A 49100-nucleotide genomic window follows, 5' to 3' on the forward strand; every position below is an offset into this window, starting at 1 on the left:
CGCATGTCCTTGAACACGGCAACCCGCGTGCGGGTGACCCTTGGCCGGGAGGAGCGCACCGTCAAGGTGGAGGGCGGCGAAGCGCTGTTCGAGGTGGCCAAGGATGCACAGCGTCCCTTCGTCGTGAAGGCGGCAAGCGCCGAGGTGATTGCCACCGGGACGGCCTTCGTCGTGAGGGTGACGCCTGACAGCAAGACCGCTGGCGACGCGCTGGCCGTGACGCTGGTGGAGGGGCAGGTCGTCCTGCGCAGCCCCGAGGGCGGCGCTGCAGGGACTGTGCTCGCAGCACCCGTCACGATGGCACCGGGCGAGCGCGTGCAGCTGTGCGGTTCGGTGCGTGCGGTGGCACTTCAGGTGGATCGCCCTCGGATGGATCAGCTGTTGGCCTGGAAGCGTGGCGAGGCGATCTTTGATGATGCGTCGCTGCTGGAGGCGGTGGCAGAGATGAACCGCTACAGCGCGATGCCGATCAGGCTGGCGAGCTCTGGAGGCCTGGGCGGCTTGCGGGTCAGTGGTTCGTTCCGGACGGGAGACAGCGTCGGCTTCGTACGTGCGGTGGCCGTGCTGCACGGTCTGGTTGTGCGGGAGCTGCCGGATGGGTTGGAGTTGGTGCCCGAGCCGAATATGCGCTGAACGCAGTGAGTCCGACGCAATGCTTCCCAAGGGCAAGGCCTTCCGTGCAACATACCTACGCCGGGCTTCGCCGGCCGAGCTGACACGCGGCCCTTTCCCGTGCCCGGGGCTGGCGGGTGCATTCCTTCACGCTGTGCCTGAACGGCCCCCTTCGCGAACAGCCGAGCGGCAAGTTGCAATTCGTGCTGATCCGCCGCTCGCAGTGGCTTCGGCGTTTCCGACGGTGCGGCCTGCACACGTTACGATCGCTGCACAACGGAGTAGGGCATGGTCACAACTGTCAAGCGCGAAGATTTCTGTTTCATGGTGGTAGATGATTTCTCGACCATGCGGCGGATCATTGCCGGTCTGCTGCGCGAGATCGGCTTCAAGAAGATCGTGGAAGCCGAGAATGGCAAGGAGGCCTTGCGCCTGCTTGAGTTGTCGGTGCTGTCGGGTGAGCCGGTGCACTTCGTGCTGAGCGACGTCAACATGCCGGAGATGAATGGCTTCGAGCTGCTGGATGCGCTCAAGAAGCTCCCGGACGACAACCCGATGCGCAAGGTTCCGACGCTGTTGGTGACGGCTGAGGGCCGCAAGGAGGACATCATCCGCGCTGCCCAGCTGGGCGCTGTGGGCTATGTCGTGAAGCCCTTCAACAAGGAAACCCTGGCCGAGAAGATCCACCTGGCGCTGAGGCATCGCGGCATCCTGGTGGAGTGATCGGCAGCGCCTGCGGGCTCGCTGTGCCGGGGCGGGGCTCGGGCACTCCTGTACCATCGACCCCGCCGGTCCGGCCTTGGGCCGGCACAGTTCCCATCTGTCTTGGGCTCGATGAACAGGACCCAGGACATGTCTCTTGTCGGAACCGGCGCTGCTGCGCAGACCCAAAACAGCGATCTCGTCGCGCAGCTCCTCAACAGCCTGTGCACCCGCACGCTGAATCACTTTGCCCAAGAGGCCAAGCTGGATGGCGAAAGCCTGCAGCAGGCGGTCTCGCGCTATGAAATCGACTACGCCTGGCATGTGCTGGGCTCGGTCCGTCTGCGGGATGAATGCCTGTCCAGCCTGGAGGCCCGGATGGGTCGTGCGCTGGGCGCGGCGCAGCGCGCGCAGGTGCTTGATGTCTTGCAGGAGGCCGCCCTTGGCCTGGCACCCGAGTTGCTGATGAGCTTCGACAACGATGTGCCCGAAGCGCTGGCAGTTTGTCTGCTGCCGCTGTGGGGTGCTCAGGCATCGCCGTCGCAGCACCGCGAGGGCGTCGAAGCCCTGGGGTGAGACAGCGGGCGCGGGCTTGCACAGCAGGCCCGCTGCGTCAAACGGCTCAGGATTTGTGCGAGCAAGTCAGGCGGGTATCCGCTAGGTGACTGCCGCTCTGGCGGAAATCATTCAGCATCCATCCTCAACTGACGATGGACTCGGGTCCCCCCATGACAAATCTGATCGAAAAACTGAAGTGGCGCTATGCCGCAAAGAAGATGGACGCAGCCAAGGCTGTGCCGCAGGAGAAGGTGGAGCACATCCTTGAGGCGATCCGCCTGACGGCGACCTCCAGCGGTCTGCAACCCTATGAAGTGATCGTGGTGACGGACCCAGCGGTGCGCGCGCAGATTCAGCCGCACGCCTGGAACCAGGCTCAGATCACCGATGGCTCGCACCTGCTGGTGTTTGCCGCCTGGGACAACTACACAGTCGAGCGCATCAACATGATGTTCGATCTGGTGAATGAGCAGCGCGGCTTCAAGAACGAAGGCTGGGAGAACTACCGCCAGATGCTGCTGGGCCTCTACCCCAAGCGCAGTGCCGAAGAGAACTACCAGCACGCGGCTCGCCAGGCCTATATCGGCCTGGGCACCGCCCTGATCGCCGCGGCCGAGGAGCAGGTGGACGCCACGCCGATGGAAGGCTTCGACCCGGCCAAGATCGACGAGATCCTGGGCCTGCGCGCACGCGGCCTGCGCTCTGTGGTGCTGATGCCGCTGGGCTATCGCGCCGCCGAAGGTGACTGGCTGGTGAACCTGAAGAAGGTGCGCCGCGATCGCGCGGCCTTCGTCACCGAAGTCTGATCCTTCACCGTCTGTTTCCGCACAGCCGCCTTCGGGCGGCTGTTTGCTTTATGAGCGGCCAAAAAACCAGCAAAGCGGTTCTGGTCAGTCGTCCTGGCGCAGACAGTACATGCAGGTACGGCCAGCCAGGGCAACGGCGCCAGCAGGGTTTTGTCAGTCGCTCTAGCGCTGCAGGCACCAGTGCCAGGGCTCGTAGACAAAGCCCTCGGCATTGCCGCGCGGGTAGCTCAGCCTGAAGCCGAACTCTGCGGCGCGGCGCTGCAGCCAGGCAAAGGCGGGCGTGTGCTCGAAGCACTCGTCCAGTGCCTCGGATTCGGGCGTACCGATATCGATGGCGCGGCCGCTGTGGTGCTCGCTATAGCCGGGCGGTGCGCTGGCGGCCAGGATCTCGTCGAGGCGGCAGCCCGCCGCCAGCTTGGCGCGGATGATCTCGGCCTGGCGCTCGATGCTGCGAAAGGCCGACACCAGCAACAAGGCCAGGCCGTCCTGTGCCGCGGCATGCTTCATTTCGGCCCAGGCGGCGGCAGTGTCCGGTGTCAGCAGGAACTCGCGCCCGGCGGCATTGCGCTCGGCCGGCACCAGCTCGGTCGCCTCGGCATGGGCCACCAGCGCGCGGCCGGCCAGGTGCGCGGGCGTGATGCCCAGCGCGGCCAGCAGCGGCGGGTGCATGGCAGCCGCCGGGGCGTGCATCACCAGCTGCCGGTATTTGGCATCGAGGCCCAGGGCTGGGCGGGCGCCAGGGCCGGGCCGTCTTGCAACAGCTCGACCGAGATGTTGTCGGGCGAGCGCACGAAGGCCATGCGGCCATCGCGCGGCGGGCGCAGGATGGTCACGCCGTGGTCCGCCAGGCGCTGGCAGGCTGCGTAGATGTCAGGCACTGCATAGGCGATATGGCCGAAATTGCGGCCGCCGGTATAGGTCTCGACCTTGCCGTCGGCATCGGGCCAGTTGTAGGTCAGCTCGACCTGGGGCTGGTACTTGCCGGCCTCGTCGCCACTGGCACCCAGATAGACCAGCGTGAAGCGGCCGGCCTCGTGTTCGCTGCGGCGCATCTCCTGCAGCCCCAGCGCATCGCGGTAGAACTTCAGGCTCTGTTCCAGATCGGTCACGCGGACCATGGTGTGAAGGTATTTCATCTTTTGCCACCCGCAAGGGGTTCATTCAACAGTGCTGCGTATTGTGGGGCGCCCCATCGTTTCCGGCCGGCCTGAGGGCTTGCGGATCGCACGGCCGGAAGCTCGCGCCGGAGTTCAGTCGATGAGGCCGCGCACCCGCGCTGCACTGCTGACTCGGTTGCGGCCGCCTTGCTTGGCGGCATAGAGCGCATCGTCGGCGCGCGCCAGCAAGGCGTCCACGCCCGGCATCTGCGCTTCCAGCGCCGCGCAGCCGATGCTGACGGTCACGGAGGCCGGCCATTGCAGCTCGGCAATTCGTTCACGCAGGCGCTCGGCCAGTTGCTGCGCCTGGCTGAGGTCGGTGCCGGGCAGGATCAGCGCGAATTCCTCGCCGCCAATTCGCGCAGCCAGATCGCTGGCCCGCAGGCTGTCGCGGCAGCACTGTGCCACCGCTCGCAGCACCGTGTCGCCGAATTGGTGGCCGCCTTGATCGTTGATGCGCTTGAAGTGATCCACATCCAGCGCCAGCAGGGCCAGGGGCGTGCCGTCCCGGCGGGCATCAACCAGGGCCAGTTCGGCGGTACGGAAGAACTGGCGTCGGTTCGGCAGCGCCGTCAACGCGTCGGTGCGGGCCAGCTTGTCCGCTTCGTCCAGCAAGCGCTGGTTCTGGGCCAGCGTGCGCCGCAGTTCGGTCTCGGTAGCAAACAACTGTCGGTTCATCTTCTGAATCATCACGGCAGCGGCGGTACAGGCGCCGGCCCAGACCAGATGAAAGAAGGCAATGCGCTGCACGGCTTCGGCTTCCAGGCCCAGCCGGGGCAGCAGCAGCGCCGTGATCAGCACGGTCAAAGCGCCGCACAGGGCCGTCAGCGCCACGCCCGCCTTGGCAATGACCAGGCCCACCAGGTAGAGCAAGGAGGTGGCGAGGATGAAGTCAGGCCGGTTCAGCAGCACACCGTCGATCACGCAGGTGGCCGCCACGCCGACCGCGGTGTAGACGGGATAGGACCAGGCCAGCGGCAGCTTCCAGCCGGGCTTGAAAGTGAGCGCGCTCAGTACGAGCCAGAACAGCAGGTAGGCCAGGCGTAGCCGTGTCACCTCGATCTGCGCCGGTTCGATCAGCAGATCGCCCAGCAGGTAGATCAGCGGGATCACGCCACCGATCGCGTAGACAAAGCGCATCACCGGCACGCAACGCAGCGCCAGCCAGTCCTGGTAGGACGGCTCGCTTGCGATGGGCGGTGCAGAAGCGGACATCGTTGACGGCCTGAGGTGCGATGCGTTTCGTAGAGCGCTGAAGCGCGGGCGCCGAATTGTCGGCGCTTTGCCTGCCGCTAGGATGCGCGATCTGAGCAATCTCGGGAGTGCTGTGTGAAAGTCTGCATTGTTGGCGCGGGCGCCATTGGCGGTTGGTTCGGCGCTTATCTGGGCCATGCCTCGGCCGGCGAGGTGAGGCTCAGTGCGCTGGCGCGCGGCGCCACGCTGGCGGCCTTGCGTCAGCAGGGGCTGCGCCTGGACAAGCCTGATGGCGAGCGCATCAGCGTGCCCTTGAACGCAAGCGACCGCCCCGAGGACCTGGGGCCGCAGGACCTGGTGGTGGTCGCCGTCAAGGGGCCGGCCTTGGCTTCAGTTGCGCCGGCGGTGGCAGCCCTGCTCGGCCCCGAGACACGCGTGCTGGTGGCGATGAACGGCGTGCCCTGGTGGTTCTTCGATGGCCTGACCGGCCCTTGCCAGGGCTTGCAGCTGGAGTCGGTGGACCCGGGCGGCGTGGTGCGCGCGCTGATCCCCAGCGAGCGCGTGATCGGTTCGGTGGTGCACGCCAGCTGCGCCACGCCCGAGCCTGGCCTGGTCAAGCATGTGATGGGCATGGGCCTGATCCTCGGCGCGCCCGCGGGCGGCCGGCCCGCTCAAATCGAGCAACTGGCAGCGCAGCTGCAGCAAGCCGGCTTCAATGCCACGTTGTCCGACTGCATCCAGCGGGACATCTGGTTCAAGCTCTGGGGCAATATGACCATGAACCCGATTTCGGCGCTGACCGGGGCCACCTGCGACCGCATCCTCGACGACGAGCTGGTTCGCGGCTTCGTGACGAACGTGATGCGCGAGGCGTCGGAGATCGGCGCGCGCATCGGCTGCCCGGTCGACCAGACGCCCGAGCAGCGCCACGCGGTGACGCGCAAGCTGGGCGCCTTTAAGACCTCGATGCTGCAGGACGTGGAGGCCGGTCGCACCATCGAGCTGCAGTCCTTGGTGGGCTCAGTGCGCGAGATCGCGCAGCAGATCGGCCTGGCCACGCCCTTCACTGATGCGATGCTGGGCCTGACGCGGTTGATGGCACAGACCAGGGGGTTGCTGTGAAGCGCCGCACCCTGCTGGCCGCGGCGCCCGCGCTGCTCGGCTTGGGCGCCGCGAGGGCGCAGGGCGCGGCCTGGAAGACGCTGGATGGCCGCGCACCGCTGTTGATCGGCCACCGCGGGGCCTCGGGCTACCGGCCTGAGCACACGCTGGCGGCGTATGCGCTGGCGATCGAGCAGGGCGCCGATTTCATCGAGCCCGATCTGGTGCTGAGCAAGGACGGTGTGCTGCATGCGCGGCATGAGCCCATGCTGGCGCGCGTGGAGCTGGAGGCCGACGGCCGCACGATCAAGCGCAGCGCAGATGGCCGACCGGAGCTTCATCGCAGCGACACCAGCACCAATGTCTGGCAGCTGGAGAAGTACGCAGATCGACTGGCGATAAAGCAGCTGGACGGCAAACCGGTGGCCGGCTGGTTCGCCGAAGACTTCACGGCCGCTGAGCTGCGCGCCGATGTGCGCGCCCAGGAGCGCCTGCGTGATCTGCGCCTGGCCAACAACGCGCACAACGATCGGCACCCGATCCCGACGCTGGCCGAGGTCATCACGCTGGCGCAGCAGCGCAGCCAGGCGCTGGGCCGCGTGATCGGCATCTATCCCGAGACCAAGCATCCCAGCTACTTCAAGGCCTTCATGGATGCCGCCGGTCAGCCGCGCATGGAAGACCTGCTGCTGGCGCAACTGCACGCCGCCTATGGTGACAAGCGCGAGGCGCCGGTGTTCATCCAGTCCTTCGAGGTGGGCAATCTGCAGTACCTGCGCAGCCGGACGAAGCTGCGTCTTGTGCAACTGCTCAGCGCCAGCGGGCGGCCGTACGACTTCCAGCTGGCGGGTGACATGCGCAGCTACCAAGACCTGGCACGTGCGGCGGGCTTGGACTTCCTCAAGGGCCATGCCGACGGCATCGGCGCACACACGCAGCTGATCGTGCCCAGTGCCGGCGGCCGCCTGCAGGCGCCGACGGCGCTGGTCCGCGAGGCCCATGCGCGCGGCCTGCTGGTGCATGGCTGGACCTTCCGCGCCGAGAACCAGTTCCTGCCGGCTGAATTCGCCCGCGGCGCCAGCCCGGCAGCGCTGGGCGATATGGCGGCGCAATTGCGCGTCTTTATCGAGGCCGGCATGGATGGCTTCTTCACCGACCAGCCGGACCAGGGCCGAGCGGCCCTGGACGCGATCAGCCGATAGGCCGCACGCCTATCCAAGCCGCATGCGCCCAGAAGGCGAAGCCGGCCCAGGCGGCGAGGCCGATGATCACGGTTGCACCGGTGCCTGCGGCTGAAGCCGGCAGCGGCGCGGGCGGGTTGGCGCGGTCGCGCTGGCGCGCGGCGCGGAAGTCCAGCACGGCCCAGAGCAGGAAGGCGCCGAACAGCAGCAGGTCGGCTAGCGTGTTGTTGGCCAGCAGGTGCGCCAGCGCCCAAAGCTTGACGCCCAGGATCATCGGATGCCGCAGGCGTGCCTTGAGGTGGTTGCGCGGCACATAGGCCGCGGCCAGCAGCACGAAGGCGATCAGCGTCAGCAGCGACGCCAGGTGGGCCATGCCCTTGGGTGTGGCCCACAGGACCTGCGGTGTTAGGCGGGCTTGCCCGTAGCCCCAGATGATCAGCGCGAAGCCGGCAATCGAGACCAGGCTGTAGAGGCCCTTCCAGGCGTTCTCGCCGAGGCGGGCAAGCTGCGCACTGCGCCAGCCATCGGCTGCGATGCGCACCGAGTGAACGCCCAGGAACAGGACAAGGCCGAGGATCAGGTAGGTCATGGCTGGCAAGCCCGCAGTCGGCTTGACTGGCGGTGAGGGTTGGCGATGCGCGCGTTTGTACGCGATCGGCGCGGGCGGCGCCAGCCTGCTTCAATCGGGCGGCCAGCCCGATCAGGCCTTGGCCGCGTAGCCCAGCGCCCAGAGCAGGCCGGGATACAGGGCGCACCAGAGGCCGGCCACCAGCAGCAGGACTTTCCAGGTGCTCAGGGTTTGTTGGTCGCGTGCGGCAAGGGCCTTGGACTTCATGGTGCTCTCCTGGTGGACGAGGATGGCTTGCACTGCAGCAAGAGCCATGCCGGCTGCGCGCCGGTGAGGGCCTGCCTCAGCTGGTGCGGTCGACGCGCAAGGCCAGCACCACCGAGCTGGTTGTCTTGATCACACCTTCGATATCGCCCAGCTCGTCCAGCAACGCATCCAGGCGCATCGTCGATTCGGCGCGCAGCACGGCCATGTAGTCGTACTCGCCACTGACCGATGCCAGCTGGCGCAACTCGGGGAAGCGCGACAGCTTTGCCACCACCTCGCGCCCGGCCTTGGGCTGCACGGTGATGCCGACGAAGGCCTGCACGCCCTGGTCGGCCGCTTCGCTGCCCAGTCGTGTGGTGTAGCCGACGATGGCGCCCGATGCTTCAAGTCGGGCCAGCCGGGCCACCACGGTGGTGCGCGCCACGCCCAGTTTGCGTGCCAGCGTGGCCGTGCTTTCGCGCGCATTTGCCTGCAGCAGATGGATCAGTTCCCGGTCCAGCGGGTCCTTGATGCCAGGCGCCTGGGTGCTGCCGGTGGAAGAGGTGGGCTTGCTCATCATGGATAACCCTTGATTTCGCCGAATTGGCATAAGTGTCTGACGAAGCGTCATTATCTTAGATCGTTTCGACGAACTCGCGCTTTCATTCGTCAGCAGCTCTTCCTAGACTCCATCGCATCAACAGCTGACTTGCGCGGAGCACCTGCCATGACGAACCCAAAGCAAATGAAGATCGCCCTGCTGGGCGCCGGCCACATCGGCCAGACCATTGCCCGCCTGCTGCACGTCAGCGGCGACTACCGCGTGACCGTGCTGGACAAGAGCGCCGGCTCGCTGGCCAAGCTGGCTGCCGAAGGCATTGCCACCCAACAGGTGGACACCGAGAGCAAGCCCGCGCTGGCCGCCGCGCTGCGTGGCAACGATGCTGTAGTCAACGCCTTGCCCTACCACCTGGCCATCACCGCGGCCCAGATGGCGCTGGAGACCGGCTGCCACTACTTCGACCTGACCGAGGACGTGGCCGCCACCAAGGCCATCATGCAGATGGCCGAAGGCGCCAAGACGGCTTTCATGCCGCAGTGCGGCCTGGCGCCCGGTTTCATTGGCATCGTGGCGCAACACCTGGCCAAGGGCTTTGACAGCCTGCAGGACGTGAAGATGCGCGTAGGCGCGCTGCCCGCCTTCCCGACCAATGCGCTGAAGTACAACCTGACCTGGAGTGTGGACGGCCTCATCAACGAGTACTGCCACCCCTGCGAGGCCATCCACGACGGCCAGACCATCAACGCGCTTCCGCTGGAAGGGCTGGAGCACTTCTCGCTGGACGGCACCGAGTACGAGGCCTTCAACACCTCGGGCGGCCTGGGCACGCTGTGCGAGACCCTGGAAGGCCGGGTGAAGAACCTCGACTACAAGACCGTGCGCTACCCCGGCCATCGCGATCTGATGATGTTCCTGCTGGGCGATCTGCAGCTCAAGAATGATCAGGAAGCGCTGAAGAACATCATGCGCAAGAGCATGCCGGCGACAATGCAGGATGTGGTGCTGGTCTTCGTGACGGTCTCCGGCATGAAGAACGGCGCATTGCTGCAGGAAGTGTTCGCGCGCAAGATCTTTGCCGAGCGCGACGCGGCCGAACCGCTGTCGGCGATCCAGATCACCACCGCGGCCGGCATCTGCGCCGCTGTCGATCTGTTCCGTGAAGGCAAGCTGCCGCAAAGCGGCTTCATCCGCCAGGAGCAGGTCGAGTTGCCGGACTTTCTGGCCAACCGCTTCGGCCGGGCTTATCAACAGTCGCGCCAGGTGGAAAGCATCGGTTGATCGACAATCTCACAGAGCCCAACAAGCACTCGACCATGAATGTTTCTGAACTCCTGAACGCCCTGGGCGTTCCCAGCGCCGCCTTCACCGGCGGGTCCCTGCCGGTGCGCTCGCCGATCGATGGCGTGTCTCTGGGGGCGGTCCACGCCGCCACGGCCGACGAGATGCGTGCCGCGGTTGAGCGCGCCCATGCCGCCTTCCTGCAATGGCGCAATGTGCCCGCTCCCAAGCGCGGCGAGCTGGTGCGCCTGTTCGGCGAAGAGCTGCGTGCGCACAAGGCCGAGCTGGCTCGCCTGGTCTCGCTGGAGGCCGGCAAGGTCAGCAGCGAAGGCGAGGGCGAGGTGCAGGAGATGATCGACATCTGCGACTTCGCCGTTGGCCTGTCGCGCCAGCTGCACGGCCTCACCATCGCCAGCGAGCGACCTGGCCATCGCATGATGGAGCAGTACCTGCCGCTGGGTGTGGTGGGCATCATCTCGGCCTTCAACTTCCCGGTGGCCGTGTGGGCCTGGAACTCGGCACTGGCCCTGGTCTGCGGCGATACCTGCCTGTGGAAGCCCAGCGAGAAGACCCCGTTGACGGCTCTGGCCACCCAGGCCTTGTTCGACAAGGCCCTGGCGCGCTATACCGCTGCCGGCCATGCCGCGCCCGAGCATCTGTCGCAGACCCTCAACGGCGACGCCACGGTCGGCGAGGCGATGGTCGACCATGCCAAGGTGGCCCTGGTTTCGGCCACCGGCTCCACCCGCATGGGCCGAGCAGTTGGCCCGCGCGTGGCGGCACGCTTCGGCCGCTGCCTGCTGGAACTGGGCGGCAACAATGCCATCATCGTCACCCCCAGTGCCGATCTGGATCTTGCGGTGCGCGGCATCCTGTTCGGCGCTTATGGCACCGCTGGACAACGCTGCACCACCACGCGCCGCGTGATCGCGCACGAGAGCATCCATGACGAGCTGGCCGCCCGCCTGGACCGCGCCCGCGCCCAGCTCAAGATCGGCAGCCCCATCGAGCCCGGCCATCTGATCGGCCCACTGATCGACCAGCAGGCCTTCGATGCCATGCAGGCGGCGCTGGCAGCGGCGCGCGCGCAGGGCGGCGAGGTCAGCGGCGGTGGCCGTGCGCTGGCAGAGCAGTATCCGAACGCCTGGTATGCGGTGCCAGCCCTGGTGCGCATGCCCGCGCAGACCGAGATCGTCAAACACGAGACCTTCGCGCCCATCCTGTACACGATGAAGTACAAGAGCCTGGACGAAGCCATCGCGTTGCAGAACGAGGTGCCGCAAGGCCTGTCGTCGGCGATCTTCACCAACGACATCCGCGAAGCCGAACTGTTCATGTCAGCGTCCGGCTCGGATTGCGGCATTGCCAACGTCAACATCGGCACCTCGGGCGCCGAGATCGGCGGCGCCTTCGGTGGCGAGAAAGAAACCGGCGGTGGCCGCGAATCCGGCTCCGACGCCTGGAAGGCCTATATGCGCCGCACCACCAACACGGTGAACTACTCGCGCGAGCTGCCGCTGGCGCAGGGCGTCAAGTTCGACGTCTGAGCGCTGCAAGCCAAGGCCGGCGCCGTGAGGTGCCGGCTTTTCTTCTTGACCTCCGACACCTTGTGATTGACATGACAGAGACCGGACTTTTCCGATTGCTGAGCGCGGCGCTGGGCGATGTTCCTGCGCAGCAGATCCTGGCCCAGGTTTACATCACGCCTGCCTTGCTGAAGCCGGTGGCGGCCAGCGTCAGCCGCGCCGAATTGGCGCAGGCGCTGAACCTAGCCTTGTTCCGCGATGTGCTGTCGCGCGTGCCTGCCGGTGCGGCCTATGTGGCCGATTGCCAGCGTGGCGGTGAGCGCATCGTGTTCGACCATGGCGCGCTGCGCACCGTGGCCTGGCCCAGTGGCGCACTGCCGCCCGGCGAGGCTGCTATCACGCGCGTGTTGCGCCCGCTGGGGTTCGCGCATGCCGACACCTACCCGCTGCCGCGCCTGAAGATGACGGGCCGCAGCTGGCGGCATATCGACTTCCCCGAGGACATCGCACAGTTCTTTGTCTCCGAGTTGCATCCCGAGCAGTTCTCGCCGGCCTTCCAGGCAGCCGTCAGTCGCGTGCTGGGCGCTTCGCGCGATCCGCTCAGCCCCGCCGACATGGCCCGTCTGGAGCGCCTAGCGCGCGATGCAGCCTTGCCGTGGGACGATGCGCTGACCCTGCTGCCGACCTTGATCACCTGCTTTGCGCGCCAGCATCCGTTGTTCACGCAAACGGACTACGAGACCCTGCTGGCCGAGTCGGCCGAGATGGCCTGGATCGCCACCGAGGGCAATGCCTTCAACCATGCGACCGACCGCGTGGCGGACATCGAAGCCGTGGCAGCGATGCAGAAGGCGCTGGAGCGGCCCATCAAGGACAGTATCGAGACTTCGGCATCAGGTCGGGTGCGCCAGACGGCCTTCAAGGCTGCGCCGGTGCAGCGCCAGTTCCTGCATGAGGGTCAGGTCGTGACACGCACCGTGCCCGGCTCCTTCCACGAGTTCATCCAGCGCGAGCGCGACAGCGAGGGCCTGGACCTACGCTTCGACGCCGGCAATGCCACCGGCATCTTCAAGATGACCGCGGCGGCCTGCTGATGCAACAGGGTTTTCTCGACGCTGCGGCGGCGATCTGCGGCGCCGCCCATGTCGTGCCGGGCACGCAGGTCGAGCCGCGCTATCTCGAGGCCGCCCGCTACGGTAGCGGCCAGGCGGCCGCGCTGCTGCGGCCGGCCACTTCAGCTGAGGCCGCGGCGCTGCTGGCGCTGTGTGCAGCGTCTGATCTGATCCTGGTGCCGCAGGGCGCCCACACCGGCCTGGTGCTGGCCGGCACGCCCAGGGACGCGGGGCGGCAGGTGCTGCTGTCGACCGAGCGCATGCGCGAATGCTTCGAGCTCGATCTGCTGGATCGCACGCTGCGCGTCTCGGCTGGCTTCAAGCTCTCCGAGATCAATGAGCGTCTGGCGCCGCATGGCCTGTGGTTCCCGATCGACCTGAGCGCCGATCCGAGCATCGGCGGCATGCTGGCCCACAACACCGGCGGCACACGCATGCTGCGCTATGGCGATGTGCGCGCCAACACCCTGGCGCTGCAGGTGGCCCTGGCCGAACCGGCCGGACAGCTGCTGCAACTAGGGCGCGGCCTGCAGAAGGACAACGCCGGGCTGGCGCTGCAGCACCTGATGATCGGCAGCTCGGGCTCGCTGGCGCTGGTCTGCGAGGCCACCTTGAAGCTGCATCCACTGCCGCTCCAGCAGGCCGCCGTGCTGGTGGCGCCGGGGAGCCTGGAGGCGGTGATGCCGCTGTATCAGCGTGCGATGGCGGCCGAGTTCTGCGGGCTGATCAGCGCCTTCGAAGGCCTGTCGCGGCCGGCCCTGCAAGCGGCGCTGCATGTGTGCGGCGATCCCGGGCGACTGTTCGATGGGCAATTGCCTGAGTACGCGCTGCTGATCGAGTTGTCCAGCGAGCTGCCTGCGGCGGTGCTGGATCTCAATGCCTTGCTGCAGCAATGGCTGGAGGGCGAGTTCGAGGCTGGCAGCGTGGTGGATGCCGTGCTCGGCGCCGAAGAGACGATCTGGGCCTTGCGCCACAGCGTCAGCGAGGGCCTGCGTGAGCAGGGCAAGGTGATCGGCTTCGACATCTCGCTGCCGCGCCGCCACTTCATGCGCTTTCGCGCCGAGGCTGCGGCCTGGTTGGCGCAGGCCTTTCCCGCGGCGCGCGTGGCGGACTTCGGCCACCTGGGCGATGGTGGGCTGCATTTCAACCTGGTCTGGCCCAAATCAGAAGGGACCTTGCCTAATGATGAATTGGAGCGTCTGCGCGCCGGCGTCTATGCCGTCGTTGCGTCGCTGGGTGGCAGTTTCAGCGCGGAGCATGGCGTCGGTCCCTCGCTGCTGCAGCATTACCGCGAGCGCAGTGACCCCGCCGTGCTGCGGCTGGCTGGCGCGATCCAGACGGTGTTGAACCCTCAGTCTGCACTCGGTCTCACGAACTTCGGTCCGGGCTGAAATTTTGATGTTATAGTTCGGCCTCTTCGCTGCAAGGCGGAGCCTGAAAGCCCAGGTGGCGGAATTGGTAGACGCACTAGTTTCAGGTACTAGCGGGTAACTCCGTGGAGGTTCGAGTCCTCTCCTGGGCACCAAACAAGAAAGGCCAGCACGCATGTGCTGGCCTTTTGCGTTTGTTTGGCTGAGTCCTCACCTAGGCCGAACGCGCCGGGGCAGCCTCGCGCTCAGTGCTTGCTGCTCGCAGCGACGCCTTGATTGAGCCACTGCGCCAAGGCGTCAGCGGGCAGGGCTTTGGAGAACCAGTAGCCCTGGCCATAGTCGCAACCGGCCTTCAGCAGCAGCGAGGCCTGCAATTCGGTCTCCACGCCTTCTGCCACCACCCGCAGGCCCATCTCGTGAGCCATGGCGATGATGGCCTTGCACAGGGCGAGGCCTGTGGAGCCGGGGCCTATGCCGTGCACGAAACTCTTGTCGATCTTGATGACGTCGATGGAGTGCTGCTGCAGATAGGCCAGCGACGAGTAGCCGGTGCCGAAGTCGTCCAGCGAGATCTGGATACCGGCAGTTCGCAGGCTGCTGAGTTGCTGGGCCACTGCAGGCTCGTTGTCGAGCAACAAGCCTTCGGTGATCTCCAGACTCACGGCGTCCACCTGCAGGCATGCGTCCAGCCATCGCAGCGCACCGCTGCTGCTGGCGAGTCCGTTGCGTGCGCTCCGGTCTGGCGCGCGAAACTCCACAGGCGATGTGTTCACGCTGATCTGGAAGTCCGCACGCAAGGAGCGCCGCCAGACTTCCGCCTGCGCTTGAGCAGTGCGGAACACCCAGGCGCCGATCTGCTGAATCTGCCCGGTGCTCTCGGCGATGGGAATGAAGACGGCCGGGCTGATGTCGCCCAGGCTTGGATGCTGCCAGCGCAGCAGGGCTTCGGCCATGCTGACGCTGCCGTCAGAAAGTCGCACGATCGGTTGGTAGTGCAGGCACAGCTGACCGGCCGCCAGGGCGCCGCGCAAGTCGGTGGCCAGCCGCATGCGCAGTTGTGCGGCCTGCTGCAACTCTGGCGTGAAGTGGCTGTAGCGGTTGCGGCCTGCGCCCTTGGAGACGTACAGCGCCTGGTCCGCGTGCTTGAAGAGCGTCTCGATCTGCTGGCCATGTTCCGGAAACAGGCTGATGCCGATGCTGGCCGACACGAAGACACGTTCATGTCCAAGGGTGAAGACGCGCGCCAGGCTGTCGATCAGCTGCTGCGCCATGTGCTCGGCACTCTCGCCGCTGCGCACCTCACCGAGCAGCACGGTGAACTCGTCGCCGCCCATGCGGCCGACAACGTCCTTGGGCCCGAGGCAGGCCTGAATCCGTTCTGCGGCTTGCAGCAGCAGGGCATCACCCGCGCCATGCCCCAGGGTGTCGTTGACCTCCTTGAAATGGTCCAGATCGACGAAGAGCACCGCCAGCGGCGCCGGCTGCGGCAGCGCGCTTCTTGCCCGCAACTCGGCCTCCAGATGCTCGCGCAGCAGGGTCCGGTTGGGCAGTCCGGTCAAGGCGTCGTGGCGAGACTGGCGCCAAACGATGGCTTCCTGCTCGCGCCTGGCGGTGATGTCGGTGTGCGTGCCCACCATGCGCAAGGGCTGGCCCTGTTCATCGCGGCTGATCACCATGCCGCGGCTCAGCACCCACTTCCAGCTGCCGTCCTTGCATTGGATGCGGTGCTCATTGCGATAGCTGCTCTTGCGCCCGCTGAAGTGGTCTTCGCGGTCCTGCTGCATCTGGGCCAGGTCATCGGGATGGGTGCGCGCATCGAATTCTTCGGGCGTGGGCTGGACATCGCCTTCCCCATAGCCGTAGATCTGCAGGCAGCGCGGCGAGTACAACTCGATGCCGGCTTGAACGTACCAATCCCACACGCCGTCGCCGCTGCTTTCGAGCGCCAGCTTCCACAGCGAATCGTTGTGACTCAGCGCGAGTTCCCCGTTCTTGCGTGCATCGATATCGGTATGTGTGCCCAGCCATGCCGAACGCGGACCAGGCAAGCGCCGCGCTCGTGCCAGAACCCAGCGGTAGCTGCCTTCGGCCTGGCGCCATCGGTAATCCAGGCTGAGATGCTCGACATCCTGGGCAAAGGCCAGCTGAACTTGTTGTGCGTCGTCCGGGTGGATTGCGGCCAGCCAGCCTTGTTGCGACAGCGTGTCCATGGACACGCCGCATTGCTTGGACAACTCGGGCGGCACAAATTGCGCCTTCAGTGCTTCGTCCAGCAGCCAGACCTGCTGAGGCAGCAGGGCCAGCAGTTGCTCCGCTGAATCGAACTGGCTGAGCAGGGGGCGGTGACTCACGGCAGGGCTACTCCCGGATTCGCAGTGGGCTGCAAAGGCAAAGGGCAGCCGCAGTGTCGCATGCGGCGCGGTACCCCGAACGAGCGAGTTGTGCGTACCTTCTGCAAGGCAGGTCGTCAGCATTTTCCCTCGTGCCCATCGGCATCGTGCCCAGATCAGGGCAAAATCCGGCCTGCCCGTGATCGTCGGGCTTCAATTGAACAGAGAACTAGGAATGAACAAGACCGAACTGATTGAGCATCTGGCTGGCAAGCACGAGCTGAGCAAGGCCGAGGCCGGCCGCATCGTCGAGACCCTGCTGGACGCGGTCGTGACCACCGTCAAAAAGGGCGGCACGGTGTCGATCCCCGGCTTCGGCTCCTTCAAGCAGCACGCTCGCGCTGCCCGTACTGGCGTGAACCCCAGCACCGGCGAGAAGATCAAGATCGCTGCAGCCAAGCTGCCGAAGTTCACCCCCGGCGCTGGCTTCAAGGCTGCTGTCGACCCCAAGGCTGCTGCCCGCAAGGCTGCCAAGGCCGAGGCCAAGCCGGCCAAGGCTGCGGCCAAGCCCGCCGCCAAGAAGGCCAAGAAGTAATTGACCTTCGCGGTCTGCTTCGCAGCAGAGAGAAAGGGCGCCGCTGGCGCCCTTTTTCATGCCGGGCGCCGCTGTCGCCGCCTCAGGTCAGCGCGAAATGCTCAACCCGCGGCGGTGTGGCGAAGAAGGAGCCGACGATGGCGCGCCACTGCGCAAACAGCGGCCCGCCTCGGAAGTGCACGGTGTGGTCTTCCAGCGTGGCCCACTCGATCAGCAGTAGATAGCGCTCGGGCGACTCGATGCCGCGCTGCACCTGGTAGCGCAGAAAGCCCTGCGCATTCGAGATCACGGTGCGAACGCCGCGATGGATCGCCTCTTCGAAGGCGGCGTTCTGGCCGACCGGGATGGTGATTTCGGCGACTTCGAGGATCATGGCTCAGGGCTTTCGCTTAGCGTGGTGTCGCTGAATCAGGCGTCAGGCAGCAGCACATCGCTGCTGCCGGGGCAGACCCAGCGCGGGCTCTCGCGCGTGCGGTCAATGCAACCGCCCCACTGATACACGCCCTTGGGGTCGCGCAGCCGCATCATGCGTTCGACGATGCGTGCGGTCTCGGCCGGGTCCTGCAGCGTCTGCGCCACCCGCTCGGCCACGATGTCCTCGTTGAGCTGCGGCTCGCCCGCGGCGTCATGGAAGAGGCCGTGGCGCCAGTGGTAGATCTCCAGGCACTTGCTCTGCAGGGTAAAAGGCTGATCGCGCTTCCAGAAGTTGGAGAACAGCCCGTCGCCCAGATAGAAGACCCAGGAGCCCTCAAAGCCGGTGACATCGGACGAGGCTGAATCCGGGTTGCGGAACCAGACCCGGTCGCCCGGCACGTAATAGGCCGGCGGCAGCGGATCTTCGGTGTCACCGAGCTCGCGCAGGAAGACGTCGTGGAACTCGCCCGACATCACCGCGCGGATTTCACTCTGGCGCTGCATGCGGTCGTACAGCTCGGGGTGATGCTGGCGCGCTTCCTGGGCCATGGCCAGCAGGATCACATATTCGGTGGCGCGGTAGCAGGAGAAGTCGTAGAGCCGGCCGCTGCGCTCGGGCTGGGTGGCGCGCTCCAGCGCCTCGATCAGGCTGACGCTGGGCAGCACGGTGAAGCCGGTCTCGCGCGCATAGGTCCACAGGCCCTCGGGCCGCTCGGCCTCCTTGGTGTGGAAGGCCAGTGCGGTCTTGCGCGCTGCCCGCACGATATTCGCGCGCATGCGCACGGCGGCATGCAGCTCGGCCAGACTGGGGAAGGCCAGCGTGCGCGGCGCCGCCAGCAAGGCCAGCCAGATTTCGCGATGCAGATCCGCTTCGCTGCCATGGGTATCGAGCGCCAGGCTGCGGCACAGCGAGGTAGTGTCGCAGTCGCCCACTAGGCTGCTGGCGGCCTGTGGCGTGAGCGTCAGCATGCCGGTGGCCGCGTGGGCGCGCACAAAGCGGTCCAGGCCGAGTGCTGCCAGCGCTGCCAGGCAGGCCTCGGTTTCTTGTGGCGGGAGCTCTATCCCTGCTGAGGGCAGCAACTCCAGCTTGGTCACAGCATGCATGCGTGCTCCTGTCTTGGGCTCAGGGCTGGCGCTGCTCATGTGCACCAGATTGGCCCATTATCTGAAGCCCAACGCGACAGCTTGCTGACAAGCGGACAAGGATTTACCCGCATTGCCAGCCTGTGGGCCTCAGGCCTCGAGCCGCACCGCCGTGACCTTGAAGCCGGGAATCTTGCCGCTGGGGTCCAGCGCGCTGCCGGTCAGGGTGTTGGCCGCTGCTTCCCAGTAGCAGAAGGGCAAGAAGACCTGGCCCGGTTGAACTTCGGGGCTGATCTGCAGCTGCGCCTGTACGACGCCGTGGCGCGAGCTCATCGTCACGACCTGACCATCTTGCAGGCGCAGCGTCGCGGCGTCCTCGGGATGCAGGCTGATCAGCGGCTGCGGCGATAGGGCGTCCAGCACGCTGGCGCGCCGCGTCATCGCGCCGCCATGCCAGTGTTCCAGCACACGGCCGGTGGCCAGCACCAGCGGATAGTCGGCATCGGGCTGCTCGGGGCCGGGCGTGAAGCGCGTTGGCATCAGCTGCGCCAGGCCATCGGGCGTGGGGAAGTGCTGCATGAACAGCACCGCATCACCTGGCTCGTCCTCGCGCGCGGCGGGCGTCTCCACCGCGCCTTCGCGCTGCAGCCGCGCCCAGGGTACGCCGGCCAGTGGCGCCATCACCTGGCGCATTTCTTCGTAGACGCGCGCCACCGGCGCCTCGGCGGCGGCATGGCCGGTGCCGTCCTCGTCGCGCCAGTAGTGCCAGTCCAGGCCGATGCGGCGGGCGATCTGCTCCAGTGTCCACAGGTCCTGTCGTGCCTGGCCGGGCGGCCGCATCGCGGGCCGGCCAGGCTGGATCAGGCGGTCGGTGTTGGTGTAGCTGCCCCATTTCTCCAGATGTGAGGATGCGGGCAAGACCACATCGGCCAGGATCGCCGTCTCGGTGGTGAAGATGTCCTGCACCACCAGATGCTCCAGCCGCGCCAGGCCGGCGCGCGCATGGTCCAGGTCGGGGTCCGACATCGCCGGGTTCTCCCCCTCGATGTACATGCCCTTGATGCGGCCCTCATACGCCGCGTGCACGATCTCCACCACGGTCAGGCCCGGCTGGTCGCCGGCGGCATCGAAGCCAGCGCCCCACAGCTGCGAGAAATGCGCGCGCACTTCGTCGCGCACCACGCGCTGGTAGTTGGGCAGCATCATCGGGATCAGCCCCGCGTCGGACGCGCCCTGCACATTGTTCTGCCCGCGCAAGGGATGCAGGCCGGTGCCGGGCCGGCCGATCTGGCCGGTGATCATCGCCAGCGCGATCAGGGCTCGCACGTTGTCGGTGCCGTGCACATGCTGGCTGATGCCCATGCCCCAGAAGATCATCGCGGCGCGCGCGGTGGCATAGGCGCGTGCCACCTCGCGCAGCGTGTCGGGCGCGAGCCCGCAGATGTCACTCATGCGCTCGGGCGTGCAGTCGGCCACCGCGGCCTTCACCGCGTCGAAGCCCTTGACGCGTGCGGCGATGAAGTCCGGGTCGGTCAGCCCCTCTTCGATGATCACATGCAGCATCGCATTGAGCATCGCCACATCGCTGTCGGGCCGGAAGGCCAGATGCCGCCACGCGTGCTGCACCAGCGGCTGGCGGCGCGGATCGGCCACCACCAGTTTGGCGTGATGGCGTTTCACGGCGTTCTTGATGAAGCTCGCCGCCACCGGATGGTTGGAGCTGGGGTTGGCACCGATCAGCAGCACGAAGTCCGAGCGCGCCACATCGGCCACCGGGTTGCTGACTGAGCCCGAGCCTATGCCCTCCAGTAGCGCCGCCACCGAGCTGGCATGGCAAAGCCGCGTGCAGTGGTCGACGTTGTGCGTGCCGAAACCCTGGCGCACCAGTTTCTGGAACAGATAAGCCTCTTCGTTGCTGCCCTTGGCCGAGCCGAAACCGGCCAACGGGCTGGCTGCGCCTTGAGGATGGCTGTCGCGCAGGCGCTTCAGGCCCGCGGCGGCAAAGTCTAGCGCCTCGTCCCAGCTGGCCTCGCGGAACAGGGCTGACAGCGGCAGCTCGCCGCGGCGCACCGCGTCGATCTGCGCCGGGTCCTTGGCCACGCCGGCGCGGCGGATCAGCGGTGCGGTGAGTCGCTCGGGGCTGCTCACATAGTCCCAGCCGTAGCGGCCCTTGACGCACAGCCGCCCGTGGTTGGCCGGGCCGTCGCGGCCTAGCGCTTCAATGACGCGGCCTTCGCTGACGCGGTAGGCCACCTGGCAGCCTACGCCGCAGTAGGGGCAGACCGAATCCACGGTCTCGTCTTCCTCGATCAGCGCCACGCCCTTGGCGGTCGCCAGTGCGCCGGTCGGGCAGGCCTGCACGCATTCGCCGCAGGCCACACAGCTGCTCTGGCCCAGGGTCTCGTCGGCATCGAAGGCGATGCGGGTGTGCTCGCCCCAGCCGGCGATGCCCAGCACATCGTTGACCTGTTCGTCGCGGCAGGCGCGCACGCAGCGCATGCATTGGATGCAGGCGTCCAGCTGCACGCTGAAGGCCGGGTGGCTGAAATCCGGCGCCGGCGTGTGCACCGGGCGGGCAAAGCGCGGCTGCTGGATGCCCTTGGCCTCGCGCCACTGCGTCAGCTCGGAGTTGCGCGTGTGCGCCACTTCGGGCGCCTTGGCCGCGAGCAGCTCCAGCACCAGGCGCTGGCTGCGTTGGACGCGCTCGTTGTTCTGCGTCACCGCCATGCCTTCGCGCGGCGTGCGGCAGCAGGAGGCGGCCAGTGCGCGTTCGCCGGCAATCTCGACCACGCAGGCGCGGCAGTTGCCGGCCGGCGTCAGGCCGTCGCTGTGGCACAGATGCGGGATCGAAATCTTGGCGTCACGCGCGGCCTGCCAGATTGTCTGGCCAGGCTGGGCGCTGAGGGGCTGGCCATCCAGCGTGAAGTTGATCATCGGCTCCTTGCGCTCACTCATCGCCGAACTCCTGCGGGAAATACTGCAGAGCGCAGCGCATCGGATTGGGCGCGGCCTGGCCCAGGCCGCAGATCGACGCATCGGCCATTACCTCGCCCAGCTCTTCCAGCAGCGCGCGGTCCCAGCGCGGCGCGCGCATCAGCTGCACGGCTTGGTGCGTGCCTTCGCGGCAGGGAACGCACTGGCCGCAGCTCTCGTGCGCGAAGAACTCCATCGCCTTGAGCGCCAGATCGCGCGCGCTGTCGGCGGTGGAGAACACGATGATGGCGGCCGAGCCGATAAAGCCACCATGCGGCTGCAACGTGTCGAAGTCCAGCGGCACATCCGCCAGACGGGCCGGCAGCATGCCACCCGAGGCGCCGCCGGGGAAGTAGCCATAGAGCTCATGGCCCGGCGCCATGCCGCCTGCGTAGTCGTCCAGCAGCTCCTGCAAGGTGATGCCGGCCGGCGCCACATAGACGCCCGGCCGCGCCACCCGGCCTGAGACCGAGAAGCTGCGCAGTCCCTTGCGGCCGCGCCGGCCCTGGGCCTCGAAAGCGTCCACGCCCTTGGCCAGGATCTCCGGAACCCAGTAGAGCGACTCCATGTTGTGCTCCAGCGTGGGGCGGCCGAACAGGCCCACCTCGGCCAGATAGGGCGGGCGCTGGCGCGGCCAGCCGCGCTTGCCCTCCAGCGACTCGATCATGGCCGACTCCTCGCCGCACACATAGGCGCCGGCACCGCGGCGCAGGTGGATGGGGGGCAGGTCATGCCGGCGCTGCTGCAGCTCGGCCACCGCATCGGCCAGCACCTGGCGCAGCGCGTGGTACTCGTCGCGCACATAGATGTAGATTGCGTTGATGCCCACGCAATGCGCGGCGATCAGCATGCCTTCCAGGAATTGATGCGGCCGCCGCTCCAGGTAGTAGCGGTCCTTGAAGGTGCCGGGCTCGCCTTCGTCGATGTTGACCGCCAGCAGGCGCGGCGCGGCGTGGCTGCGCACGATCTCCCATTTGCGGCCGAGCGGAAAGCCCGCGCCGCCCAGGCCGCGCAGGCCGGCGTCGCTGAGCGCCTTGATCGCGGCCTCGGCGCTGCGCTGCCCGGCAATCAACTCGTCCAACACGCGCCAGCCGCCGTCGGCAAGGTAGTCTTGCAGCGACTGCACGGCCGGCAGCGGCTCGCGCGTGTCGCCGACGGCGATCAGCGCCTGCAGCGCAGCAGGCGTGGCGTGTGGGAGCGGGCGCTGGCCCAGCATCGCCACCGGCGCGCCTTCGCAGCGGCCCATGCAAGGCACCTCGACGACGCGCAACTCGCGCTGCTCGCCCAGCAGCTGTCGCATCGTGTCGCTCAAGCCGGCGCTGCCGGCCATCGAGCAGGAGAAGGAATTGCAGATGCGCAGCGTCAGCGGTGCCGGCGGGGCTTCGCCTTCACGCACGATGTCGAAGTGGTGATAGAAGCTCGCCACCTCATGCACCTCGGCCTGCGACAGGTTCAGCGTCTGCGCCACCGCGGCCAGCATGTCCACGCTCAAGTGGCCCTGGCTGTCCTGGATGCGGTGCAGGTATTCGATCAACAGGCTGCGCTCACGCGGCAGGCCGGCCAGCAAGGCCTCCACTGCGGCCACGGCCGCGGCGCTGGCCTGGCGGCCGCGCAGGCCGCCGCCGCGCGCGGGGCGCCGGCCGGTCTCGGGCTTGATGGGGATGACAATAGGGCTCACAGGCAGCTCTCCAGCAATTGCAAGGTGTGCGCGATCACGGCCTCGGGCTGATCGCGCTGCGGCGCATGGCCGCATTCTTGCAGCGCCACCACACGCGTTTCAGCATGGATGCGCCCCACGGCCTCGATCTGTGCCAGCGTGCCGTATTCGTCGCCGACGCCTTGCAGCGCCAGAACCGGGCAGGCCAGCGTGGCGAGATCGGCCTCGATACTCCACTGCTCGAAGCCGGGGCGCAGCCAGGCATCGTTCCATCCATAGAAGGCCGAATCGACATCGGCATGGTGGCGCGCGAGGGCAGCCTTCAGGCTGCTGGGCTCGGCCTCATAGGCGCGTTTAGCCTCGCGCAGCCCGGCCAGCGTGATGTCCTCGACGAACAGATGCGGCGCCATCGCCACCAGGCCGCGCACGCGCTCGGGATAGGCCGCGGCAAACAGCAGCGCCAGGCTGGCGCCATCGCTGTGGCCGAACAGAAACAGGCGCTCATTGGCCAAGCCCATCGCATCGAAGTAGGCCGGCAGCAGCGCGAGGGTCTGGCGCTGAAGATAGTCCTGCGGCCAGGGCTCGGTGCGCGGCGTGCTGCGACCGTAGCCCGGGCGCGAGAACACCAGGCCGCGGCACTGCGCCGCATCACACAGCCGCTGCGGGAAATCGCGCCACTGCGACAAGGAGCCCAGGCCTTCGTGAAGGAAGACGATCAGCGGGCGTTCATGGCCGAGATCGGCGTTGAGCCATTGGGACTCAATCTGCAGCGCGAGGCTGCCCTGATGCAGTGGCTGCAGAAAGGGGGAGGCCGGCGTCATGCCGGGCGGTGCAAGCGTCGTGGAATCCATCGCCCTATTGTGGTGGCGCAGCAGGTTCGGGGTGGCGCACCTTCGCGCAGGGCGCGTGGCTTCACTCGCAGCTCAGTTCGCGGAACTGCTGGCGCAGCTTGAACAAGGTCTGCTCGGCGGCTTGGCGCTCTGAGTTTCCCCGCGCCGCGCGCTCAGCCTGCTCGGCCTGCGGCAAGGCGCCGTCCAGCCGACGACACTCCTTCTGCGCCTCGGGCGTGAGCTTGCTACGACGCCCGAACTGCTCCAGTTGCTGCGCGTTCATGCCTGTCACGGGGCGGATGATTTCGGCGATCTGCTCGCGATGGCGCTCTCGCTGAACGTCCGCACCTTGGCGCTGCTGGCCGGTGGACTTGTCCAGGCCGCGTGTCGGCGTGACGTCGACCTTTGTGGCGCCTACACAGGGGGCGTCCGAGTAGTAGATCTTTTGCCCTTCCTGGCATTTGTAGACGGTGCGCGTCGGTGCGGGCAGGCTATTGGCGAAGGCGGCGTTGGCCACAGCGATGGATATCAATGTGACGGGCAGGGCGGCTGCGAGCAGGAACGGATTCATGGCGCTCTGGCAAGATTTGAGTGCGTCAAGAATAACGTCAAAGATCGGTGGGTTTTGCGCAACTGAAAGCCCCCCCGTCACCTGCCGCTGCGATCCCGACGTGCTATTCCGCAAACTGCCGCACGTTGCCAAACGGAACAAAGTGTTCGCCAAGAATGCCGTGACCTTTGCCATCGACCCGGCTGAGCGGGTGACTTTGCGGTGAGGCGCCTGCAAGGCGTTCAGCGCCGGTGCCGACATTCAGTGGATGAATCTCGCTTCAGAGGCCGCGCATGAATGGAATCTGGAGATTGCGCGCGGCTGCGCCGCCAGGCTGCACCGCATTGCCGGGTGTTCCAAGCTGACCATCGCTCGCGTCCAAGGTGTGGCGCCGGGCGGCGGTGTGAGCCAGTCGGCCTCGGTCTGCGCAGCGTGCCGCACTTGCCGCCCAACCCCTGAAGGGCCAGCACCGAGTAGGCCGACGTGGCGAGATCGGCCTCAATGCACAACACCTCTAAGCCGGGCCGCAGTTTGGCAACGTTCCAGCCATCGAATGCCGAATCCACATCGGCATGGTGGTGGGGCAGACCGGCAGCGCAGGCTGCTGGGGCCGGCCTCATTGGCGCAACTGGCCTCACGCAGCACGGCCAACGTCATGGTCTCGACGAACAGATGCAGTGGCGAGCGACTGTTTACTCGCCGAGTTGCAGCGCATGCCCTTGCATGGTGTCAGGTCTTGCCGTAGGGACTTTCACCAGGGGTATCGGGTTAGTCCGATGTCGATCCGTTTTACACCGGCTCGAAGTGTCTAGCAGCCCATCGTGACGGATGCATGTCCACGATTGGGGAGGCGGCGCCATGGCACGCAAACTGCTATTTGAAGACCCACGCGCGTCGCCCTATCGAGCCAAGAGCTCGCAGCAGTCGGGACAGAGTTTTCCCCACTTGCCGGGCGTGCGAGTTCTACTCAAACCATGAGGTCCACCATGAGACTGTCGATGAAAAGTTGGGGGCTGGCCGGCGCGATGGCGGCAGCTTTGGTCTCGGCGAGCGCGTTTGCGGCGCCGACTGTCTACACCGAGGGTCTGCTCGGAACAGGCGCCTTGCCGGGTGCCGCCGATAACGTCGGCGCGGCCGAAGGCGGCCTGAAGATCAGCGGCCGTTTGACGGACGGCAAGGGCGGCAATGCGGCCAATCTGGTCGACATGTACAAGTTCAACGTCGGCTACGCGGGCACCTACTTCTTCAACACGCAGGGCACGTCGATTGTCGACACGCAGTTGTTCCTGTTCGACAGCAGCGGCAAGGGCCTGGCCTGGAACAACGACGTGGACCTGGCCAGCGGCAATACGCAGTCGGCCTTCTCGACCTTTCTCGGGTTGGGCGACTACTACATTGCACTTTCGTTCTGGGGCGTGGACCCGGAAGATGAGTTCGCGACACCGGTGTTTGACACCCTCGGCACGAATGACGGCCCGGCCAATGCCGGTGCTGGAGCGGTGGCGAACTGGGCAGACTTCTACGGCAATACGAGCTGGGACCTCGATGACTACGCGATCAATGCCTATGTGCCTGAGCCCGGTGCGCTGGCGCTGAGCCTCGCCGCGCTGGCCTTGATGGCCGGTGTTTCGCGCCGCCGCGTGGCATCCCGCAAGTCCTGAGTCGAACGCTCAAGCCCCGGCGCCAGCCCGATGTACATGCCGTGCTGCGCCCGTCTTGTCCGACGATTGATTGAATGAGCCTCTAGGAGACTTCATGTTCATGCTGAATCGAGTGGCCCTGGCCACAGCGGCGCTTTGCGCCCTCAGTGTTTCCGCCCATGCGCAGCTGGTGGCTGTGCAGGCCGCCAACCCCGTTGCCGCACCCGTCAATGCGCTGGCTGTCGACTTGCCTGCAGTGGCCGGTCAGCGCGTCAATGTCATCGCCTATCTGCCTGATCCGCCGCTGGCGGCCGCCCTGGTGGCCGCCCGTGCGCCAGGCGCGGCGCGCAAGTCGGTGCCCTGGACGGCCGATCAACAGCGCAGCTACACGCAGCAGCTCAGGTCCAAGCAAGCCGCTGTCATCAGCGCCGCGCAATCGCTGGGTGGCACGGTCGCCGGGCAGCTGACCAACGCCAGCAACGGCGTGCTGTTGTCGATCGATTCAGCCCAACTGCCAGCATTGTCAAAGATGGGCGGCATCAGCAGCCTGATGTTGGTGGAGGACACGACACTCGCCTTGTCTACCACCACCGAGTACGTCGGCGCCAACACGGTACGCAACCGCAACCCCTCGGTTGACGGCAGCGGCATCCGCATCGCGATCCTCGATTCCGGCATCGACTTCACCCACCGCAACCTCGGCGGCGCCGGCACGGTGGCGGCCTATCAGGCAGCCTATGGCGCTGCGAGCTGCGGCCGCACCACACAGAACACCACCGCCCCAACCTGGACCAGCAAGGTGGTTGGCGGCTATGACTTCGTCGGCGAACGCTGGCCGAACACAGTGAACGCAGCGCTTGAGCCGGATCCGAACCCGATCGACTGCCAGGGCCATGGCACCAATGTGGCTGATATCACGGCCGGCCTCAGTGCCGACGGCACATGGAAGGGCATGGCGCCCGGTGCTCAGCTCTATGGCTTCAAGGTCTGCAGCGCGGTGGCCACCAGCTGCAACGGCCTGGCTATCTTGCAAGGTCTGGACGCCTCGCTCGATCCGAATATGGACGGCGACCTGAGCGATGCGGTGGACGTGGTGAACATGTCGCTGGGCGGTGATTTCGGTCAGCGCGAGAACCCGAGTTCCGCAGCGACTCAGAACGTGGTGCGCTTCGGTGTCGTGGTGTCGGCCTCGGCCGGCAATGGCGGCGACATCCCCTACATCAACGGCTCGCCCTCGTCGGCGCCGGAAGCCATCTCCGTGGCGCAGACCCAGGTGAGCGGCCAATTTGCCTATCCGCTGATCACATCGCCGGGCGGCACCAATGCCAACACAGCCCCGCAGAGCTGGGCCAATCCGCTGGTCGGCGACATCAGTGCGCCGCTCAAGGCTGACCCGAATACCACGCTGAACGGGGTCACCACCGGCGCCGGGTGCTCGGCGTATCCGGCCAACTTCTTTGCTGGCTCGATTGCGCTGATCCGTCGCAATGGCTGCGCTGCCAGCATCAAGACGGCCAATGCGACCAATGCGGGTGCTATCGCGGTGGTCATCGATGACAACGTGGTTGCTAACGATCCGCCGTCGTTCGCCTTCGGCGGCGGCGGCACGGTCTACAACACGACCTTCGTGATCACCCAGGCTGCCGGCAATGCGCTGCGCACGGCGCTGGCGGGTGGTGTCGTAAATGCCACGATGAGCTTCAGCGGCCGCATCAGCCTCAATGGCAGCATGGTGGCCAGCTCTTCGCGCGGACCCAACCCGGGCTACTCGCTGATCAAGCCTGACATCGGCGCCCCTGGCGCCTCCGTCAGCGCCGTGGTGGGCACCGGCAATGGCACGCGACCGTTCGGCGGAACATCCGGTGCGGCGCCCGTCGTGTCGGGTGCTGCGGCGCTGGTGCTGCAGGCGCATCCGAGCCTGCAGCCGCATGAGGTCAAGGCGCGACTGATGGGCGCGGCGGACAACAACGTCATGACCAACCCGGCGCGCACGCCTGGCGTGCTGGCGCCGGTGACACGCATTGGTGCGGGTGAGTTGCGTGTGGCTTCGGCCATCGACAACTCCACGGTGATGTGGGACGCCGCCAGCCCGGCAGGCACCTCGCTGGCCTTCGGCTATCAGCCGATCTCGTCGAGCAAGGTGCTGCGCAAGCGCGTGGTGGTGCGCAACTACTCGGCCTCTGCCAAGACCTACGCGATCTCGCATTCCTTCCGCTATGCGGACGATGCGGCCAGCGGCGGTGTGACGCTGAGCGCGCCGGCTTCGGTGACGGTGCCTGCCAACTCCTCGTCGGCCTTCGTGCTGACGATGAACATCAACCCGGCAGGCCTGCCGGTTTGGGCAGATACGGGCGTCAACGGCGGCAGCAATGCCAACAACGGCGCTCTGCTGGCGGCGGTCGAGTATGACGGCTACCTGACGCTGTCTTCGGCAGGCGAGACGGTGCGCCTTCCCTGGCATGTGATGCCGCGACGCTCGCACCAAGGCACGGCACCCAGCAGTGTGGTGCTCAACAGCGGTGCGGGATCGATGGCCATCAGCAACCCTGGTGGCGCGACGACAGCGGTGGCCGATGTGTTCTCGCTGACGGGTGTCAGTCCGCAACTGCCGTATGCCAGCTTGCCCGGACCGGGCGACTCCTTCCAGGTGATTGATCTGCGCGCAGTGGGTGTTCGCGGTGTCGACATTGGCGGAACCACCGGTGGTCCCAACAGCGGGGCGCAGTTCGCGATCTCGCGCTTCGACCCGGTCAGCACGCCGAACATGAGCCTGACGGTGCGCGTGCAGATCGATACCAATGGCGACGGTGTCTACGACTGGCAGGTGACGGCGTCCCGTTCGACCGGCAACCAGAATCTGGCATTCCTGCAGAAGCTCGGCGCCGGCTGCAACGCGACCACCTGCCCATCCTCCGCGTTCTTCTTCACGATTGCGGACCTGAACAGCAGTAACTGGATTCTGACCGTCCCGGTGCGGCCGACTTATGCCGGCAGCGCCCAGACCGTCATCGATCCGGCGCAGCCTTTCAAGTTCCGCGTGCTGGGCTTCGACAACTACTTCACCGGCGCCATCACCGACACCATCGGCCCGATGACCTACCAGTTGTCCGCGCCCCGGTTCACGGCAAGTTCGTCGGCTTTCGGCCTGCCCGCTAACGCATCTGGCTCGATTTCGGTCGGGTCGTCGCCGGCAGGTGCAACGGCTTCGCCGTCGCAGTCGGGCTTGCTGCTGATGTGGCGTGACGGCATGCCGGGTCGCGAGGCGTCCGTCGTCACGGTGAACTGAGCCGGTTCTGAGTCGGGGCACGCTCCCTCGCTCAGGCCTGATGTTCGATGAGTCGGGCCGCGCAGCTGATGCGCGGCCCTTTTTCTTTGGGCGCGCTGCCCGCACGGGGCCTGATGCTGCACTGCGATACTCATGTCCTCGAGCAGGAGGAGTGCTGAACCGTGCAGACCCTAGAGATCGCCATCGACCCGCGCGGCGTGGCCCGCGTGCAGATGAACCGCCCCGAGGTGTTCAACGCCTTCAATGAGGCCATGATTGTCGAGCTGGGCGAGGCCTTCGACCGGCTTGCTAAGGACCCGGCGGTGCGCGTGATCGTGCTGTGTGGCGCCGGCAAGGCGTTCAGCGCTGGCGCCGACATCCAGTGGATGAAGCGCGCCTCCGAGGCCACGCATGAGTGGAATCTGGAAGACGCGCGGGGCTTCGCCGCCATGCTGCACCGCATTGCTGTTTGTCCCAAGCCGACCATCGCCCGTGTGCAGGGCGTGGCGCTGGGCGGCGGCGTCGGCCTGACTGCTGCCTGCGACATCGCCATCGCGTCTGATGACGCCAAGTTCGCCGTCAGCGAGGCGCGCTTTGGCATCCTGCCGGCGGTGATCGGCCCCTATGTGATCAATGCCGTCGGCCCGCGCCAGGCGCGCCGCCTGGCGCTCACCGCCAGCCGCATCCCCGCCGCCGAGGCGCTGGCCATGGGCCTAGTGCATGAGGTGGTGGCGCTGGATGCGCTGGATGCCGCCGTCGAACGCTGGATCGCTGAGCTGCTGATGAACGGCCCGCAGGCGCAGGCCGAGATCAAGAAGCTGTTTGAGCAGCTGGAGGTCGGCCCGATCAGCAGCAGCGTGCGCGAGCTGACCGCACAGACCATCTCCCGCGTTCGGATGGGCGACGAGGCGCGCGAGGGCTTTGCGGCCTTTCTGGCCAAGCGCCCCGCCGCTTGGGTGCCCCACAAGGATTGATCGAGACCGAAGACATGAACGAGAACGCAATGAAGCAATGGCGCGTGGCCGGCGAGGCGGCACAGGCAACGGTGGGTGTGATCGGCGCCGGTGTGATGGGGGCAGGTATTGCCCAGGTGGCCGCGCAGGCCGGCCATGCGGTAAAGCTGCTGGATGTGCGCGAAGGCGCCGCTGCAGCGGCGATCGCCTCGATTGCCAAGGCGCTGGACGGACTGGTGGCCAAGGGTCGCATGGAAGCCGCCGAGCGCGATGCGGTGCTGGCCCGCATCAGCCCGGCCGCGGCCACGGCTGAGCTGGCGGACGTTGCGCTGGTGATCGAGGTCATCGTCGAGAAGCTGGAACCCAAGCAGGCCCTGCTGCGCGAGCTGGATACGCTGCTGCCGGCGGACGCGATCATCGCGTCCAACACCTCGTCGATCAGCATCACCGCGCTGGCCAATGGCATGACGAACCCGCAGCGCCTGGTGGGCATGCACTTCTTCAACCCGGTGCCGCTGATGAAGCTTGTGGAGGTGGTGTGGGGCGCCGAGACCGAGGCCTCGGTGGCCGACGCGATCCACGCGCTGTCCAAGCGCTGGGGCAAGACGCCGGTGCATGCCAAAAGCACGCCGGGTTTCATCGTCAACCGCATCGCGCGGCCCTATTACGCCGAGACCCTGGCCGTGCTGCAGGAACAGGGCGCCGAGCCCGCCGTGTTGGACCGCGCGCTGCGCGGCGCGGGCTTCCGCATGGGCCCTTGCGAGCTGATGGACCTGATCGGCCACGACACCAACTACCTGGTGACGCAGTCAGTCTTCGATGCCAACTTCGGCGACAAGCGCTATGTGCCCTCGCTGGTGCAGAAGGCGCTGGTCGATGGCGGTCGCCTGGGCCGCAAGGTGGGCAAGGGCTTCTACGTCGGCACGCCGGCGGCAGCTGCGCCGGTGCCGGCCTTTGATGGCGAACTGCCGGTCCTCAGCGTTTGCGGGCGCGGTGCACTGGTCGAGCGCCTTGCCGACTGGATGACGCAGAAGGGCCTGAACATCACCCGCGGCGAATCAGCCGACTGGAGCGGCCTGCAGATCGGTGATCTGCAGGTGCACCTGACGAGTGGCCGCTGTGCGGCGCAGCTGGCGCATGAGCGCAGCCACCCGCAACTGGCGGTGATGGACTGGCCGCTGGCGCCGGACCGGGCCGATGGCCTGGCGGTGGCCTTTGCACCGCAGGCCGGCGAGGCCGCGCGCCAGCTTCTGACCCAGCTGTGGCATGCCTTGGGCTGGGAGTTGCTGCTGCTGCGCGATGTGCCAGGTCTTGCCGTGGCGCGCACCGTGGCCATGCTGGTCAACGAGGGCGCCGACGCGGTGTGGCAGGGCGTCTGCGATGAGCAGGGCGCTGATCTGGCCATGAAGCTAGGCGTCAACTATCCGGCCGGCCCCTTCGAGTGGCTGCCCCTGCTTGGTGCGCCGCGCGTCAGCGAGTTGCTGGACGGCCTGTTCGAGGCCTACCGCAGCGAGCGTTACCGCATCAGCCCCCTGCTGCGCCAGCGTTGCTGGGCCCCGGCTTGAGCTGAGCGGCAGCGGGCGCCGCAGCAGGGCTGCCCAGGCCGAACATCTCGGCCAGCGCGGCGCGGTACAGCGGCTGGCCGATTGCATTGGTGTTGTGGTGGGTGCCGCCGTCCACCAGCACGAAGCGCTTGGGCTCCGGTGCGCGCTCGTACAAGGCCTGTCCCAGTGACCAGGGAATGGTGCGGTCCTCGCGGCCATGCACGATCAGCACCGGCATGCGCACCCGGGCGATGCGCTCCGCCGACTCGAAGCGCTGCGTGATCAGCGGCCCCACCGGCAGCCAGCCCCAGCGGTACTGGCTCACCACCTCGGGAATCGAGGTGAAGGTGCCTTCGACGATCAGGCCCGCGGCCTGCTGCTGCACCTCGCTGGCCAGCTGCACCGCGATGGCCCCGCCCAGCGAGTGGCCGAAGATGTAGCGGGCACGGCCGGGATGTTGCTGCGCCAGCCAGTCCCAGGCAGCGCGCGCGTCCTCGTAGGCCATGTCTTCCGAAGGCAGCAGCTTGCCGTGGCCGCTCTGGCCGAAGCCGCGGTAATCGACCCCCAGCACCGAGAAGCCCAGCTCCTGCATGCGCCGCATGCGGTTGGCGCTGCCGCGCACATCCCAGCGCGCGCCGTGCAGATACAGCAGCACCGGCGCGTCCGGCTTGGCTGCCGGCAGCCACAGGCCATGCAGCTGGACGGACTCATTGCTGAGCTTGGATTCGAAGCGGATCCAGACATCGTCCATGCCCTGCGCCGCGGCCAAGCCGCCGGACCAGGTCCGGTCACTGGGCTGGAAGATCCACTCGCGCTGCTTTTCGTCCAGGGTGGCGCAGCCGGCCAGTAGGCCCAGCGAGAGCGCCAGGACGAGGGCGAGGTGGTGCAGACGCAGGAGACGTAACGGCTTGGTGGACAACATGCGCCAAGGGTAAACCAGAAGCTTCCGGGTTGCGGCGCTGGGGTCATGCCTGGGCCGCGGCCCTCAGCGCTTGTACGCCAGCATCGCCCACAGAAAGCTCTCGCCGAAGCGGCCGCTCTCGGCCGGGCGCTGGGGCTTCATCGGCCGCAACTGCTCGATCCTGAAGGCGCCGCCCCAGATGGCGCGCAGCTGCGCCTCGGTATAACCCAGCCCGCCGCCCAGGGTGCGGCGTTCGTAGACCTCGGCGTCACTCAGGCCGCTGCCGCCTTCGGGGCGGAAGCACACCATGCCGAAGCAGGCGCCGGGCTTCAGCCCGTCGGCGACGCGTTGCACATAGCCCGGCCGCCGGTGCGGCGCCAGGTGGTGGAAGCAGCCGGAGTCGTAGAACAGGTCGAAAGCGCCGGCAGGGAATTCGACATCAAAGACTGAGGTGTGCTGCAGCTGCACGGCAACGCCGGCTTCGGCCGCGCGCTGTGTGGCCCAGGCGATGGCGGCTTGCGAGTAGTCCACGCCTTCCACGGCGAAGCCTGACTGCGCCAGCAGCACGGCATTGCGGCCGTTGCCGCAGCCCAGGTCGACTGCGCGGCCGTGCGTGTGGATCAGGCCTTGCGCGATCCACTCGGCCAGGCACTCATCCGGCTGCGGGCCGAAGAAAGGCACCGGCTTGGCGCGGTTGGCGTAGAAGCCGTCCCACCAGTCGCTCTGTCGGTCGGCCAGTAAGGCATCCAGCGCAGCCAGGTCTTGTTGCGACTGCGCGCTGGGGTCGGGCATCAAGCCAGCCGCTCCACGGACCCTTGCGCTGCAAAGCTCTGTGCACTGGCCAGCGGCCAGTAGACGGTGAACACGTTGCCGGGCAACTCGCCGCCCAGCAGCGCGCCGGGCTTCACGAAGGGCAGCATATTGATCAGCAGCTTCACCTCATGCTTGTTGATGCGATGAACGATGTGCGCGGCGCTGATCTCGCCGGGGTGGTGCAGGCCGGCCGCCTGCACCAGCTCCTGCAGGGCCTTGAGCGTGTTCTGGTGGTAGCGGTAGACGCGCTCGGCCTTGTCGGGCACCACCAGTGCCTGCTGGCGCTTGGGATCCTGGGTGGTGACACCCGTCGGGCAATGGCCGGTGTGGCAGGCCTGGGCCTGGATGCAGCCCAGCGCGAACATGAAGCCGCGCGCCGAATTGCACCAGTCGGCGCCCAGCGCCATCATGCGGGCAATGTCGAAGGCGCTGACCACCTTGCCGGCGCAACCCAGCTTGACCCGCTCACGCAGGTTCAGGCCGACCAGGGTGTTGTGCACCAGCAATAGCCCTTCCTGCAGCGGCGCGCCGACGTGGTCGGTGAACTCCAGCGGCGCGGCGCCAGTGCCGCCTTCGGCGCCGTCCACCACGATGAAGTCCGGCACGATGCCGGTCTCGACCATGGCCTTGGCGATCGCGAACCACTCCCAGGGGTGGCCGATGCAGAGCTTGAAACCGGTGGGCTTGCCGCCGCTCAAGTTGCGCAGCTTGTCGATGAAGCGCAGCAACTCGATCGGCGTGCTGAAGGCGCTGTGCGCGGCGGGCGAGACGCAGTCTTCGCCGATGGACACACCGCGCGCCTGCGCGATCTCGGCCGTTACCTTGGGGCCGGGCAGCACGCCGCCATGGCCGGGCTTGGCCCCCTGACTGAGCTTGAGCTCGATCAGCTTGACCTGCGGATCGCTCGCATTGGCTTCGAAGCGCTCGGCACTGAAGCTGCCGTCATCGTTGCGGCAGCCGAAGTAGCCCGAGCCGATTTCCCAGATCAGGTCGCCACCATGCGTGCGGTGGTGCACGCTGATCGATCCTTCGCCGGTGTCATGCGCGAAGTTGCCTTTGCGTGCGCCCTGGTTCAGCGCCAGGATGGCGTTGGCGCTCAGCGCGCCGAAGCTCATGGCCGAGATGTTGAAGACGCTGGCGTCGTAGGGCTGGGTACGTCCCTCGCCGATGGTGATGCGGAAATCGTGGCTGTCCAGCCGGGTCGGGACCAGCGAGTGGTTGATCCATTCATAGCCTGAGGCATTCACGTCGCGCTGCGTGCCGAAGGGCCGCTTGTCCGGGTCGCCCTTGGCGCGCTGGTAGACCAGCGAGCGTTGCTGACGCGAAAACGGCGCGGCCTCGCTGTCGGCCTCGATGAAGTATTGGCGGATCTCCGGCCGAATGAATTCGAGCAGAAAGCGCAGATGGCCGATCACCGGATAGTTGCGCAGCACCGAGCGCCGGGTCTGCAGCGTGTCCATCAGGCCGACCCCGCTCAAGAGCGCGAAGACCAGGGGAATCAGGGGCCCGTTGAAGCCGAAGGCCCAGCCGGCGGTGCCGGCCAGCGCGCCGGTCAGGCACACCAGCCAGGCGCTGTAGCGTACGGGGTAAAGGCGGTCGAGCTGGTTCAGCCAGGAAGGCATGGGCATGACTCCGCGCGCCGCGAAGCCGGCCCGCAGTCAGCAGCTTAAGCCGTCCCAGGGTGCTGGCGTGCGCGGACGGATCGGTGTTTGCCCTGGCCCAGACCCTGACGATCGGCTGGGCCCGGGGGGCTGCTTAGAATCGCCTCGTTCCCTTGCTTCAAGGGCTGGAGATTCCGGATGATCATGACTGTTCTGCGCCCGATCGGGCGTGTTATCGGCAAAGCCTGGTGGTTTCTGGACGCCAGCCGGCGCGCCCTGCTCAATCTGCTGTTGCTGGGACTGCTGATCGCGCTGATCATCGGTTTCATGAGCCGCGGCCCGAAGGCGCTGGAGGACAAGACCACGCTGGTGCTGAATCTTGATGGCCGCCTGGTCGAGCAGCGCTCGGGCTCGCTGCGCGAGCAGGCGATGGCGCAGGCGCGTGGCGAGACGCCGCAGGCGCAGACCCAGTTGCGCGATGTGCTGGCGGCGCTGGACGCCGCTGCGAAAGACCCGCAGATCAGCCATGTGCTGCTGCAGCTGGACCAGTTCGGCGGCGCCGGCATGGCCGGGCTGCATGAGGTGGCCGCCGCCATCGAGCGCTTCAAGAAGGAGTCGGGCGGCAAGAAGGTGCTCGCCTATGGCGATGAGTTCGGCCAGCGCGGCTACTTCCTGGTCGCACGCGCAGACGAGGTCTATCTGCACCCGATGGGTGGTGTGCTGATCGACGGTTTTGGGCGCTACCGCAACTACTACAAGGACGCGCTGGACCGCCTGGGCATCGACGCCAATGTGATCCGGGTCGGCAAGTTCAAGAACTTCGGCGAACCCTATTTCGCCAACGGACCCTCGCCGGCGACGTTGGAGTCGGAGTCCTATCTGTATGGCGATCTGTGGACGCGCTACACCGCCTCGGTCGAGGCTGCGCGCAAGCTGGAAAAGGGCGCCATAGCGCGTGCCATCGAAGAGCTGCCGCAGCGCATGCAGGCCGTCAAGGGCGACACCGCACAGCTGGCCTTGAAGGAAAAGTTGGTTGACGCGCTGAAGACGCGTGACGAGATGCGCGCGCTGCTGATCGAGCGCGGCGCTAAGGATGAGAAGAGCAAGAGCTTCCGCCAGATCGACCTGGCTGGCTATCTGGCCCATGTGAAGCCCAAGTGGGATGGCAAGGCTGCGGCCATCGGCGTGGTGGTGGCCGAAGGCGAGATCGTCGACGGCCAGGCCGGCCCCGGCAAGGTGGGCGGCGACTCCACCGCCAAGCTGATCCGCCAGGCCCGTGAGGACGACAAGATCAAGGCCGTGGTGCTGCGCGTCAACTCGCCGGGCGGCAGCGCCTTTGCGTCCGAGATCGTGCGCCGCGAACTGGAGATCACCCGCGCTGCCGGCAAGCCGGTGGTGGTGTCGATGGGCGATGTGGCGGCCTCTGGCGGTTACTGGATCTCGATGGCGGCCGACCAGGTGATGGCCGACCCGTCGACCATCACCGGCTCGATCGGCGTGTTCGGCATGCTGCCCACCGCCGACAAGCTGCTGGACAAGCTGTCGGTGCACACCGGTGGCTACACCACCACCTGGCTGACCGGCGGTTTCGATCCGCGCCGCCCGCTGGACGAGCGCCTGCGCGCCACCGTGCAATCGGCCGTGCAGTTCATCTACGACGATTTCACCGGCCGGGCCGCCAAGGCCCGCAAGAAGACCGTCGAGCAGCTCGACGACGTGGCGCAGGGCCGGGTCTGGACCGGTACGCAGGCGCTGGACCGCGGCCTGGTGGACAAGCTCGGCAGCTTGGGCGACGCGCTGCAGGCCGCCGCCACGCTGGCCAAGATCGAGGGCGAACCGCGCATCAGCTACGTTGAGCGCGAGCCGGGCAAGCTGGACCGCCTGCTGAAGTCGCTGGATTCGGTGCTGGCACCCACCCTGGTGGAGCTGGTGCGCGCGGCGATGCCATTGCAGCTGCCCGCCGCCGTGCATCAGGCCCAGCATGAGCTGGCCTCGCTGGCCGAGCTGAGCGCAGGCCGCAAGCCCTACTCTGCCCTGGTGCACTGCCTGTGTACGGCTCCGTGACCCGGACTTGACGCCGGATTCGCTCAAGGCGGGTCCAGCCGTGCCGATCTGCAGTTATGCTGCCCTTGCTTGATTGTGCTTGCGCGCGGCCAGCGCCCGGCCTTTTCGAGCGGATCAACGACAGCGTCATGCGGAGGTACTGGCATGGATCTGACAGTCTGGATGCGGAGTTTCACGATTCGCACGCGCATGCTGGGGGCCATCGTGACGGTGCTTGGCATGTTCGGTCTGGTGGGTGTCACCGCCGTCTATGGCGGGCAGCGTCTCAAGTCCCTGAATGCCGAGTTCATGGAGCATTCAGTGAAGGAGCTGGAACAGCTCGGCCAGATCCGCAACGCGCTTGCCGATGTGCGCCTGACCGAAAAGGACATGGTGATCAACTACGAGGACGGCGTTGCCGTGCTCAAGGCGCGTGAGAGCTGGCAGGCGGCGATCAAGCGCACCCAGGACGGGCTGGCCCATTTGCTGGAAGGCGAAGAGGACGAAGACAACCCGCTGGCCCGTGAGGCTATCGCCTTGCTGGACGAATACAGCAAGGCTTCGCAGCCCGTGCTGGCCCAGATCCAGGACGGGGGCTTTGACACCGCCAGGGTCGCTGACCGCATGCTGGGCCGTGCCAAGGTGCATATGCGCGGGGTCGAGGAGCGGGTGCTGAAGATCGCCGACACCATCGAACGGGAGGCGCACGACACCCAGCTCGAATTCAATGCGGCGATGCTGCAGATCACCTTGGTGTTCATGGGTGTGCTGGGCGCCGTGGTGCTGATCGTGGTGCCGCTCACCTTGCTGAATTCCCGCACCATCATCAGCCCGATCAGCTACGCACGCACGGTGGCCCAGGCGGTCGCCGCGGGCGACCTGAACCGGCACATCCGAGTCGATGGGCGTGACGAAGCGGCCGATCTGCTGAGCTCGCTCAAGACCATGCAGGAATCGCTGCGCAATCTGGTGGGCCAGGTGCGCGTCTCGACCGAGCAGATCGAGAGTGCCAGCGTCGAGGTGGCGGCTGGCAATCAGGACCTCAGCACGCGCACCGAGCAGGCGGCGATGAACCTGCAGAGCACGGCCAGCTCAATGGAACAGCTGACCGGTGGCGTGCGTCAGAGCGCTGATGCCGCGATGACGGCCAAGCAACTCGCGACCTCGGCAGCCGAAGTCGCGCAGCGCGGCGGCGCGGTGGTGTCGCAGGTGGTCTCCACTATGGAGCGCATCAATCAGAGTTCGCGCCGGATCGGCGACATCATCGGCGTGATTGATGGCATTGCGTTCCAGACCAACATTCTGGCGCTGAATGCGGCTGTCGAAGCGGCACGCGCCGGTGAGCAGGGGCGCGGCTTTGCCGTCGTAGCCGGTGAGGTGCGAAGCCTGGCGCAGCGCTCAGCCGAGGCAGCCCGGGAGATCAAGCAACTGGTCGGCGCCAGCGTCGAGCAGGTGGATGCCGGCTCGCAGCTGGTGCGCGATGCCGGCGAAACCATGGGCGAGATCGTCAGCTCGGTGCAGCGGGTCAGCGACATCATTGGCGATATCGCGGCCGGCACCTCGGATCAGAGTGAGCGCATCGGTCATGTCAATCTGGCGGTGACGCAGCTGGACCAGATGACTCAGCAGAACGCGGCTCTGGTCGAACAGTCGGCTGCAGCGGCCGAGAGCCTGCGCGAGCAGTCGCAGAGCCTGGGCTCGGCGGTGTCCCAGTTCCGTCTCGATGCCAGTTGATGGGCCGGGCGTTCAGTCGCCAAAGAACTCCAGCAGCGCCGCCGCCGTCTCGGCGGGCTGCTCCTCCGGTAGATAGTGCCCGCAGGGCAGGGGCCAGCCGCTGACGTGGCCGGCGCACTGCGCCGTCCACAGCGCCAGCGGGTCGAACAGGCGTTCGACCACGCCGCGTGCGCCCCACAGCACCAGCAGATCGCAGGCCACCTTGTGCGCCGAGGCGCGCGAGATGCCGTCGTGCTCCAGGTCGATGCTGGCGCTGGCGCGGTAGTCCTCGCAGGCCGCGTGTATGGCTTCGGGGCGGCAGAAGCAGCGCTCGTATTCGGCCAGCGCCTCCGGCTCGATGTGGGCCAGGCCCTGGCTGCCCCAGCCGCCCAGCTTCCAGTGCAGGTAGAAGCGCGGGTTTGCGCCGATCATGGTCTCGGGCAGCGGCTGCGGCTGGATCAGATGGAACCAGTGGTAGTAGGCGCGCGCAAAGTCCATGTCGGTGCGGGCATACATGTCCAGCGTCGGCGCGATATCCAGCACAGCCAGCTTGGAGACCGCATCCGGATGGTCCAGCGCCAGCCGGTGCGCGACGCGGCCGCCGCGGTCGTGGCCCACCAGGCCGAAGCGGGAGATGCCGAAGCGCTCGCGCATCAGCGCCACCATATCGTGCGCCATCGCGCGCTTGCTGTAGGGCAGGTGCTGGGCATCGCTGGGCGGCTTGGCCGAGTCGCCATAGCCGCGCAGATCGGGCATCACAAGGAAGAAGTGGTGGCCCAGCACGCGCGCCACGCGCTGCCAGATCGCATGCGTCTGCGGGAAGCCGTGCAGCAGCAGCAGCGGCGGCCCGTCCGGCTTGCCGCCGCTGCGCAGGTGGAGTGCCTGCCCGCCGACCTCGACGGTCTCCGCAATGAAGCCTTCGAACCAGCCGCTCATTGTGTGTGCTCCATGTCCGTTGTTCTGCGCCCATCCTGCCACGGAAGCGGCGCCCGATATACTTGGCTCTCACAGCGCCGATTTGTTCCGGATTGCGGGCGCTCTATAAATTCCGCTAAAGAGGGACGCCCGAAAACCGGTGTCCGCTCCGTCAGCGACACCGGCTTTTTTGTTTTTGGGTTGTATGGAAGTCAGAGGTGAGTGCATGGGCTCGATTGGCCACGTCACACCGCAGCGCCTGAAGTTCAGCGAGGCACTGCCGCTGCGCAGCGGCGCGCAACTGCGCGACTATGAACTGGTCTACGAGACCTACGGCCGGCTCAACGCCGACAAGAGCAACGCGGTGCTGGTCTGCCACGCGCTCAATGCCAGCCACCATGTGGCCGGCACCTATGAGGGGCAGGACAAGAGCGAGGGCTGGTGGGACAACCTGATCGGCCCGGGCAAGCCGCTGGATACCGACAAGTTCTTCGTCATCGGCATCAACAACCCGGGCTCCTGCTTCGGCTCCACCGGCCCCATGCATGTAAACCCGGCCACCGGCCGCGTCTATGGCGCCGATTTTCCGGTGGTGACAGTGCAGGACTGGGTGGATGCGCAGGCCCGTGTGCTGGATGCGCTGGGCATCACGCAACTGGCGGCGGTTCTGGGCGGATCCTTAGGCGGCATGCAGGCACTGGACTGGTCGCTGCGCTATCCGGATCGCATGCGCCACTGCATTGCGATTGCCACCGCGCCCAGCCTGTCGGCGCAGAACATCGCCTTCAATGAGGTGGCGCGCCGCGCCATCATCACCGATCCCGAATTCCACGAGGGCCACTTCTACGCGCACGGCGTGGTGCCCAAGCGCGGCCTGCGGGTGGCGCGCATGATCGGCCACATCACCTATCTCAGCGACGATGTGATGGAGCAGAAGTTCGGGCGCCAGATGCGGGCCACCGAGCTGGGCTACAGCACGCAGGACATCGAGTTCCAGATCGAGAGCTATCTGCGCTATCAGGGCGACAAGTTCAGCGAGTACTTCGACGCCAACACCTATCTGCTGATTACCCGCGCGCTCGACTACTTCGACCCGGCGCGCGAGCATGGCGGCGATCTGTCGCGCACCTTTGCCTCGGCCAAGGCCAAGTTCCTCCTGGCCAGCTTCACCACCGACTGGCGTTTCTCGCCGGCGCGCTCTCGAGAAATCGTCAAGGCGCTGCTGGACAACAAGCTCGACGTCTCGTATGCCGAGATCGACGCGCCGCACGGCCACGACGCCTTCCTGCTCGAAGACCCGCGCTACCACGGCGTGCTGCGCGCCTATTTCGAACGCATTGCCAAGGAGTTTTCGGCATGAGTGATCGCAGCGTGATGGAAGCAATCGCCGCGTTGGTGCCAGCCGGCTCGCGCGTGCTCGATCTGGGTTGCGGCACTGGCGAGCTGCTGCACCACCTGCAGACCACCAAGGGCTGCACCGGCTACGGTGTGGAGCTGGACGATGCCAATGTGCTGGCCTGCGCGCAGCGCGGCGTCAACGTGATCCAGCTGAACCTGGAAGAGGGCCTGGCCATCTTCGAGGACCAGAGCTTCGACGTGGTGCTGCAGCTGGAGACCTTGCAGCATCTGCGCAATACCGAGGCCATGCTGAGGGAAACGGCGCGCGTGGGCCGCATGGGCATCGTCAGCTTCCCCAACTTCGCCCACTGGCCCAACCGCCTGCAGGTGCTGCTGGGCCGCATGCCGGTGACGCGTGTGCTGCCCTATGAGTGGTACGACACGCCCAATATCCGTGTCGGCACCTATGCCGACTTCGAGGTGCTGGCACGCAAGAACCGCCTGCGCGTGCTGGACAGCTTCGGCATCCAGGAGGGTCAGGTCGTGCGAACGCTGCCGAATCTGCTGGCCAGCATGGCGGTCTTCAAGCTCGATCGCGGTTGAGCGCTGGGTACGGAGCGCCCGGCCAGCCCGATCCTTCTCGGTGCGTGCAAGAGCTGCTCGCTGTGCCAGATCCGCGCAGCTCAGCTTCATGCTGCTGCCATTTTCCGGCACAGGCCGCTGGCATCATCAGTGCTCCATATCTCACAGGGAGCTCTGACCATGATCGGCTACACCACCCTCGGTACCCATGATCTGCCGCGCGCTGCGGCCTTCTATGACGAGCTGTTCGCCGTCATCGGCGTCAAGCGCACCATGGACTTCGGCCGTGGCATTGCCTGGGGCCGCAGCATGAGCGAGCCTGGTTTCGCCGTGACGTTGCCCTTCGATGGCCAGCCCGCCACGGTGGGCAACGGCGTGATGATTGCGTTGGCCGCAGACGGCCCGGCCACCGTGCAGGCCCTGCACGCCAAAGCGCTGGCGCTGGGCGGCACCGACGAAGGCGCACCGGGGCCGCGCGGGGGCAACTTCTACGCTGCCTATTTCCGCGATCTCGATGGCAACAAGCTCAATGCCTTCTGCATGACTGCCGAGTAAACGACAAGACGCCTGACCGGCCTGAGCTCCGCCCCGCCCGGCTTAAAGCGCAGCCGGGTTCTGCGCTTCGCCGCGTTCGTAGACCACGTTGGCGCGGCCCACCAGCAGCGGGTCCATCTGCGCGAGTTTGTCGAGATCCTTGTTGCTGTAGGGCAGCTGGTGCAGCACATAGCGCATCGCGTTCAGGCGCGCGCGCTTCTTGCAGTCCGACTTGACCACGGTCCAGGGCGCCTCGGCGATGTCAGTGTGGAAGAACATCGCCTCCTTGGCTTTGGTGTAGGTGTCCCACTTGTCCAGCGAGGCCTTGTCGATCGGCGAGAGCTTCCACTGCTTGAGCGGGTGCGCCTCGCGCTCCTTGAAGCGGCGGCGCTGCTCCTCGCGGCTGACCGAGAACCAGAACTTCACCACATGCATGCCCGAGCGCACCAGATTGCGCTCGAACTCGGGCGCCTGGCGCATGAACTCGTTGTACTCGTCGTTCGTGCAGAAGCCCATTACGCGCTCGACGCCGGCGCGGTTGTACCAGCTGCGGTCGAACAGCACGATCTCGCCCGCGGTGGGCAGGTGCTGCACATAGCGCTGGAAGTACCACTGGCCGCGCTCGACCTCGCTGGGTTTCTCCAGCGCCACCACACGCGCGCCACGCGGATTCAGGTGTTCCATGAAGCGCTTGATGGTGCCGCCCTTGCCGGCCGCGTCGCGGCCCTCGAACAGGATCACCACTTTCTGGCCGGTGGTCTTCACCCAGGCCTGCAGCTTCAGCAACTCCACCTGCAGGCGGTATTTCTGCTTCTCGTAGGCCCGGCGCGACATCAGGTTCTTGTAGGGGTAGCCGCCCTTGCGCCAGCCGGGTGACAACTCCTCATCGGGGTTGGTCGCGCCGTCACCCGTCGGGCTGTGCAGTTCCTGGAGCAAGGCTTGGCGCAGCGCCACCGCGTCATCGGGCGCAGCACCCGCCACTACCGCACGCACCGAGCTGGCCAGGCTGGCCGGGCCGCCCAGTGCGACGATGTCCTTCAGTGCTTCCAGTTCACGGGCCTGGGCCTTGTCGATCGCCTCCTGGACGGTGCGCTGCGCGATGCGCTTGGGATCGGTGCTGCCGCTGGTGTCGCCGCTGCTGCTGCGGCGCGGCCGGGCGGCTCTGGCAGGCTGGTTGGTCTTGCTGGTCTTGCGTGGCGTCGTGGTGCTCATGGCTGCTGCGACCGTAATGAAACTGTCATTTGAGAATCTCACCACGACGCGGCCTTGTCCTTGATGATGGTCAAGTCCCGCAGCCGCGCCGGGCGACTTCATGCCGCTGTCATTGTGGCTGACTAGGCTGAGACGCTTCAATCAACTACCTTGCAAGCAGACTCAGCCATGAAACTGAAGCCCTCCCTTCTTGCCCTGACCCTGGCGCTGGGTTCCTTAGGCGCCCATGCGCAGCCGGTGCCTCAAGCCTTTGCAGTCGAACTGGTCGGCCATGCCTGGCTGCCGGCGCGCAGCTTTGTGCCCGCGCCCAAGGACGCACCGGCCTTCCTGCGCAGCAGCGGCAAGTTCACGGCTGCCGACAGCCGCCGCATCGATGCCATGGAGTCGGTGATGGGCACTTCCTTTCTGTCCGACAGGGCCGCGCCGCGTCCTACCGGTGTGAGCCTGCCCTTCAAGGGCCAGCCGGTGCAGGGCTTCTCGGGCATCAAGAGCATGAAGGACGGCAGCTTCTGGGTGCTGACCGACAACGGTTTCGGCTCCAAGGCGAACAGCGCGGATGCGATGCTGATGTTCCACCAGGTCAAGGCTGACTGGAACAAGGGCGGCATCACGCGCGTGCAGACCCAGTTCCTGCATGACCCGGACCGCAAGGTGCCGTTCCTGATCGTCAACGAAGGCACGGACAAGCGCTACCTGACCGGCGCCGACTTCGACGTTGAATCGATGCAGATCATCGACGGCGAGTTCTGGTTCGGCGACGAGCTCGGCCCCTACCTGATCCGCGCTGACCGCCAGGGCCGCGTGCTGGCGGTGTTCGAGACGCAGCTCGACGGCAAGACCCTGAAATCGCCAGACCACTTCAGCGTCACCACGCCGGCCGTGCCGGGCACGCCGGTGACGACGCCGGTGCGCCGCTCGCGTGGCTATGAAGGCATGGCCGCCAGCAAGGACGGCCGCTTCCTCTACCCGCTGCTGGAAGGCCCGCTGTGGGTCGAAGCCGACAAGAAGTGGGAGACCGACAAGGACGGCCGCGAGTACCTGCGTGTGCTGGAGTTCGACGTCAAGCAGGGCGCCTGGACCGGCCGCAGCTGGAAGTACGCGCTGGAGCTCAAGGGCAACAACATCGGCGACTTCAACATGATCGATGCCGACACCGGCCTGATCATCGAGCGCGACAACGGTGAAGGCCTGGCTGAGGACGCCTGCAACGGCCCGGCGCGCCCGGATTGCCAGAACGTGCCGGCGCGCTTCAAGCGCGTCTACAAGATCAGCCTGAAGGACGCCGATGCCGACGGCTTCGTCAAGAAGATCGGCTATGTCGACCTGATGGACATCGCCGACCCCAAGGGCATGGCCAAGCGCGGCGGCAAGAACGGCCGCTTCACCTTCCCCTTCGTGACCATCGAGAACGTGGACGTGGTGGATGCCGAGCACATCGTCGTGGCCAACGACAACAACCTGCCTTACTCCTCGGCCCGCAAACCCAATCTGCAGGACGACAACGAGTTCATCCTGCTGAAGGTGCCGGAGCTGCTGAAGGCGCGCTGATCAGCGTTCCAGCCGGCCCAGGCGCACCATGGTGTTGCCGGGCCGGCCATGCTTCATCGCGGGCATCACCAGCACGCAGTCGTCATAGGGCGTGCGGAACACGGTGTCGCCGTCCTGCGCAAAGGCCGTGCCGGCCTGGGCAATCACGTCCAGGCCATGCACCGGCATGAGGAAGTGGAAGTCCTCGCTGAGCGCAGTGATGGGCTGATCGACGCGGATAAGGCGCTGCTCGGTGGGCAAGGGCAGCAGCAGATGCTGTGCGGCCCAGTCGGGCGCCACCATGCCGGTCAGGCGCAGGAAGCGGATCAGCGCATCGACCGCCACCGCCGCTGACGAGCGCTCCCAATGCTGACCGCACTCGAGCAGCAGCGCGTTCTTCGGGCTAGCCGGGTCGCCGAAGCCGCCGCGGTCGCGCATGCGCAGGCCGGAGGGGTGGCCAGTGTCGATCAGCAGCTCGCCCGGCATGCCGAGCTGACGTGAAAAGTCAGCACCCTTGTCGAGCAGGCCGCAGACCATCAGCGGCCGACAGGCGTCCTGCATCGAATGAATGTCCAGCAGGAAGTCGGCAGCGTCGACGAAGGGCTGCAGCGCGCGGGCGCGGCGCAGCTCCAGCGAGTCGCGCGGGCCCAGCAGCACCGTGTCGGCCCAGACGCGGTTCAGGTCTTCGTCCACGCAGCGCGCGGCATGCGGGTCTGCCGGGTCGAAGCGCGCATAGGCGTCGACATTGGCAAAGCTGACGATCAGCCGGCCCTGCAGCGGCCTCAGCGTGCGGCCCAGCCCCTGCGTGAACAGCCAGTCCAGCGCGATCGCGCCGCACAGCTCGTTGCCATGCGTCAGCGCCTGCACCATCACCACCGGACCCGGGCGGCCCGAGTCGAACACATGGACGAAGTCGACCCCGCTGCTGCTGTTTCGGTAGGGTTCGATATCCGGTGGCGTCAGCTCGATCTGCGGTGCATCTTGCTGTTGCGGCTCCGTCGTCATTTGCTTGTCCCCTCGGCTTTGCGGATCAGCTGCGCTTGTCGGTCAGCTGGTCGTTCAGGTCTTCGCCGCTCCCAGCGGTCGCTCGTGGTCGAGCGGTAGACGCCGCGGCCCTGCTTGAGCCCGGCGCGTGCGGCTGAGCAGGCTCAGAGCTGGGCGACCGGATTCAGGTCGGCGAAGCCGGCATCCTGCTTGGACTTCCAGGCCATGATGGCCTGGCCCATCTCGGCGGTGTCGAACACCGCGCTCTGCAGGACGCTCATATGGGCCAGCGAGGCGGCCACGCCGTGGTCGCGGGCGTGGTTGAGCGCCAGCTTGCTGGCGCTGATGGCCAGCGGGGATTTGGTGGCGATGGCGGCGGCCAGATTCATCACATGCGCCAGCAGCGCCTCGGCGTCGGGCAGCACGGCATTGACCAGGCCGACGCCCAGCGCGCGCTCGGCCGGCAGGCGCTCGCCGGTGTAGGCCAGTTCGCGGGCCAGGCCGGGCGGAATCAGGCGCTGCAGGCGCTGCAGGATGCCGAGGTCGGCGGCCATGCCGATGTTGATCTCCTGCACGCTGAAGAAGGCATCGGCGCTGCAAAAGCGCATGTCGCAGACGGCGGCCAGATCGAAGCCGCCGCCGATGCAGCCGCCTTGCACGGCACAGATCACCGGGAAGCGTGCCTGGTCGAGCACGCTGAAGCAGTCCATCAGGCGCTGCAGCGAATCCTGGAAGCTCAGCCGCGCACGAGCATTGCTGGTGTCCAGCATCGCGCCCTGGCCGGCAAAGGTGTCCAGCGCCATGCCGGCGCTGAAGTGCTTGCCGGTGGAGGAGATCACCAGCACGCGGGTGCGTCCCTCGTCGCTGAGGGTCTGTACCGCGTCGCGCAGCGCCGGGAAGAAGGCCGGCGCCATGGTGTTCATGCGCTCGGGCCGATTCAGCTGCAGATGGGCAACACCTTGCGGCGATTGGGTCAGGGTGAAGAAGTCGTTCATCAGTGCTCCGTGTCAGGGCGCCGGCTGTGCCGGCGGCAGGGGTAGCTTAATCAGCCGCCAACTGGCGTCTATCGTCTGGGTGACAGTGCCCTGCGGCAGACGGCTGCGTACTTTTACCAAAAGGGGAAGCCCTGGGGTGCTCGCCCACCCGGGCTCCCTACACTGACGACATGCGCACCTTGAGAACAGAAGACGGCCTGCCCCTGCACTGGCGCCAATGGAGCAAGCCCGGGATGGAGCCGGCTCGCGGAACGGTGTTGATCGTGCATGGTCTGGGTGAGCATATAGGGCGTTATGAGTCCGTGGCGGCGCGGCTCAACAGCTGGGGCTGGAATGTGGTCGGTCACGACCAGCGTGGGCATGGCGCTTCGGGCGGGGCGAGGGGCGATATGCCAGCCCAGGACAGTCTGCTCAAGGATCTGGCTCTGGTCATCGACCAGGTGCGCAGCGATGAGCGGCTGGGGGCCGGACCGCTGGTCTTGCTCGGGCACAGCATGGGTGGGCTAGTGGCTGCTCGCTTTGTGGTGGGTGGCTTGTCTGTCAGCAATGGCGGCGTCCTGCCGGCCTGGTTCCGTGCCGTCGACGCCTTGATCTTGAGCTCGCCCGCGCTTGATCCGGGCTTGTCGGGCTTTCAGCGGGCCCTGCTGTCGGTGGCGCTGCCTGTGGTGCCCCATCTGGCCGTGGGCAATGGGCTGAAGCCCGCCTGGATCTCCCGCGATGGCTGCGTCGTTGCGGCCTACAAGAATGATCCGCTGGTGCATGACCGCATCACGCCCACGCTGGCGCGCATGATCGCCAACGCAGGGGTCGAGGTGATCGAGCATGCCGCCGAGTGGGTGGTGCCGACGCTGCTGATGTGGGCCGGCGGAGACCGCTGCGTCGACCCGCGCGGCAGCCAGGCCTTTGTGGACGAGGCGCCGGTGGCGGTTGTGCAGGCCCAGGTCTTCGAGCGTCTGTATCACGAGATATTCAACGAGCCCGAGCGCGAGCAGGTTCTTGCACGTTTGCAAAGCTGGCTGGAGGGCCGCTTCGGTAAACTGGGTGCTCCCCAGCCACAAGCCGGATGACGCCATGAATGCACGCGACCCCGCACTGCCCCTGCAGACCGATGAAGCCAGCGCCCTGGGCGCTTTTGCAGCACAGATCTGGGACGAGGAGATCGTCCCCGCGCTGACCGATTACATCGCTGTGCCGGCCAAGAGTCCAATGTTCGACGCGGACTGGGCAAAAAACGGCCATATCGAGAAGGTGCTGCGCGATGCCGCCGCCTGGGTCGAAAGCAAGAAGGTGGCTGGGCTGACGCTGGAGGTGGTGCGGATCGAGGGCCGCACGCCGGTGATCTTCTTCGAGGTGCCGGCCACCAAGAGTGGCTGCGACGACACCATCGTGCTCTATGGCCACCTGGACAAGCAGCCCGAGTTCAACGGCTGGCGCAGCGACCTCGGCCCCTGGACTCCCAAGTACGAGAACGGCCTGCTCTACGGCCGTGGCGGAGCGGATGATGGCTATGCGGTCTATGCCTCGCTGACGGCCATCATGGCGCTGGACAAGCAGGGCATTCCGCGCCCGCGCTGCGTGGGCATCATCGAGACCTGCGAGGAAAGTGGTTCCTACGACCTGCCGGCCTATATCGACGTGCTGAAGGACCGCCTGGGCAATGTCTCACTGGTGGTCTGCCTCGATTCAGGCGCCGGCAACTACGAACAGCTGTGGCTGACGACCTCCCTGCGCGGCATGGTCAGCGGCGTGCTGAAGGTCGAGGTGCTGACCGAGGGCATCCACTCCGGCGATGCCTCGGGCCTGGTGCCGTCGAGCTTTCGCATCCTGCGCCAGGTGCTGGACCGGCTGGAGGACAGCAAGACCGGCCGCCTGCTGCCGGACAGCTTCCATTGCGAGGTGCCGGGCAACCGTGTCGAGCAGGCGCGCGCCACGGCGGAGATCCTGAAGGACGAGGTCTGGAAGCGCTATCCCTGGGCCTGCGGCGCCGACGGCGCCTCGGTGCTGCCCCTGACGCAGGATCCGGTCGAAGTGCTGCTGAACCGCACCTGGCGGCCGACCCTGTCGGTGACCGGTGTCGACGGCTTTCCCGAGCTGAAGAACGCCGGCAATGTGCTGCGGCCCTACACCGCCTTCAA

General features: G+C 66.7%; 44 protein-coding genes, 1 tRNA gene and 1 riboswitch. Of the genes, 25 read left to right on the forward strand and 20 right to left on the reverse strand.

The genetic code is table 11. From position 1 onward, the window contains the following. From ACIQ67_RS07275 to ACIQ67_RS07290, 4 genes are all read left to right on the forward strand, one after another. Nucleotides 1–633 (forward strand): FecR family protein (locus ACIQ67_RS07275; RefSeq protein ID WP_397533692.1); only part of this gene is annotated, 633 nt, incomplete at its 5' end. A 267-nt stretch (nt 634–900) separates the two neighbouring features. Next, nucleotides 901–1335, forward strand: a complete 435-nt coding sequence (locus tag ACIQ67_RS07280) for a response regulator (RefSeq protein WP_397533693.1) — start codon at nt 901–903, stop codon at nt 1333–1335. A 129-nt stretch (nt 1336–1464) separates the two neighbouring features. Then, the gene (locus ACIQ67_RS07285; protein WP_397533694.1) at nt 1465–1890 is read left to right on the forward strand and encodes a hypothetical protein; all 426 of its coding nucleotides are present in this window, start codon (nt 1465–1467) and stop codon (nt 1888–1890) included. A 152-nt stretch (nt 1891–2042) separates the two neighbouring features. Continuing rightward, nucleotides 2043–2678 carry an NAD(P)H-dependent oxidoreductase gene (locus ACIQ67_RS07290; RefSeq protein ID WP_397533695.1) on the forward strand — a complete coding sequence of 212 codons (636 nt, stop codon included), beginning with the start codon at nt 2043–2045 and terminating at the stop codon, nt 2676–2678. Between the two features lie 162 nt (nt 2679–2840). Here ACIQ67_RS07290 and ACIQ67_RS07295 read toward each other — a convergent pair whose 3' ends face one another. The 3 genes from ACIQ67_RS07295 to ACIQ67_RS07305 form a co-directional block, all read right to left on the reverse strand. Further along, nucleotides 2841–3368, reverse strand: coding sequence for a D-alanyl-D-alanine carboxypeptidase family protein (locus ACIQ67_RS07295; RefSeq protein WP_397533696.1), 528 nt, complete (start codon nt 3366–3368; stop codon nt 2841–2843). Next, entirely contained in the window at nt 3368–3796 is a 429-nt protein-coding gene (locus ACIQ67_RS07300; RefSeq protein WP_397533697.1) for a VOC family protein, read from the reverse strand. Before ACIQ67_RS07300 ends, ACIQ67_RS07295 begins: the two co-directional genes overlap by 1 nt. A gap of 132 nt (nt 3797–3928) precedes the next feature. Further along, the gene (locus ACIQ67_RS07305) at nt 3929–5050 is read right to left on the reverse strand and encodes a diguanylate cyclase (RefSeq protein WP_397533698.1); all 1122 of its coding nucleotides are present in this window, start codon (nt 5048–5050) and stop codon (nt 3929–3931) included. A gap of 114 nt (nt 5051–5164) precedes the next feature. Here ACIQ67_RS07305 and ACIQ67_RS07310 point away from each other — a divergent pair, with 114 nt between their 5' ends. Then, the gene (locus ACIQ67_RS07310; protein ID WP_397533699.1) at nt 5165–6151 is read left to right on the forward strand and encodes a 2-dehydropantoate 2-reductase; all 987 of its coding nucleotides are present in this window, start codon (nt 5165–5167) and stop codon (nt 6149–6151) included. Continuing rightward, the gene (locus ACIQ67_RS07315) at nt 6148–7332 is read left to right on the forward strand and encodes a glycerophosphodiester phosphodiesterase family protein (protein ID WP_397533700.1); all 1185 of its coding nucleotides are present in this window, start codon (nt 6148–6150) and stop codon (nt 7330–7332) included. The genes ACIQ67_RS07310 and ACIQ67_RS07315 overlap by 4 nt, the downstream gene beginning before the upstream one ends. On the opposite strand, the gene ACIQ67_RS07320 is transcribed toward ACIQ67_RS07315, so the two are convergent. From ACIQ67_RS07320 to ACIQ67_RS07330, 3 genes are all read right to left on the reverse strand, one after another. Further along, complete coding sequence (locus ACIQ67_RS07320) at nt 7322–7900, reverse strand: NnrU family protein (RefSeq protein ID WP_397533701.1); 579 nt, start codon at nt 7898–7900, stop codon at nt 7322–7324. The two genes, ACIQ67_RS07315 and ACIQ67_RS07320, sit on opposite strands and share 11 nt — an antisense overlap. 111 nt (nt 7901–8011) lie before the next feature. After that, nucleotides 8012–8146, reverse strand: a complete 135-nt coding sequence (locus ACIQ67_RS07325) for a hypothetical protein (RefSeq protein ID WP_397533702.1) — start codon at nt 8144–8146, stop codon at nt 8012–8014. A gap of 76 nt (nt 8147–8222) precedes the next feature. Next, nucleotides 8223–8702, reverse strand: coding sequence for an Lrp/AsnC family transcriptional regulator (locus ACIQ67_RS07330; protein WP_397533734.1), 480 nt, complete (start codon nt 8700–8702; stop codon nt 8223–8225). A 168-nt stretch (nt 8703–8870) separates the two neighbouring features. Between ACIQ67_RS07330 and ACIQ67_RS07335 the strand changes: the two genes are divergently transcribed. The 5 genes from ACIQ67_RS07335 (at nt 8871) to ACIQ67_RS07355 (ending at nt 14128) form a co-directional block, all read left to right on the forward strand. Continuing rightward, nucleotides 8871–9965 carry a saccharopine dehydrogenase NADP-binding domain-containing protein gene (locus ACIQ67_RS07335; RefSeq protein WP_397533735.1) on the forward strand — a complete coding sequence of 365 codons (1095 nt, stop codon included), beginning with the start codon at nt 8871–8873 and terminating at the stop codon, nt 9963–9965. A gap of 35 nt (nt 9966–10000) precedes the next feature. Continuing rightward, entirely contained in the window at nt 10001–11512 is a 1512-nt protein-coding gene (locus tag ACIQ67_RS07340) for an aldehyde dehydrogenase family protein (protein ID WP_397533703.1), read from the forward strand. Between the two features lie 71 nt (nt 11513–11583). Beyond that, nucleotides 11584–12585, forward strand: coding sequence for a DUF1338 domain-containing protein (locus tag ACIQ67_RS07345; protein ID WP_397533704.1), 1002 nt, complete (start codon nt 11584–11586; stop codon nt 12583–12585). Next, a complete protein-coding gene (locus tag ACIQ67_RS07350; RefSeq protein WP_397533705.1) occupies nt 12585–13994 on the forward strand; it encodes an FAD-binding oxidoreductase in 1410 nt (469 codons plus the stop codon). The genes ACIQ67_RS07345 and ACIQ67_RS07350 overlap by 1 nt, the downstream gene beginning before the upstream one ends. A gap of 49 nt (nt 13995–14043) precedes the next feature. Continuing rightward, nucleotides 14044–14128: transfer RNA gene (locus ACIQ67_RS07355), tRNA-Leu, on the forward strand. A 90-nt stretch (nt 14129–14218) separates the two neighbouring features. On the opposite strand, the gene ACIQ67_RS07360 is transcribed toward ACIQ67_RS07355, so the two are convergent. Further along, entirely contained in the window at nt 14219–16324 is a 2106-nt protein-coding gene (locus ACIQ67_RS07360; protein WP_397533706.1) for a putative bifunctional diguanylate cyclase/phosphodiesterase, read from the reverse strand. Nucleotides 16325–16538: 214 nt separating this feature from the next. Between ACIQ67_RS07360 and ACIQ67_RS07365 the strand changes: the two genes are divergently transcribed. Beyond that, entirely contained in the window at nt 16539–16898 is a 360-nt protein-coding gene (locus ACIQ67_RS07365; protein ID WP_397533707.1) for an HU family DNA-binding protein, read from the forward strand. 82 nt (nt 16899–16980) lie between these two features. Here the strand turns inward: ACIQ67_RS07365 and ACIQ67_RS07370 are convergent, their stop codons facing one another. From ACIQ67_RS07370 to ACIQ67_RS07395, 6 genes are all read right to left on the reverse strand, one after another. Continuing rightward, nucleotides 16981–17271 (reverse strand): antibiotic biosynthesis monooxygenase family protein, encoded by a 291-nt coding sequence (locus tag ACIQ67_RS07370; protein WP_397533708.1) that lies wholly within the window; start codon nt 17269–17271, stop codon nt 16981–16983. Between the two features lie 35 nt (nt 17272–17306). Further along, nucleotides 17307–18416, reverse strand: a complete 1110-nt coding sequence (locus tag ACIQ67_RS07375) for a hypothetical protein (RefSeq protein ID WP_397533709.1) — start codon at nt 18414–18416, stop codon at nt 17307–17309. Nucleotides 18417–18545: 129 nt separating this feature from the next. Further along, nucleotides 18546–21350, reverse strand: a complete 2805-nt coding sequence (fdhF, locus tag ACIQ67_RS07380; protein ID WP_397533710.1) for a formate dehydrogenase subunit alpha — start codon at nt 21348–21350, stop codon at nt 18546–18548. Further along, complete coding sequence (locus ACIQ67_RS07385; RefSeq protein WP_397533711.1) at nt 21343–23046, reverse strand: NAD(P)H-dependent oxidoreductase subunit E; 1704 nt, start codon at nt 23044–23046, stop codon at nt 21343–21345. Before ACIQ67_RS07385 ends, fdhF begins: the two co-directional genes overlap by 8 nt. Next, the gene (locus ACIQ67_RS07390; RefSeq protein WP_397533712.1) at nt 23043–23876 is read right to left on the reverse strand and encodes an alpha/beta fold hydrolase; all 834 of its coding nucleotides are present in this window, start codon (nt 23874–23876) and stop codon (nt 23043–23045) included. Before ACIQ67_RS07390 ends, ACIQ67_RS07385 begins: the two co-directional genes overlap by 4 nt. Nucleotides 23877–23937: 61 nt before the next feature. Beyond that, nucleotides 23938–24426: a DUF4124 domain-containing protein gene (locus ACIQ67_RS07395; RefSeq protein ID WP_397533713.1), complete on the reverse strand. Its 489-nt coding sequence runs from the start codon at nt 24424–24426 to the stop codon at nt 23938–23940. On the opposite strand from ACIQ67_RS07395, the gene ACIQ67_RS07400 reads away from it, so the two are divergent. The 5 genes from ACIQ67_RS07400 (at nt 24425) to ACIQ67_RS07420 (ending at nt 31828) form a co-directional block, all read left to right on the forward strand. Then, entirely contained in the window at nt 24425–24631 is a 207-nt protein-coding gene (locus tag ACIQ67_RS07400; RefSeq protein WP_397533714.1) for a hypothetical protein, read from the forward strand. The two genes, ACIQ67_RS07395 and ACIQ67_RS07400, sit on opposite strands and share 2 nt — an antisense overlap. Before the next feature lie 772 nt (nt 24632–25403). Beyond that, nucleotides 25404–26066, forward strand: coding sequence for a PEP-CTERM sorting domain-containing protein (locus ACIQ67_RS07405; RefSeq protein ID WP_397533715.1), 663 nt, complete (start codon nt 25404–25406; stop codon nt 26064–26066). A gap of 94 nt (nt 26067–26160) precedes the next feature. Next, nucleotides 26161–29331, forward strand: a complete 3171-nt coding sequence (locus ACIQ67_RS07410) for a S8 family serine peptidase (protein ID WP_397533716.1) — start codon at nt 26161–26163, stop codon at nt 29329–29331. A 161-nt stretch (nt 29332–29492) separates the two neighbouring features. Next, entirely contained in the window at nt 29493–30284 is a 792-nt protein-coding gene (locus tag ACIQ67_RS07415) for an enoyl-CoA hydratase-related protein (protein ID WP_397533717.1), read from the forward strand. A 14-nt stretch (nt 30285–30298) separates the two neighbouring features. After that, nucleotides 30299–31828 (forward strand): 3-hydroxyacyl-CoA dehydrogenase, encoded by a 1530-nt coding sequence (locus ACIQ67_RS07420; RefSeq protein ID WP_397533718.1) that lies wholly within the window; start codon nt 30299–30301, stop codon nt 31826–31828. On the opposite strand, the gene ACIQ67_RS07425 is transcribed toward ACIQ67_RS07420, so the two are convergent. The 3 genes from ACIQ67_RS07425 to ACIQ67_RS07435 form a co-directional block, all read right to left on the reverse strand. Next, nucleotides 31788–32729: an alpha/beta hydrolase gene (locus tag ACIQ67_RS07425; RefSeq protein ID WP_397533719.1), complete on the reverse strand. Its 942-nt coding sequence runs from the start codon at nt 32727–32729 to the stop codon at nt 31788–31790. The two genes, ACIQ67_RS07420 and ACIQ67_RS07425, sit on opposite strands and share 41 nt — an antisense overlap. 63 nt (nt 32730–32792) lie before the next feature. Continuing rightward, nucleotides 32793–33500 (reverse strand): class I SAM-dependent methyltransferase, encoded by a 708-nt coding sequence (locus tag ACIQ67_RS07430; RefSeq protein WP_397533720.1) that lies wholly within the window; start codon nt 33498–33500, stop codon nt 32793–32795. Continuing rightward, nucleotides 33500–35143 carry an FMN-binding glutamate synthase family protein gene (locus ACIQ67_RS07435; RefSeq protein WP_397533721.1) on the reverse strand — a complete coding sequence of 548 codons (1644 nt, stop codon included), beginning with the start codon at nt 35141–35143 and terminating at the stop codon, nt 33500–33502. Before ACIQ67_RS07435 ends, ACIQ67_RS07430 begins: the two co-directional genes overlap by 1 nt. Before the next feature lie 177 nt (nt 35144–35320). On the opposite strand from ACIQ67_RS07435, the gene sppA reads away from it, so the two are divergent. Together sppA and ACIQ67_RS07445 are read left to right on the forward strand one after the other, a co-directional pair. After that, the gene (sppA, locus tag ACIQ67_RS07440) at nt 35321–37186 is read left to right on the forward strand and encodes a signal peptide peptidase SppA (protein ID WP_397533722.1); all 1866 of its coding nucleotides are present in this window, start codon (nt 35321–35323) and stop codon (nt 37184–37186) included. Nucleotides 37187–37330: 144 nt separating this feature from the next. Beyond that, a complete protein-coding gene (locus ACIQ67_RS07445) occupies nt 37331–38899 on the forward strand; it encodes a methyl-accepting chemotaxis protein (protein WP_397533723.1) in 1569 nt (522 codons plus the stop codon). A 12-nt stretch (nt 38900–38911) separates the two neighbouring features. On the opposite strand, the gene ACIQ67_RS07450 is transcribed toward ACIQ67_RS07445, so the two are convergent. After that, nucleotides 38912–39814, reverse strand: coding sequence for an alpha/beta fold hydrolase (locus ACIQ67_RS07450; protein WP_397533724.1), 903 nt, complete (start codon nt 39812–39814; stop codon nt 38912–38914). A 64-nt stretch (nt 39815–39878) separates the two neighbouring features. Further along, nucleotides 39879–39954, forward strand: a riboswitch (SAM riboswitch). Nucleotides 39955–40019: 65 nt separating this feature from the next. Between ACIQ67_RS07450 and ACIQ67_RS07455 the strand changes: the two genes are divergently transcribed. The 3 genes from ACIQ67_RS07455 to ACIQ67_RS07465 all read left to right on the forward strand — a co-directional run bounded on the left by ACIQ67_RS07455 (nt 40020) and on the right by ACIQ67_RS07465 (nt 42268). Further along, nucleotides 40020–41153, forward strand: coding sequence for a homoserine O-acetyltransferase (locus ACIQ67_RS07455; RefSeq protein ID WP_397533725.1), 1134 nt, complete (start codon nt 40020–40022; stop codon nt 41151–41153). Beyond that, entirely contained in the window at nt 41150–41734 is a 585-nt protein-coding gene (gene metW / locus ACIQ67_RS07460; RefSeq protein WP_397533726.1) for a methionine biosynthesis protein MetW, read from the forward strand. The genes ACIQ67_RS07455 and metW overlap by 4 nt, the downstream gene beginning before the upstream one ends. 159 nt (nt 41735–41893) lie before the next feature. Then, nucleotides 41894–42268 (forward strand): VOC family protein, encoded by a 375-nt coding sequence (locus ACIQ67_RS07465; RefSeq protein WP_397533727.1) that lies wholly within the window; start codon nt 41894–41896, stop codon nt 42266–42268. A 42-nt stretch (nt 42269–42310) separates the two neighbouring features. On the opposite strand, the gene ppk2 is transcribed toward ACIQ67_RS07465, so the two are convergent. Continuing rightward, nucleotides 42311–43459 (reverse strand): polyphosphate kinase 2, encoded by a 1149-nt coding sequence (gene ppk2 / locus ACIQ67_RS07470; protein ID WP_397533728.1) that lies wholly within the window; start codon nt 43457–43459, stop codon nt 42311–42313. A gap of 168 nt (nt 43460–43627) precedes the next feature. On the opposite strand from ppk2, the gene ACIQ67_RS07475 reads away from it, so the two are divergent. After that, nucleotides 43628–45007, forward strand: a complete 1380-nt coding sequence (locus ACIQ67_RS07475) for an esterase-like activity of phytase family protein (protein WP_397533729.1) — start codon at nt 43628–43630, stop codon at nt 45005–45007. On the opposite strand, the gene ACIQ67_RS07480 is transcribed toward ACIQ67_RS07475, so the two are convergent. Together ACIQ67_RS07480 and ACIQ67_RS07485 are read right to left on the reverse strand one after the other, a co-directional pair. After that, complete coding sequence (locus ACIQ67_RS07480) at nt 45008–45991, reverse strand: succinylglutamate desuccinylase/aspartoacylase family protein (RefSeq protein WP_397533730.1); 984 nt, start codon at nt 45989–45991, stop codon at nt 45008–45010. 143 nt (nt 45992–46134) lie between these two features. Continuing rightward, complete coding sequence (locus tag ACIQ67_RS07485; RefSeq protein ID WP_397533731.1) at nt 46135–46965, reverse strand: enoyl-CoA hydratase-related protein; 831 nt, start codon at nt 46963–46965, stop codon at nt 46135–46137. Nucleotides 46966–47135: 170 nt separating this feature from the next. Between ACIQ67_RS07485 and ACIQ67_RS07490 the strand changes: the two genes are divergently transcribed. Both ACIQ67_RS07490 and ACIQ67_RS07495 read left to right on the forward strand, forming a co-directional pair. After that, nucleotides 47136–48032, forward strand: a complete 897-nt coding sequence (locus ACIQ67_RS07490; protein WP_397533732.1) for a lysophospholipase — start codon at nt 47136–47138, stop codon at nt 48030–48032. A 4-nt stretch (nt 48033–48036) separates the two neighbouring features. Continuing rightward, on the forward strand, nt 48037–49100 hold a 1064-nt coding region (locus tag ACIQ67_RS07495), incomplete at its 3' end, for a M20/M25/M40 family metallo-hydrolase (protein WP_397533733.1).

Source organism: Roseateles sp., from assembly GCF_044373315.1.
Lineage (GTDB): Bacteria > Pseudomonadota > Gammaproteobacteria > Burkholderiales > Burkholderiaceae_C > JACDQM01.

Bases quoted from the DNA above. Each gene is read 5' to 3' on its own strand.
- ACIQ67_RS07430 (WP_397533720.1), bottom strand. From the start codon at position 33,500: ATGCCCGACCCCAGCGCGCAGTCGCAACAAGACCTGGCTGCGCTGGAT.
- ACIQ67_RS07375 (WP_397533709.1), bottom strand. From the start codon at position 18,416: ATGCATGCTGTGACCAAGCTGGAGTTGCTGCCCTCAGCAGGGATAGAG.
- ACIQ67_RS07340 (WP_397533703.1), top strand. From the start codon at position 10,001: ATGAATGTTTCTGAACTCCTGAACGCCCTGGGCGTTCCCAGCGCCGCC.
- ACIQ67_RS07400 (WP_397533714.1), top strand. From the start codon at position 24,425: ATGGCGCTCTGGCAAGATTTGAGTGCGTCAAGAATAACGTCAAAGATC.
- ACIQ67_RS07365 (WP_397533707.1), top strand. From the start codon at position 16,539: ATGAACAAGACCGAACTGATTGAGCATCTGGCTGGCAAGCACGAGCTG.
- ACIQ67_RS07370 (WP_397533708.1), bottom strand. From the start codon at position 17,271: ATGATCCTCGAAGTCGCCGAAATCACCATCCCGGTCGGCCAGAACGCC.
- ACIQ67_RS07450 (WP_397533724.1), bottom strand. From the start codon at position 39,814: ATGAGCGGCTGGTTCGAAGGCTTCATTGCGGAGACCGTCGAGGTCGGC.
- ACIQ67_RS07330 (WP_397533734.1), bottom strand. From the start codon at position 8,702: ATGAGCAAGCCCACCTCTTCCACCGGCAGCACCCAGGCGCCTGGCATC.
- ACIQ67_RS07305 (WP_397533698.1), bottom strand. From the start codon at position 5,050: ATGTCCGCTTCTGCACCGCCCATCGCAAGCGAGCCGTCCTACCAGGAC.
- ppk2 (WP_397533728.1), bottom strand. From the start codon at position 43,459: ATGAGCACCACGACGCCACGCAAGACCAGCAAGACCAACCAGCCTGCC.
- ACIQ67_RS07295 (WP_397533696.1), bottom strand. From the start codon at position 3,368: ATGCACGCCCCGGCGGCTGCCATGCACCCGCCGCTGCTGGCCGCGCTG.
- ACIQ67_RS07480 (WP_397533730.1), bottom strand. From the start codon at position 45,991: ATGACGACGGAGCCGCAACAGCAAGATGCACCGCAGATCGAGCTGACG.
- ACIQ67_RS07395 (WP_397533713.1), bottom strand. From the start codon at position 24,426: ATGAATCCGTTCCTGCTCGCAGCCGCCCTGCCCGTCACATTGATATCC.
- metW (WP_397533726.1), top strand. From the start codon at position 41,150: ATGAGTGATCGCAGCGTGATGGAAGCAATCGCCGCGTTGGTGCCAGCC.
- ACIQ67_RS07285 (WP_397533694.1), top strand. From the start codon at position 1,465: ATGTCTCTTGTCGGAACCGGCGCTGCTGCGCAGACCCAAAACAGCGAT.
- ACIQ67_RS07465 (WP_397533727.1), top strand. From the start codon at position 41,894: ATGATCGGCTACACCACCCTCGGTACCCATGATCTGCCGCGCGCTGCG.
- ACIQ67_RS07475 (WP_397533729.1), top strand. From the start codon at position 43,628: ATGAAACTGAAGCCCTCCCTTCTTGCCCTGACCCTGGCGCTGGGTTCC.
- ACIQ67_RS07280 (WP_397533693.1), top strand. From the start codon at position 901: ATGGTCACAACTGTCAAGCGCGAAGATTTCTGTTTCATGGTGGTAGAT.
- ACIQ67_RS07425 (WP_397533719.1), bottom strand. From the start codon at position 32,729: ATGTTGTCCACCAAGCCGTTACGTCTCCTGCGTCTGCACCACCTCGCC.
- sppA (WP_397533722.1), top strand. From the start codon at position 35,321: ATGATCATGACTGTTCTGCGCCCGATCGGGCGTGTTATCGGCAAAGCC.
- ACIQ67_RS07335 (WP_397533735.1), top strand. From the start codon at position 8,871: ATGAAGATCGCCCTGCTGGGCGCCGGCCACATCGGCCAGACCATTGCC.
- ACIQ67_RS07435 (WP_397533721.1), bottom strand. From the start codon at position 35,143: ATGCCTTCCTGGCTGAACCAGCTCGACCGCCTTTACCCCGTACGCTAC.
- ACIQ67_RS07320 (WP_397533701.1), bottom strand. From the start codon at position 7,900: ATGACCTACCTGATCCTCGGCCTTGTCCTGTTCCTGGGCGTTCACTCG.
- fdhF (WP_397533710.1), bottom strand. From the start codon at position 21,350: ATGAGTGAGCGCAAGGAGCCGATGATCAACTTCACGCTGGATGGCCAG.
- ACIQ67_RS07350 (WP_397533705.1), top strand. From the start codon at position 12,585: ATGCAACAGGGTTTTCTCGACGCTGCGGCGGCGATCTGCGGCGCCGCC.
- ACIQ67_RS07290 (WP_397533695.1), top strand. From the start codon at position 2,043: ATGACAAATCTGATCGAAAAACTGAAGTGGCGCTATGCCGCAAAGAAG.
- ACIQ67_RS07390 (WP_397533712.1), bottom strand. From the start codon at position 23,876: ATGGATTCCACGACGCTTGCACCGCCCGGCATGACGCCGGCCTCCCCC.
- ACIQ67_RS07445 (WP_397533723.1), top strand. From the start codon at position 37,331: ATGGATCTGACAGTCTGGATGCGGAGTTTCACGATTCGCACGCGCATG.
- ACIQ67_RS07405 (WP_397533715.1), top strand. From the start codon at position 25,404: ATGAAAAGTTGGGGGCTGGCCGGCGCGATGGCGGCAGCTTTGGTCTCG.
- ACIQ67_RS07345 (WP_397533704.1), top strand. From the start codon at position 11,584: ATGACAGAGACCGGACTTTTCCGATTGCTGAGCGCGGCGCTGGGCGAT.
- ACIQ67_RS07325 (WP_397533702.1), bottom strand. From the start codon at position 8,146: ATGAAGTCCAAGGCCCTTGCCGCACGCGACCAACAAACCCTGAGCACC.
- ACIQ67_RS07410 (WP_397533716.1), top strand. From the start codon at position 26,161: ATGTTCATGCTGAATCGAGTGGCCCTGGCCACAGCGGCGCTTTGCGCC.
- ACIQ67_RS07455 (WP_397533725.1), top strand. From the start codon at position 40,020: ATGGGCTCGATTGGCCACGTCACACCGCAGCGCCTGAAGTTCAGCGAG.
- ACIQ67_RS07490 (WP_397533732.1), top strand. From the start codon at position 47,136: ATGCGCACCTTGAGAACAGAAGACGGCCTGCCCCTGCACTGGCGCCAA.
- ACIQ67_RS07300 (WP_397533697.1), bottom strand. From the start codon at position 3,796: ATGGTCCGCGTGACCGATCTGGAACAGAGCCTGAAGTTCTACCGCGAT.
- ACIQ67_RS07420 (WP_397533718.1), top strand. From the start codon at position 30,299: ATGAACGAGAACGCAATGAAGCAATGGCGCGTGGCCGGCGAGGCGGCA.
- ACIQ67_RS07485 (WP_397533731.1), bottom strand. From the start codon at position 46,965: ATGAACGACTTCTTCACCCTGACCCAATCGCCGCAAGGTGTTGCCCAT.